We start from the raw sequence: 57,671 nt of genomic DNA on the forward strand, positions 1-57,671 counted from the left end.
TTGCAGCGACGGACCTCGGGACGCTCTTACACCACGTCTGCGCGCGCCACCCGCCAGCACGACTGTCACAAAGGCCGTGGCCAGAAAATGGCAAAAATGAGTACTGTTACTAATTTTGTAGCAGCGATTTTTGGGTTTCGCTGGGTAAATCTAGCCCTGAATCAGCGATTTGAAGCCTTTGCTAGCTGTTTTCCCATTAACATAACTGAACATGTGTGGTCTAACTAATCCTAGATAGTCGGTTTCATATGAGATTCAGCTGGTAACAGTACTCATATTTGATGTTTTTTGACCAGCAGGTCTCCCCGCCTTAGCAAATCTAAGGCAAAACGGGCTCCAGACCGCTGAATCGTGCCGCATATGGCACGTCCACAGTCCGGAACCCGGTTCAAATTGAGTTATTGCGCCGCGTTAGCCCAAGACACCCGACAGAATCTCGATCAGACTGTCCACGTCGGATTCCTCGCAGACGAGCGGCGGCAGGAAACGCAGCGTATGGGCACCCGTAGCGTTAATCACGGCACCGGCGGCCAGCGCGCGGGCAACAATATCATGCGCGTCGCCCGCGGCATCATCCAAATCACAGCCGAGCATCAAGCCGCGGCCACGCACCTCGGTCACGTTCGGCAGCTTGGCGAGCTTTGCCTCCATATAGGCGCCTACCTTGGCAGCATGGTCGGCATAATCGCCGCGCACGAGCGCGGAGAGCGTCGCGGCGCACGCCGCGACAGCCAAGCAGCTACCGCCAAAGGTCGAGCCGTGGTCGCCCGGCTTAAACACGTCGGCAATCTCCTTCTTTGCTACGACGGCACCCATGGGCACGCCATCGGCAATGCCCTTGGCAAGGCTCATGATGTCGGGTTCCACGCCATAGGTTTGGAATGCAAACGGCTTGCCGGAGCGGAAGATGCCGCACTGGACCTCGTCGGCTATAAGCACGGCGCCCACTTCGTGTGCCAGGTCGCGCGCTGCCGCCATAAACTCCTCGGTCATGGGGTGCACGCCACTCTCACCCTGGATCGGCTCGAGCATCACGGCACATATTTCGCTCCCCAGCTGCTTAAAGATCGCACGCAGTTCATCGATATCGTTGGGCGTACAGGCCACAAAGCCACCCGGCAGCGGGCGGAAACTATCCTGCAGCCAATCCTGCATGGTGGCGGCAATGGTCTCGAGCGTACGGCCGTGGAAGCCGCCGCGCATGCACACGATAGTGTTGCCGCCGTTACCGGCACGCTTGGCGTACAGGCGCGCAAGCTTCATCGAGCCCTCATTGGCCTCGGCGCCGGAGTTGGCAAAGAAGGTCTCCCAAACCTGCTCATCCGCAGCCGGGGCACCAAGAGCAGCTGCCGTGGTCTCATCGCCGGCGGCAATGGCATCGGCAAGCACGCGTGCACCATCTAAGTCGTCGTTGGCAAGCTTGGACAGCAGCGCCGCGACCTGTCCACGCTGCTCGATGTAGAAGTAATTGGAGACATGCATGAGCTTTTTGGTCTGTGCCTCGAGCGCCGAGAGCACAGCCGGGTCGCCATGACCTAGGCTGCACACGCCGATGCCGGCAAGAAAGTCGAGGTACTCACGACCATCGTCGCCGGTGAGCTTCATGCCGTGACCCTCGACAAACTCGACCGGAGAGCGGCCAAAGGTATGCATAACGTAATGGGATTCAAGCGATTGCTGAGCTGCAAGTGACATGGGATGCCTTTCGTTGAGCGCCGGACGGCGCAGGCCTATGGGTGCAGAAATGGGGCGGCTGCGGGTCAGTTAGACTGTCTGAAGCTTCTCAACCTCGTCGAGGTTCTCGGTCAGACGCGCAGCAAACGTCGAAAGCGGATGCGGATGCGTATCGAACTCGTAAGCCGTCTCGGTGGAATGGATCACGGTGCCGACGCCGGCATCGGTCAGCAGCTCCAGCAGCAGCGAATGCGGCGTGGTGCCGTTGATGATGTGAGCGCGAAATACGCCGCCGGCAAGCGCATCGACGGCCGCACGCAGCTTGGGAATCATGCCCTTATCGACCTCGCCGCCGTAGAGCATTTCGTTAACCTCGTCGAGCGTTAGGTTGGAGATGAGTGAGTCTTTATCGCTAAAGTCCTTGTACAGGCCGTCGACGTCGGTCAAAAAGATCGCCTTATGCGCATGCAGCGCCGCCGCAACGGCACCGGCGGCGGTATCGGCGTTGATGTTGAAGAAACCGCCGTCCTCCCCCGCCGCGACGGTAGCGATGACGGGGATGTACTCGCTATCGAGCAGGCGCTCGATATAGTCGGTGTTGACGTGCGTGACCTTGCCTACGCGGCCGAGTTCGGGGTCGAGCGGCTCGGCGATGAGCGTACCGGCATCGCTGCCCGAAACGCCCACGGCCAGGTTGCCGTGATGGTTGAGCGCCGCGACCAGCTCCTGGTTGACCTTGCCGCCCAGCACCTCGCGCACGATATCCATGGTCGCCGGCGTGGTCACGCGCTGGCCGTTCATAAACTCGACGGGGATGTCGTAGTGGCTAAGCGCCTCGTTGATAGCCTTGCCGCCGCCATGCACGATGACGGGGCGCATGCCGATGATCTTAAGCAGGACGATGTCGCTCATCACGTCGCGGCGCAGCTGCTCATCAACCATGGCGGCTCCGCCATATTTGATAACAACCGTCTTGCCGGTCAGGTTCTTAATCCACGGCAGCGCTTCGAACAGCAGCTGCGCGGTTGCTTCGTTGGATTCGCTCGAACGACAATCGCGTGCGAATTTCATAATCTGCCTCGTCTTTCGTATCGTTATCGCGCCGTGCTCCGCTGTCCGCAATCGCGGCAAGATACGCAGCGTGCCTGGAATCTAGGAACGGTAGTCGCCGTTAATGGAGATGTACTCGTGCGTGAGGTCGCAAGTCCACACGGTGGTCGCCGCGTCGCCCGCGCCCAGGTCTGCCGAGATCACAATCTCGGGCGCCTCAAAACGTCGCAGAGCCTCGTCCTCGTCAAAGGGAACAGTCAGACCGTCGCGACAGACAGGCATGCCCATCATGTCGATGGAAACGTCTTCCTGATTAAACTTCACGCCGCACTTGCCAAGCGCCATAGCAACGCGGCCCCAGTTGCAGTCGTGGCCGGCGATGCAGGTCTTAACGAGCGGCGAGTTGGCAACGGCACGGGCGGCGATATCGGCCTCCTCGTCGTTGGCGGCGCCGGTAACGTTGACCGTAACAAGCTTGGATGCGCCCTCACCATCGGCGGCGATATTGCGCGCCAGGCTCTCGCACACCTCGTGCACGGCAAATGCCAACTCGTCAAAGGCATCGGAGCCCTCGACGATAGGCTCGGCATCTGCGGCAGCGGCGCCGGAGGCAAGCATGATGCAGGTGTCGTTGGTCGAGGTGTCGGAATCGACCGTTACCTTGTTAAAGGTCTGCTTGACGGTCGAGAGCAGCAGGGCATGAAGTGCCGCAGGCTCGACGGGGACATCGGTGGTGATAACTGCGATCATGGTGGCCATGTTGGGCATGATCATGCCCGAGCCCTTGCACATTCCGCCTACCGTATAGACATTGCCCGCATGACCCGCAGCCTCACTGACGTAGGACACGGCGTACTCCTTGGAGTGCGTGTCGGTCGTCATGATGGCGCGAGCGGCATCGGCGCCACCGTGGGCGGAGAGCGCCTCGTAGGCAGCAGGAATGGCGGTCTCAAACGTGTCGATCGGCAGAATCTGGCCAATTACGCCCGTGGAGGCGACCAGAATCTGCTGGGGCTCGCAGCCGATGACCTGCGAGGCGATGTTGCAGGTCTCGCGCGCGCAGGCAAGGCCGGTCTCACCCGTGGCGGCGTTGGCATTGCCAGAGTTGACCGAAACGCCGGCAATGACGCCGTAGCCCTTGTCGGCGCCGCCCAAGTTGGCACGGCTCACCTGCACGGGCGCCGCACAAAAGCGGTTAGTCGTAAACACACCGGCCCCGGGGCAAGGCTTATCGGGCACGACGAGCGCGTAATCCAGGCGCTCGGGATTCTTGCGGAATCCGGCATGGATGCCCGCCGCCTTAAAGCCGGCCGCCGCCGTTACGCCGCCCTCTACGGCACGAATCTTGATATCGAACTGCTCAGCATTCATCGTCTTTACGACTCCTTATGTCAAACAAAAAATGGGCATCGGTTGGTGCGCCATGCCAGTCGTGATCATGAGACCAGCTTAAGAGTGGCGCCCCATTCGATACCCGACTACCAAATCGTTAACAATCGAATGTGCTACACCGGGCACGCCACTGTAGGCAAGCCTCGTCGCTCGTCAAAGCCAAAGACGATATTGGCGCACTGGACTGCTTGGCCCGCAGCGCCCTTGCACAGATTGTCGATGGCGCCCGTCGCCACCAGCACGCCCGCGCGCTTGTTGAGCGCGAGGCCAATCTGGGCAGCGTTGGTGCCGACGACCGAAGCCGTCTTGGGCTGCTGGCCGGCATCGAGCACGCGCACAAAGGTGCGACCGGCGTAGAACTGCTTGTAATGGTCGACGACATCCTCAAGAGCCAGCGTGTCGAGAGCCTGCGGCGCGAGCGGCAGCGTCACCGTGGAGAGCAGACCGCGCTTGAGCGGTGCCAGGTGCGGGGTAAAGACGACGCGATCGGTCAGGCCAAGGATTTGCTCAATCTCGGGCGTGTGGCGATGCTTGCCCACGCCGTAGGCCTCCAAGTTCTCGTCGGCGCTGCAAAAATGGGTGCGGGCGTTGCAGGACTTACCGGCGCCCGTCACGCCGCTAATGGCATCGACAATCACGGGACCGTTCTCGGCCACCCAGCCCGCGCGCACGGCGGGCGCGGCGGCAAGGCTCGTTGCGGTGGGATAGCAACCGGCGCAGGCGACCAGCACGGGTTTGCCGTCGGCATGGTCGGATGCGGCGGTCTCCAAGTCCTGGCAGAACAGCTCGGGCAGACCGAAGGCACGGGTCTTGAGCAGCTCGGGGCTCGTATGCTCGGCGGCATACCAAGCCTCAAAAACGGACGCGTCGTTCAGACGGTAGTCGGCCGAAAGATCAAAGCAGGAGACGCCCGATGCAAGCAGCGCGGGCACCTGTGCCATGGCAGCCGTGTGCGGCACGGCCAAAAAGACCGCGTCGCAGTTCTTGAGCTCGGGGGCATCATGCGTCGTAAAGACAAGATCGCTTACGCCGGTGAAGCTCGGGTACACCGCAGACAACGGCTGGCCGGCATCGGCGTTGGACGTAATGGCAGCAAGTTCAAACTCGGGATGACCGAGGACGAGGCGAATGAGCTCGGCTCCGGCATATCCAGCCGCGCCGACGATTCCAACCTTCAAAGACATATCAGACTCCTTGTCTGCGATTTATGCACCGATGCGCATTTCGCAGCGGTCGTTATGAAGTGGGTTGAAACTTTAGCACCAAAAGATGCATGAATACGTAAATGGCTTGCATATTCATGCATTGAAACATTCCCGACACATTCGCTTGAAGGAATTGACAAATGGAGCGGGCCCCGTATTGACCGGCGCTCCTAACGGCGCCGGGCAATACGGGGCCCGCCCATGCGAAAACCAAGTTGTTAGGATGAGCCAGCTGGCTAGAGCTCGACCGGCACCCATTCGTCGTGATTGCAGATAAAAGCCTCGGGATCCTCGACGCTAAAGAAGACGAGCGTGGGGTCGTTAGGCCCCTCATAGTGCTCGCCCAGGTGCTCTAGATGCTTCCACCCGGCTTCGCGCATTTCGCCTAAAGCCCGGTCATCCAAGCCGGCACGCCCGCGCAAGATGAGCCAGCCATGGCCCGGCCACCAACTCGTGGCCTCAAAGCGCTGGTTTTGCAGCAGCTCTTGCCACACATCTTTGGTGCGCGCTGTTACAAACCACAGCTTGCCATCCTGGATCTGAGCAAACGAAAATGGACGTACATGTGGCTGCCCGTCCACGCTCGTCGCCAAGTACCACGCCGGCACCGACGTCAGATACTCCAAAACCGTATTCAATCCGTCCATGCGTCCTCCTGCCACTAGCCAATTTGGAACGGGTAGTTAATTTGAGACGCGCTAGAGCTCCAGATGCTCTTCGCTGCCGTCGATATCGCAGAAGCGGGCGGCGATATTGCGGACCGAGAAAAACGCAAGACGACCGTCGTTGGCGCTCTCATGCTTCTCGCCAATGCCCACCATGTGCTTAAAGCCTGCTTCGCGAACGCGGTCGCTCACCACCGCATCGTCCTCGAGCGCGGCCTCGCCGGACAATACGATCCAGCACTCCCCCGGCTTCCAGCCCGAAAGCTCGAACTTGGGGTTCGCGCTGAGCTCGGCCCACACATCCTTATCGCGCGAGGTGCAAAACCACAGCTTGTCATCATCGACCATGGCAAACGAGAACGGCCTCACGCGCGGCTGATGTCCGTCCGTCACGTCGATCGTGGCGAGATACCACGCCGGAATACGCCTAAGATACGAACAGGCGCGCTCGAGCTGCGCCGTGCGGTCGTTGTCGGTCATGGGAATCCCTTTCCTGCGCTCGAATCGCGCCTAAACAAGTTGAAGATTGATGACGATGACGCAGATGAGCAGCAGCGCTGTCACCACCGCCGCCAACGCATCGCCGCGGCCAAATGCAAGCGCATGCAGACGCGTGCGGCCCTGTTCGCCGTGATAGCAGCGTGCATCCATGGCAGCAGACAACGTCTCGGCATGACGGAACACGCCCGTGAACAGTGGAATCGCCACACTGCCGAGCATACGCACGCCGCCGAGCGGGCCACCCGTTACGCGTGCACCACGGCTTGCCTGCGCATCGGCCGTCTGCTTCATCTCGGTGGCAAACTGCGGCATAAAGCGCAGCGCGATGCCCATGATCATGCCGAGCTCGTGCGCAGGGAGCCCCACACGCGCAAACGGCGCGAGCAGGCGCTCGAAGCCCGCGGTGAGGTCGAGCGTCGGTGTGGTGAGCGTGATGGCGCTCATACCGGCCATCATCAAGGTCAGGCGGCACGCCATAAAGGCGGCGGAATGCAGCGAGCCCTCGCTTATCCGCAGAAAGCCGAGCTGCCACAGGATGCGCCCACTCTGATCGGTAAACAAGTTGAGCACCGCGACCACGACGACGATTGCCAGCAGCGGCGCCATCGACGACAGAACGCGACGAGCCGGCACCCGGGACACGACATAGATCAGCACAACGAAAATTGCGACCGGGGCTAATCCGCGGAAGCCGCCGACGGTCAGCGTCGTGATCAAAAACACAAAGCCCAGGAGCAGCTTGGTGCGCGGATCCAGGCGATGGATCGCGCTATCGCTCGGATAGTAGCTGCCAAACGAAAACGCCTCCATCAGCAACCCTCCTCTCGCGCGACCGTTTCGGATTTGGCCTTGTCCGAGACGTTAGAAGAACCGCCTGAGCGACCGATCGGCAAATCTGCCAACTCGTCGGCCAACGACTCAACCGTATAGAGCCCGCCGCGACGCAGCGGCACGCCCGCTTCCGCGAGCGCCAACGCCATGCGCTGGGCAGCGGGAACACCCAAGCCGATTGATTTAAGCTCATCCGCATGCGCAAAAACCTGAGCGGGCGTGCCCTCAGCAAACACCGCGCCCTCGTTCATCACGACAATACGATCGCAGCAATTGGCAAGGTCATCCATACTGTGTGAGACCATGACGACGGTCAGGCCCCCATGGTGAAGTCGATCGATGAGCTCCAGGAAATCACTGCGCGCCGCCGGATCGAGCCCCGCCATGGGCTCATCGAGTACCAAGACCTCGGGCTCCATGGCAAGCACGCCGGCAAACGCCACGCGCCGCTGTTGGCCACCCGAAAGCTCAAAGGGACTCTTGTCGCCCACCGTGGCCAAGTCGAGGCCCACGCGCGCGAGCGATGACTCAACGCGGCGCGCGACCTCGGCCTGCGACAAGCCAAGGTTGTGCGGGCCAAACGCCACGTCCTGCGTCACGGTTTCGGCAAACAGCTGACGCTCGGGATATTGAAACACCACGCCGACCTTGGCCTTAACCGCGGCGGCATCTTTCTTGTTTGCCAGGTCGAGCCCCAACGCGTAAACGGAACCCTCCTGGGGGCGAATCAAACCGTTGAGATGCTGGACCAGCGTCGACTTACCCGAACCGGTATGACCTGCTAAGCCCAGGAACTCGCCGCGACGCACCGTCAGCGATACATCGCGCAGCGCCCACGGGCTGCTGGGGTCGTTTCCCCAGAGAGCCTGTTTGCTCGATTTGCCCGCAACGGCCGAGCGCTTATGCCAGCGGCGACGCTCGCGCGGACTGAGCGAATAACTGTACGAAACATGGGATAGCTCGATGACGGGCTCCGACGCGTTGCCCTCGTTGTCTACCGGAACAGTGCCGTCAGCGATTTCCAACTGGGACGCGGAAGGCCGCCCTGCGGTGTCTTCCCCACTCCGGTCGGCATATACCTGCGCAATCTCGGCGACCATATCCGCCTCGCGCACCTGCGCATGAACGGGCACGCCCTTCGCACGAAGCGCCGTGCCCAAGCAGCACGACGCCGGCATATCCAGGTTGAGCTCCGCGAGCTCATCTGCCCGCGTCAGAATCTCCTCGGGCGTACCGAGCATGGCAACGCGCCCCGCCCGAAATACCGCGACACGATCGGCCTCGGCGGCCTCTTCCATAAAGTGCGTAATCATCACGATGGTCATGCCGCGATCGTGCAACGCGTGGCAAGCCTTCATGAGGCCCTTGCGTCCACGCGGATCGAGCATCGAAGAAGCCTCGTCCAAGATGAGCACGCGCGGTTCCATGGCGAGCACACCGGCAAGCGCCACGCGCTGCTTTTGGCCACCCGAGAGCGCGTGGGTCTCGTGGCGCTCAAAGCCCACCAGGCCCACGCCCTTCAGCGCCTCGCGTACACGCTGTGCTATTTGTGCCGATGGCACGCCAAGGTTTTCGGGACCAAACGCAATGTCATCTTCGACAAGCGTTGCCACCAGCTGGTCGTCGGGATTCTGGAATACCATGCCCGCGGTCGAACGAATGTCGTAGACCAGCTCGGGGTCGGACGCATCCATGCCGTTGATGCGTACCGTGCCCGCATCGGGCTGCAACAGCGCATTCAGATGCTTGGCAAACGTCGACTTGCCCGACCCATTGCCACCGAGGATGCAGAAAAACTCCCCGTCCTCGATGTTCAGATCGACACCGTCGAGTGCCGACACGGCACCGTCATAGCTAAAGGAAACGCCCCGACACTCAATCATGCGCGGCCTTTGACCTGGTCCTTTTTAGGCGTGATGAGGTTGGAGACCGCCTTGTACACTGCAAGCGTCAATACCGAGTTAAGCACGGTCTTGATAAGGTTGAACGGCAGCACGGCAGGAATCATGAGCGGGGCGATCACATCGACCGAGCCATACCAGAACCAAACGCCGATGGTCAGATTCGCAACCATGGACAGCGCCGTAGCGGCAATAACGCCCAGCACCAGGCCAATCACGGCACCCTTATAGGTATGCATCTTTTGGTAGACGATAGCCGCAGGCAGAATATAGCCCAGCGTGGCAACCAGGTTCATAAGCGCGCCGACCCAGTCACCCGTAGTGAGCGCATGGATAACGATCGCCATGGCGGCAACGGCAGTACCGGCACCAGGACCGTACGCAAACCCACACACCATCGCCGGCACCAGCGACGGGTCATAGGTCAAAAACGGCGCCGAGGGAAGGATGGGCAGCTGCACATACATAAACAGGGCGCCCAAGGCACACATCAGCGCCATGGTAACGAGCTGTTTGGTGCTCCACCTATTCGTGTTCTCAAAATGGATATGCTGCGACTGTTCAGACATAAGATCACCTGCCTCTTTCATCCGGACTCTAACCGTTGGTACTGGGATCTCACCAGTTCAGCCGGCATGCGAACCAACGCACACACGGGTCGCGGACTCATCGGCTCGGCCGCAGGCACCTCGACTGCGCCACGGCACCCCTTTAGCACCGCCCGATTTACCGCCAGTGGGGAATTTCACCCCGCCCTGAAACAGCAATTGCAAGTGTAGCACCAGTAGGCTTTCGCGCAAGTATGCCAAGGGTAATTTATGGCGGGGGAAACGCTCTAGAAATGCGGCCGGGACAGAGCAGCGCGACAATAACGTACCCGCCCATCCCAAAGTGCTGCGCTTTTCGCGGCAAAGCCGCGAAACAGCAAAAGGGAAAAGCCACCGCAACAACCACGTTCCCCATCCATCCCAAAGTAGCGCGCCTTTCGCGCAAAGCGCGAAACAGCGAAGGGGACACGTATCCCTATCGACCACGTCCTTCTCCGCCCGCCGACCTCAAGGCCGTAAACGCAGGGAATCCGGGGGCGTGACGGGGGCTTCTCTCCGGAACATTCCGCAGGACGCAAAGAGGCTCCGCAGCGCGAAGCGCGATGCGGAGCCTCTTTGCATGTCCGAGGACGTTCCGGAGAGAAACCCCGTCACGCCCCCGGATTCCCGGTGGGAGTTCTAGACCTTGTCGGCCTTAGTACATACCGCCGCCCTGCTGACCAGCGGTAGCAGCAGCGATAGCGTCCTCAAGCTGAGTGTTTTTGGGCACATCGGAGACGGTAGCCTCGGTGATGAGGATCAGGCTGGCGACAGAAGCAGCGTTCTGCAGGGTGACGCGGCTGACCTTGACGGGGTCGAGGACGCCCATCTCGATCATGTCGCCCCACTCGCCGTTGGCAGAGTTGAGACCCTGGCCGGCGGGCAGCTCGGCAACCTTGTCGACCACGACAGCGCCCTCAAAACCAGCGTTCTTGGCGATGGTAGCGACCGGAGCGGTCAGAGCCTTCTTGACGATATCGACGCCAATCTTCTCCTCGGGGTCGTCGATCTCGACAGCATCGAGCGCAGGAGCAGCGTCCATGAAGGCGACGCCACCGCCGGCGACGATGCCCTCCTCGACAGCAGCGCGGGTAGCCTGCAGGGCATCCTCAACGCGGTGCTTGATCTCCTTGAGCTCGGACTCGGTAGCAGCGCCGACCTTGATGACGGCAACGCCACCGGAGAGCTTGGCCAGGCGCTCCTGGAGCTTCTCACGGTCGAAGTCAGAGGTGGTGTTCTCCATCTCGCCCTTGATCTGAGCGATGCGGGCGTCGATGGCCTCCTTGGAGCCAGCGCCGCCGACGACGACGGTGTTGTCCTTGGAGATGGTGACGGACTTAGCGGTACCGAGCATATCAGCGGTGATGTCAGCGACCTTCACGCCCAGCTCGTCCAGAGCAGCCTGGCCACCGGTGAGGACGGCGATGTCCTCCAGGATGCGCTTGCGGCGATCGCCGTAGCCCGGGGCCTTGACGGCGCAGACGTTGAGGGCGCCACGAATCTTGTTGAGGACAAGGGTCGGCAGAGCCTCGCCATCGATGTCCTCAGCGATGATGAGCAGGCCACGGCCAGCGCGCTGGACAGCCTCGAGAACAGGCATGATGTCCTGGACGCTGGAGATCTTCTGGTCGGTGATGAGGATGTACGGATCCTTCATCACGGCCTCCATGCGGTCGTTATCCGTGACGAAGTAAGCGGAGACGTAGCCCTTGTCGAACTGCATGCCCTCGACGGTGTCGATGGTGATGTCGAACGTCTGGGAATCCTCGACGGTGATGACGCCGTCCTTGCCCACGACCTCCATGGCCTCGGCGATCTTCTCGCCGACCTCGGGGTCACCGGCGGAGATGGTACCGACGGAAGCAATCTGCTCCTTGGTCTCGACCGGCTTGGCCTGCTTCTTCATCTCGGCGACGGCGGCGTTGACGGCCTTGTCGATGCCGCGACGGATGGCCAGCGGGTTGGCGCCAGCGGCGACGTTGCGCAGACCGTCGTTGACGATGGCTTGAGCGAGCAGGGTTGCGGTGGTGGTGCCGTCACCCACGGTGTCGTTGGTCTTGGTGGCGACCTCCTTCACCAGCTGGGCACCCATGTTCTCGATGTTGTCCTCGAGCTCAATCTCCTTGGCGACGGAAACGCCGTCGTTGGTGATGGTCGGGGCACCAAACGTGCGCTGCAGAGCAACGTAGCGACCCTTGGGGCCCATGGTGACGGTAACGGCGTCGGCCAGAGTGTTGACACCCTTGGCGAGCTTAGCGCGGGCATCGGTGTTGAACGTAATGTTCTTTGCCATGGTAGGTAATCCTCCAAAAGAAAAGTGACTCGCGTCGCCGCTTCCGAGTCCTATGCGGCGGGCGCGTTCAAAGACGAATCAGAGATTCTGACGAGACTAGGCCTCGACAACAGCGTAGATGTCGTCGGCGCGCATCAGCAGATACTTCTCGCCGTCGACCTTGACCTCGTTGCCACCGAACTTACCGTAGATGACAACGTCACCGACCTTGACGTCCATGGGGATGCGCTCACCCTTGTCGTTGACCTTGCCGGCACCAACGGCAACGATGGTGCCGCGCTGCGGCTTCTCCTGGGCGTTGCTGGCGATATACAGACCAGAAGCGGTCTTCTGCTCGGCCTCGTCGGGCTTGACCAGAACACGATCTGCAAGCGGCTTCAAAGACGACATGCTTGTCTCCTCCTTTTTGGGCCGCGTGGTTATGCCACGCGAATTAACCCTTTTTGTTTGCGTACGCGTTGAATGGTACCCACGAATGGCGGGTTATACAACACGGAGTCAAAAAATCTTATTTTTTGGCACTTAGATTTTCTGAATGCCGGGGGGATAACTTAGCGATGCCTCCCGTGTGGCTCCGGAGGGGCGGGGCATAAGGTTTCCTGCTCGGGCAGTCCTGCTCGCACGAAGGCCACATTAAGTGGCCTTCGGCTCGTGCGGGACTCGCGATAAACCTTATGCCCCGCCCCTCCGGAGCCACACGGGAGCCAGGTTAACTAATTCGGACCCGGCATTCAGAAAAGTCAGTGCAGCAAAATGGCGATGCGGATGGTGCGAATAAGAAAGGGACACGTTGCTGAAACGTGCCCCTTATGAGTGGGGTATGAGGTTAGCGCTCGTAGATTAAGTTACCTGCCAGGTAGGTGGCCTGAACCTTGGTGGCTTGCAGCTCTTGGGGGTCGATGGTGAGTGGGTTTTGGTCCAGGACTACCAGGTCGGCGTACTTGCTGGGCTCCAGACTGCCGAGGTTTTGCTCGTCGCCCGCTGCATAGGCGCTGCCCAGGGTGTAGTTGCGCAGGGCTGTTGCCGCGTCGATACGCTCACTCGGTAACCAGCCGCCCTCGGGCCAGTGGCTTTTGGGGTCTTGGCGCGTGATAGCCGTGTAGAGCACGTTCATGCTGGTAACGGGCGTGATAGGGCTGTCAGTACCGAAGGCTTGGCGAATGCCGCGCTGCTTATAGGTTGCAAACGGCCACATGATGCGGCTGCGCTCCATGCCCAAATCGCGCTCGGGGCCGCCCGGGTCGAGCGTAATGTGACAGGGCTGACTCGAGGCAATCACGTTGAGCTTGCGCAGGCGGTCGATGTCCTCGGGCAGGAGGTTCTCCAGATGCTCGAGTGTGTTATGGCCGTGCTGGGGCAGGCCGTACAGGTCGGCGGCCTCCTCGAAGATATCCAGCGCGGCATGAATCGCACCGTCGCCGATGACGTGGATACGCACAGTGTGGCCGCGCTCCGCAGCCGCCAGAACCAGCTTACGCATGCGCTCGGCAGGAACTGTCAGACGGCCCTGGTCGCCCGGGAAGCGCGGATTGGTATAGGGCTCGGTGAGATATGCCGTGTGTTCGCTCGACACGCCGTCGAAGAACTGCTTAAAGCCTGGCGCCGAGAGCAGCGCGTTGTTCGCGTAGCGGGTCTGCAGCTCTTCCAAGCGCAACTGGTCATCCAGCAGCGTGGGGAACAGATGGGCTCGGATGCCCAACTTGCCGGCTGCCTGCAGTTTGTCGTAGACATCGTCGCGGATAAAATCGCAGCCCGGCATGGGCATGAGCGACATGTCGCAGATCGAGGTGATGCCCTGCTCGGCCATACGCCTCATTTGATCGGCGTAAGCGCTTGCAATGCGATCCTCCCCCAGCCACTCAAGGCAGCGCGGAAGCAGCTGCATAGCGGCCGCCTCGTGAGCGATACCCGTGAGCTCGCCGTTTGCATCCTTGTCGTAGCTACCACCCGCCGGAGGCTCGCTGTCGCGTGTCACGCCGAGGGCTTCGAGTGCGCGGCTGTTGAGCCACAGCGTGTGCCCGTCGCCCGAATACATAACGCAGGGGCGATCGGGGAATGCCGCATCGAGCGACGCCTTGGTAGGATGCGCGGGCGGGTCCCAACGGTAGTCGCGCCAGCCCTGCGTCACAACCCAAGCGTCATCGGGCAGGTCCTGGGAAAACTCGAGCGCGTGCTGCACCAGCGCCGCCTCGGACGTGCCCATATCCATGAGCATGTACGGCGAGGAGCCGACCGAGGTATGGAAGAAGTGCAGATGAGCGTCATGGAAACCTGGGCAGACAAACTGCTCGCCGTAGTCGATAACCGGCGTGGCGGCAGGCGCGGCGGCAATCACGTCATCGGGCGCACCGACTGCGACGATACGGTCGCCTGCGATGGCAATCGCCAGCTCGCGGGCGGTATCGATGCCGTCTTGCGCGGTAAAGACGTTCTTGGAGCGGATAATCCGATCGATATGTTGCATGGGCATCCCCATCTCTGGCAGGAAATTCAACACCCCCGAGTGTACTCCCCCGCCCTTGTAACAAAACCCCAAGCGGCAAACGGCAACTTTACCAGCCCTAGCGGCAGGTGGCATACTGGAGAGAGCCTGTACGATTTTGCGATCAACCCAGCAAGGAGCAAATCGACCATGACGAAGACCAAGGCACAGCAGATTATGGCGGCGACCGAAGTGCGAGCGGCTGACGACGTCACCGCAGCCATCCAAGATATCGCTACCGAGTTTGAACCCTATATCATCAAGCAGCGCCGGCACTTCCATAAGCACCCGGAGCTGAGCCTTGCCGAGGAGCGCACGACTTCTGACATCGCCAACCAGCTCGACGCCATGAATATCCCCTACGAGCGTCCCCTTAAGACGGGCCTTGTGGCGACCCTTCGCGGCACCGCGCCCGACTCCTATCGCGAGGACGGCACGCCACGCCGCCGCATCCTGCTGCGCGCCGACATCGACGCCCTGCCCGTCACCGAGCAGACCGGCGAGGAGTTTGCCAGCGTCAACGAGGGCTGCATGCACGCCTGCGGCCACGACTGCCACATCGCCATGATGCTCGGCACGCTGCAAATCCTGCGCCATATGACCGACGACATCCACGGCGAAGTCCGCATCGTCTTCCAACCCAGCGAGGAAAACGGCCAGGGCGCCAAGCTCATGATCGGCACGGGCGTGCTCGACGGCGTCGATGGCGCCTACGCCGCGCACATCTGGAGTGAGGTCGACGCCGGCACCGTGAGCTGCGAGCCCGGACCGCGCATGGCCAATACCGACTGGTTCCGCATCGACGTCCGCGGCACCTCGTGCCACGGCGCCATGCCCCAGCGCGGTCACGACGCCGTTATGGTTGCCGCCGAGATCGTCAACGCTCTGCAGACCATCGTTTCGCGCGAGATCAGTCCCTACGAGCCGGCCGTCATTACCGTCGGCGAGCTGCACGGCGGCACCGCGCGCAACGTTATCGCCGGCACGGCCTACCTCGCCGGCACGGTGCGCACCTACGGAGATTCGACCCACGAGGAAATGCCGGAGCTCATGCGCCGCATCGTGGAGCATACCGCGGCCGCCTTGGGCGCCGAGGCAGAGCTCACCGACTACACCATCGCCAATTACAAGGTCGAAAACGATGCCGCCTCGAGCGAGCGCTGCCGCCAGGCAGTAATCAAATGCCTGGGCCCCACCGGCCAAGGCCATTATCGCGGCACACTCTCGGGTGAGGATTTTTCGGAGTACCTGCGCCGCGTACCGGGCGTGCTCGCCTTTGTTGGCACGCGCAACCCCCAGATTGGCGCCACGTACGCTCAGCATTCCTGCTTTTACAAGATCGACGAGACTGTGCTGGCAAAAGGCTCCATGGTGGCCGCCCAGTATGCCATCGACTTTTTGGCCGAGCCCACGCAAGAGGAGCTCGACGGACCCGCTATCGCCGCGGTCGCCGAGACCAACCCCGACCTCGCCGCCAAGTTGCGTTCTGCTAAGGCCACAGCCGCCGAAGCACGCGACGCCATGCACGACGCCCGCACGGCTCGCCACGCCGCGATCAAGGGCATCCACGATGCACGCGCCGCCGCGCGCCGCGAGGAGAAGCACGACGAGTAGCCGATTCGCGACCGTCTCGCAGTCATAGCCACATCGCGATAACAAAGCGGGGGCGGACGTTTCGACACGTCCGCCCCCGCTCATTTGTCAAGCGCTATTTCTACCGTTTCTACCCCGTCCCCAAATGGCAGGTGGCAGGGTTACTCGTCCTGCGGGTCCTCGTCGGAGCTTGGCGCAGGCTCGGGCTCAGGCACGGGCGCGGGCTCAGGCTCAGGCTCGGGCTCGGGCTCGGGCTCGGGCTCAGGTTCAGGCTCAGGCACGGGCTCGGGCTCGGGCGCGGGCTCGGGCTCGGGCTCGGGCGCAGGCGCCGCAGCGGAATCGGATACGGGCGCTGCGTCGGCGCTAAAACCAGCCGGAGCAGACTTCTTCTCAAACGGCAGCACAAAAGTCAGAACGTCGTCCTTGTCCTCGTCGGCCCACTCGCTTGCGTAGCGCGCAACCCAATAGCCAACGGCACGGTGCTTGAGCATCTTGCCAAAGACCGTGAGGAATACCGTGACAAACGCCGTCAGCACCAAGAACAATACGAGCGTGATGCCACCGCCGGTAACAAGCGCCTCAATAGCCGTAGGACGGTAGTAGTAGCTATACATACCGACAGAGGCAATGGTGCCAAAGACGAACGTCAGGATCCAGGTGACAACGTTGGCGACCAGGCCCGTCAAAAACTCGGGAAGGAACGAAGCGCAGAACAGTTTGGTCTTGTTGTGCTTAAAGGCCGCCCAGACCTTATCGAGCGAAAACGCGCTCTCGACACGACCGGTCACCGCAAAGTGCATCACGGCAATGTCGGCGAACATCTTAAAGAAGACCCCCAAGACCGCCGTGGCAATCATAGCCAGGACAAGCAGGCCAAGCGAGCCAAACAGCGCTGCCTCGAGTGCATAAGAGCCGTAATACGAATACGAGCCCGCGGCGCCAATTACCACGCTCTCCACCAGCGAAAGCACTACACCGATAACGGGAATGGCAGCGATAACCTCGAGCACGACCGAGATAACGCTCGAAAAGACTCCGAGGCCAAACGACGTGGAACGCATGAGTGGACGATCCATACCGTCATCAACCTTGAGCGACAGATCGCGACCCCACTCAATACCAAAGCCGGAACCACACACGCTCGCAATGCAAGCTGCCAAAAAGCCGATGGCAGCCGCGATACCGCCGATAACGGGAATGAACAGCACGAGCACCGACACAACACAAATCAGCGCCGGCAAAAAGGCGATCTGGCACACGCGCTGCAGCACGCCCGGCGTTTTGGTCATGTCCTCAAACGCCTGAGCCACACAGCCCTTGGACGCATTCGCCACGGGCGGTTGCGGAACAAACTGCTGGGGCTGACCCTGAGGGGCAGAGGCTGCGGCACCGGCATTGGGGGCACCACACGCACCACAGAACTTATCGTTGTCGCCCATGGGGGCACCACACTGCGAACAGAACATCGAGATCATCCCTTCGTATCTTGAGCGAATCATCTGGATCGCAAACGATGTCTTTGGCATCATTATCACCCAATGTGGGGACAAATACTCCAACATGACGCATTTGCAATGCGCAGGGCGCTATTCGATTGTTTGATAAGCTCGACCGCGCTAGTTCGTTCCGCGGAAACCCTTGCCGACGATCTCGGAGCTGTCGACGATCGTGATAAAGGCACCCGAATCGACTTCGCGCGCATAGCGGCGCAGTTGCACGGCCTCGCGACGGCTTAGCACGCTCATGATCACCGTCACGCACTTGCCCGAGAAAGCACCGTAGCCGCGGCTGATAGTCGCCGTACGGTTGAGATGCTTGACGATAAACTCCTCGACCTTAAGGGGCTCGGAACAAATGACCGTGCAGACCTTACGCAGGTGGATGCTCTCGATGGCTTTGTCGACCACGAGCGTCTTGGCAAACAGGCCGAGCACGCAGTACAGACCGACGCGCGGACCGTACAAGAAGGCCGCGATGGTCACGATGCCGATATCGACCAGCAGCAGCGCACGGCCGATCTCAAGCGTCGTGCGACGTTTGAGGATCATGGCGAGAATGTCCGTGCCGCCCGTCGAGGCACCAATATCAAAGACGATGGCGCTGCCGAGCGCCGGCAGAATCACGGCAAAGCACAGGTCGAGCCACATATCGCCCGTCATCGAGACATCGGTCGGAATAAAGAGCTCAAACAGCGAAACATAGGCGGACAGCGCAAACGAGGCAAAGACACTCCACAGGATTGCCTTGCGCTCCAAAAAGATAAAGCCCAGAACGACCAGGACCGCATTGATAATCCACATAAAGACGCCGACGGGCAGGGTCGGGAACAGCGTGGACAGAATGACCGACACGCCCGAGGTGCCGCCAAAAGCAAAGTGATTAGGGGTTTTAAACGCGACGATGGCAAAGGCCGTGAGGATCAGGCCCAAATTGAGCTCGGCAAAAAAGCGCGGAAAGCCCGGCTCCTGGCTGCGCTTGCGACCAGCGCGCTCGCCCCGCTCGATAACATCGCGATCGACCACGCGCTCCATCGGCACCACGGGAGGACGATGCACCTCCTCGGCAGCACGCGACGCCGCCTCTGCCGCAGCGGCCTCAATTGCCCATGCCTTGCTTTCTGTTTCGTGCTCGTCGGCCATTACGGCAACCCCTCGTTAACAATTTGGAAACAATGCGCCCATTAGAGTAACGCGGAACGTGGGGATTGCAACCCTTAGTTAGACGAGCGGTATGACTATATCGGGAGCGTACAAAAACGGCCGGCCACGCTTTTGCTTGCGCGGTCGGCCGTTTAATGTTTTCGCAGATAAAACCTGCCAAAACAAACCTGTCCCTTTTTGGAAGGTTATTCGTGCTGGCTGGTGCGGTGCTCGTACTCCTCGGGGGTGATGACATCCTCGATGCGCAGGTTGACGCCCGCCACCTCAAGGCCGGTCATCGCGGCAAGGCGCTCGGTGACACGTGCCTTAACATCGTCGAAGATCGCGGGCGCATAGGCGCCGTACTCGATGATGACGGAGATGTTGACGACCACGCGATTATCGTCGGTGACCTCGACCGTCACGCCCTTGGTCAGATTCTCGGCACCAAACTGCTCCTGCACAAAGTGCATGAGGTTACCCTTCATGCCCAGAACGTGCGGAACCTCGCGGGTGGCCATGGCAACGATCTTCTCGATCACGCCGTTGGAATAGGTCAGCGAGTCCTCGGACTCATCCGCTTCCTCGTCGTCCTCATCCGTATCGGACTCGGCCTCGACGAGAGCCTCATCCTCGAGCGTCACATCCTCAGCTTCGGCGACGACCGCCTCGTTCTCCTCGAGCTCGGTATCGGCTACATCGACCTTCGTATTAAAAGCCATGGTTCCTCCTTATGCCTGCCGCGGATGCGACAGTCGAATACATATTAGCGGCCGCTAAACAGACGGCCGAAGAAGTTGACGATCCCGTTCTCGCCGTCGCGAATTTGGCCGATCACAGCGCCGATCAGCACGAAGAATGCAATGACGAGCGTGTCCCACAGGCCCAACGTGAGCACCAACACGGCGAGGATAAAGCCGGCGACGGCGCCGAGCGTGGTGTTGGGATGACGCACAGCATAGCTCCAGATGGCAGCGCCCGTACCCTTGATGAGACCCATAGCCTCGTCAAAATCCGCGGCTGCCGCGTCTTGTAACTCGGTTGCCTCTGCTTTGGAATCAACAGGTTCGCTCGCCGACGTGGCGCTCTGGTCAATCGTCAGGCGCGGCGTACGAGCGGTCTTATCTTGATTGGTATCACTCACCGGAAACCTCCACGGTCTGGACGGTAGTCTTGGACGGCAAAAAACGGACGCGCGCGGTCGTACCCGGCGCGCCGAGCATGGTATCGCAGGCTTCTTCGATGCGCTGCTGCATCGCGGTAGCCAGAGATGCCACGTCCTTATCGTCAAGCGCGATAGCCTCGACCTTAAAACGGACGTGCGAATCGTCGGGGCCTTGGACGCGAGCCTCGACATGCTCGACCATCACGCGGTCGTCGCGCCCGGCAGCAACCCTGGCGCACGAAGAAAGCGCCGCAAGGGTAACCTCGATATTGCGCTCCCCCGCCGGATGCACGCAGGACGGTTCGCGACGGGCGAACATCAGGCGGAAAAAGCTCAGCAGTACGCCGATCGCCACGACGCCGGCGCACGCCGTCACGACGATGCGCGGCATGGGGTCGCGCATCAGCAGCATAAAGCGATACGTATACGGCCCCCAAAACTGGCAGACAAGCGTACCCAGTGCCACGATGGTGGCGGCAAGATACACGATCGCTAGGGCTCGTTTGAGTACGCGCACGCGGCGCTCCCTTCAAATCTCGGTTCTCGAAATGCAGAACGGTTCGCATCATTATAAAAGAGCCGGGTCCGGTGCTCTACGCACGCGGATCCGGCTCATCTATTCCACGAGACTTGCATGCTCGCTTCATTATGCCCAGATATGCACGGCTCAATCCGTGCTGGCGCTACTCCTCCTCGAGGGCAGCGATGACCTCGTCGGTCATGTCCATGGTGCTGTAGACGTCCTGGACGTCGTCGAGCTCCTCGAGACGGTCGATGAGGCGCTGAACCTTCTTGGCGTCGGTACTGGAGACCTCGGTCGGGGTGGTCGGAACCATGGTGGTCTCGGAACCCTTGACCTGGACGCCCTGCTCCTCGAGTGCCTTGGAGACAGCCATGACGTCGTTGGCAGCGGTCCAGACGATCCACTCCTCGCCGGCGTCCTCGTAGTCCTCGCCACCGGCCTCGGCGATGGCCATCATGAACTCATCCTCGTCACCGGCAGCACCGTTGGCGATCATGGTCTCCTTCTTGGCGTTCTCGTCCAGGATCTCCTTGGCGACGACGATCTGTCCCTTGCGCTCAAACTGGAAGGCGACGGAGCCGGAGGTGCCCAGGTTGCCACCAGCGTGGGAGAAGGCGGAACGGACATCGGCGGCAGTACGGTTGCGGTTGTCGGTCAGGCAGTCAACATAGACGGCGACACCGGCGGGACCATAGCCCTCGTACACGATGTTCTCGTAGACGGCGGCATCGGCACCCGAACCAAAGGCCTTGTCGATAGCGGACTTGATCTTGTCCTTAGGCATGGACTGAGCCTTGGCCTTGGCAACGGCAGCGGCGAGGCTGGCGTTGTTCTCGGGCAGCGGGTCACCGCCGAGACGGGCAGCAACGGTGATGTTGCGGCTGAGCTTGGAGAAGAGGGCGGAACGCTTGGCGTCCTGCGCGCCCTTACGATGCTTGGTTGTGGCCCACTTAGAGTGTCCGGACATACGTGTCTCCTATCGGTTTCGACCTAAAGCCCAGCGCAGATGCTCGGGCAATATAAACAAACGTCGTTATGATATACCTACTGGCCTGCGAGATAAACCCCAAAATGAAGGCGTCGTGATGATGCCACCCTTTGGTGCAAAGAGACCTGACCCCAATGCACCAAGTTAGGACCAGAGGAAGTCACTGCGGGTGACGGTGGCGCCGATGGCGAAGGGCATGCAGGCGATGACCGGATACAGGTAGCGCATGTAGGTCGAGCCGTTGCACGGACCAATCAGGCACACGGCGAGCACGCCCAACAGCGGCACCCAGATCGCCAGCGCACGCCATGAATGACGACGCAGCAGGTAGACCACCACGGCGATCATAATCCACACATAGGTGGCCGAGCTCATGGTGAGCGAAATAAACGGGATGCGCTGCACCGCCACACGGTACAGATTGATCAGGTGGTCGCACCAGCGCACCACGTTGCTGTCAACCGGATGGAAGTCGAAGTACTTGAGGTTGTCGGGACGCGCCATGATCTCGGCACTACGCGCCGTGCTGTAGACCCAGGCATCGCGCGCGCTCGGATAAAAGTAGCCGTAATAGTTATTGATGAGCGCCGAGATATAGCACTCGGGATCCTTTTTGAACATCTGCGCCCAGACCTCAAAATAGGCCTTGATGTCCTCCTGCGAGGCGTACTCGTTAAAGCAGTTCTTGACGGCATCCGACTTATCCGGGTTGTAACGGCGGCCCAGATTCTCGTACTTGAGCACCCGGTCGATCACGGCGCGCTCCTCGTCGGTCACCAAGCCGTCGCAAGGAGCCTCCACGATGGTGCCGTCCTCCTTTACCGTGGGGTTGACGCCCGAGTTGAGGCCGTCGTGCTTTTGGACGAAACGAGCCGTCTGTTGGAACGGAATCGAGAGGATTTCGCGTTTGGAGCCGGGCGTAATGTCGTGCGCCGGCATAAAGACCTTGGTGAAGTACATATTAGAGGCAAGGCAGAGTGCGAGCACCGCGAGGACGCCAACCCAGCGGAAGCGCGGCGTGGCGCATGAGACCGCGGTGCCCGTCTGCTTAGCCGCACGACGGGCGACATGTACATCCCATGCGCAAAACGCCGCCGCAATCACGCAGGCCGCCAACGGAAAGACCAGACCGCCATTGCGCAAAAACGTGGAACCCATGGCAGCCAGCGCAAGCAACAGCCAGTCGTGGCGCGCAAAGAGCACGGGCCTCTGTTCGCCCGCACGCTCGGCATTGGCATCACGACGGGGCAAGCCACATGCCACGAGCTTGACGGTCTGTACCAGCAGCACCAAAAACGCGTCGGCAAAGAGCACGTCTTTGGTGAGCAACGCCGCGTAGTTAGAGAACATCGGCATAAACGCAAAGAACAGCAGGATCGCACCGCGAACCGGCAGGCTCACGCCCAGTTTGCGCAGCGACGAAATGGAATAGGCCATGCAGGCAGCCGTGATGACAAATTGAGCGCAGGTATAGATGATGAGGCCCGCGTTAGCGCTGTTGAACAGCGAAAGCCCCAGTTGAACGCACGAGCCGATAATGGCCGTGTGCACTACGGGATGATGCCCGTTGAGCAGCACGTTGGGGTTGAGTAGGCGCAGGTAGTCGCTCGTGCCGTTGGGATAGTTGAACCACTGGCGAATCTGCGCACCCGTATCTCCCATAAAAAGGCCGGGCAGCGAAGCGATGAGCGTGGGCGCCCAGGCGATCATAAGCACCAGGAAGGGCCCGGCAAAGGGATGGACCGAGAGCACGGCGTGAGCCACACGCCATATGCGGCCAAAGTGCGCTTCGGAAAACGGAATGCGCCGAGAGCTCAGCCAATCTAGACACTCAAAAGCCAGGTAGAAGGCAACGATCGCCAAGAGCATCCAGCCCGCGCCGCCAATCCAGGCGCAGATGATGCGGGCCTTGTCGCCAAGAACAATCTCGGCCGAGTCGGCGAGGTCGTAGCTGCGGCCGAACACCATGCAGATGGCGAAAAACAGCGACGGCAGAATAATCGATGGGCGCCAGGTGTCGCCACGGCCAAAGAACACGTAGCGAAACGGCAGCGTGAGCAGGCAGGCAAGCGCAAGCAGCATGACCGCGTCGGTATGGCCGGCAAACGAGAGAAGCACCTCGTAGCACACGTACAGCATGCCCGAGGCTTTGGGGTCAATCGCCAAGACTGCGTTGCTCGAGACCGGCGCGGGATCGATGGAAAACGCCGTGGTCGCCAACAGCGCGAGCAAAAATGCGATGAGCGTCTGCTTGGCGGGGTAGCGCTTAAACCAAACGATGCGGGCAGCGTCGCGCGCAGCCGTTGTGGAGAGGTCGGAATCCTTCACAGTCCGAAAGCCTTTCTAGAAACCTGCCAAAAAGGGACAGGTTTATTTTGGCAGGTTTTATCTGGGGAAACGTTACGGTTTTGTCATCGTTGCCCAGCGAACCACCACAAAGGTATCTGTCCCCTTTATGGTGGTTAGGCGTCCAGGTAGATGCGCTGGGGGCGATTGCGGCGTCGGGCGAAGATGATGAGCGCCAGACCGGCGATCACAAGCGGTAAGCTCAGCAGCTGGCCCATGGTGATGACGCCGCCAAGCAGATAGCCCAGCTGGGCATCGGGCACGCGCACAAACTCAATCAAAAAGCGAACGATGCCGTAGCCCATCACAAAGACGCCCATAAACGTACCCTGGGGCAGCAGCGGTTTTTTGCGACTGAGCACCTGCAGGATGCAAAAGAGCACAATGCCCTCTAGAAACGCCTCGTAGAGCTGGGAGGGATGGCGCGGCATATCGCCCGCGGTGCCGCCAAAGACCACACCCCAGGGCAGATCGGTCGGCTTACCCCACAGCTCGCCGTTGACAAAGTTGGCACAGCGCCCCAGGCACAAGGCCAGTGGCGCGCCAATGACGGCAAGATCGGCCAAAGTCCACGCATCGAGCTTATACATGCGGCACACGATGATGCCGCCCAAGATGCCGCCGACTAGGCCACCGTGGAAGCTCATGCCGCCCTCGTTGGTGGCAAAGATCTCGAGCGGGTGGGTCCAATAGTAGCCATCGCCGTAAAAGACGACGTAAAACAGGCGCGCGCCGATGATGAGGCCAAAGACCGCGCCGACCACGACGCTCGTCAGGTCATCAATCGTAATGTTGAAGCCCCAACGACGCTGCGTGCGGTACATAACGACCGCCGTGAGCAGAGCACCGACCACGTAGGCCAGGCCGTACCAGTAGATGGTGATGGGGCCCGCCGAGATCGCGACGGGATCAAGCATATGGTAGAGGTCGTTGAGCATATCGATCCCCCTGCTCCCTACATACAAATGCGGCCGCGGGCCTTACGCTCGCAGCCGCATATTTGGGCGTAACGTCTATGCGAAGCGTACCGTCCGCAGCTTTCGCATCTTAGAACGGCGCGTACTCGTCGTACAGGTCGTCGGTCTCGCCGGAGGCATTAACCTGCTCGACACGGGTAACGCCGGGCACATGCTCCTTGAGGATACGCTCGATACCCATGGACAGGGTCAGCGCGCTCATAGGGCAGCCGGCGCAGGCACCCTGCAGCTCCAGTTTGACGACGCCCTCGTCGTCAACACCCACATACTCCATATCGCCGCCGTCGGCCTGCAGGTTGGGGCGAATCTCTTCAAGAACCTTCTTAAGCAGCTCTTCGTTAACAGCCACAGGGGCTCCTTTCTCACAATAACGCGGGCACGCCCGCGGACAGGGGCTATGTTACTACAGCCATGTACCCGCTCACGAGCCATCCATGCGCGCGGACACGACTTTCACGAGCAGTCAATTTGGGACGGGGATCTTTTAGCTGCCTGTTGTTACCAGCTGGCATTGTCACGCGCTACTGCTGAGCCTGCCCCTCGGTACCGATGTGAACATCGACGATAACCTGGCGGTAGCTAATACCGCAGGAGTCGAGAATGCGGCGGCTGATGCGGCCGTCGTCGGTGTCGGCGTACTTGTTGTCCAGGTAGACAACCTCGCCCACACCCACCTGCGCCAAAATCTTGGCGCAGTCGTGGCACGGGAACAGCGTGACGTAGACCGTGGAACCCTCGAGGTCCTTGAGCGAGCCACGGTAGTTGAGCACGGCGTTGGCCTCGGCATGGACCACGTAGTTGTGCTTGTCCTGCAGCGGGTCGTCGCTCGTACCCCACGGGAAAAAGTCGTCGTTGAGCGCCGAGGGCGTACCGTTGTAGCCCACCGAAAGGATACGGTGGTTGGTGCTGGCGATGCACGCACCCACCTGCGTGTTGGGGTCCTTGCTGCGGCGCTGTGCGGCGATGGCCACGCTCATAAAGAACTCGTCCCAGCTAATGACGTCCAGGCGCTTGCCTGACGAAGTTTGATGAAGATCGTCCGACATGGCAGACACCTCCGTAATCGCAATAGTTTGACCCATTGTAGCAGGTGAAAGGTGGGGGGCGTTTGTCCCACCGGCGCCCTCACTTTTACACGCGGCGGGGCTTTTGGTTGATGCGGTAGAGCTCGGCGAGTCCTCGCAACGTCAGCGCGTCGTCTACCGTCAGGCTGTGGCCGACCAGCGACGCGAGCGCCTCGGCATCGTCGCCGGTAATGACGATGGGCACGTCGCCCTCCCCCGCGGCCTTGGTCGCGCGCATCTCGGCGAGCACCATGTCGAGCATGCCGTCGATGCGGGCCACCTCGCCCAGAACCACGCCCGAACGCATGGCCTCGCGCGTGTTGCGGCCGATCACATGCGTGGGTGCCGAGGGCTCGACCTGCGGCAGACGCGCCGCAGCAGCCGAAAGCGAGCGGGCGCCAAGCGCCAGACCCGGCGCGATGACGCCGCCCACAAAGGTGCCGCGCGCGTCGATGACCTCGATATTGGTCGTGGTACCCAAGTCGATCACGATGCACGGAGAGCCGTAGACGGCACGGGCCGCCACGGCGTCGGCAATGCGGTCGGGGCCGATCTCGGCCGGGTCGTCGTAGCGGACGGGCATGCCGGTCTTGAGGCCCGGCCCCACGGTGAGCACGCGCCCCGTGCAGGTGCGAAAAAGTGCCGCCTTCCACGGACGCTCGAGCGCCGGCACCACGCAACTCAGGACTGCAGCTGCGGGAACGAGCGCGCCGGGCATGCCCGCATCGGCCGCCAGCGCGGCCATGACTTGAGCGAGACGCATACGCGCTTCGTCGGCCGTAATGCTCGACGGCGTCGTGATCTCGCACGTCGCAAGCGGGCATTCCTGTGCCGCGGCCGAATCCTCGGCAAACAGGCCAAAGCGAATGAACGTGTTGCCCACGTCGACCGTCAATATATATGCGCACCCATTAAGCATCGTCGGCACTCCTTTCGTCTGTCCAGCAGTATATCGCCTACCTAAACCAGTCATCCCAAAATGACTAGCTTGCGGCTATACTGGTGCGCGGTCGTTTGCGAGCTCACGCGGCGGCCCTTGGTAACCCGACTTCCCGCGCCGTATCCGTAACGGCGCTCCCGGGGGAAGCGGATATACGCAAAGGAGTTTTATATGAGCAATCCCTCGAACCGCGCTTCGATGCGCGGGCAACTCACGCTGCGCGGCGTCGTCATCGGCGTCCTTGGCTGCGTGATCATCACGGCAAGCTCGGCCTACACCGCCCTCAAGATGGGCGCACTCCCCTGGCCAATCGTCTTCGCTGCCGTCATCTCGCTGTTCTTCCTTAAGCTCATGGGCAACGCCAGCCTCAACGAGGCAAACGTCACCCACACCATCATGTCCGCAGGCGCCATGGTCGCCGGCGGTCTGGCGTTTACCATCCCGGGCGCCTGGATGCTGGGCTATGCCAACCAGATCAGCTGGCTCGACATGTTTATCGTGGCACTCGCCGGCACTATCCTGGGCCTGTTGGCCACGGCACTCATCCACCGCCACTTTATCGTAGACGCCGCGTTGGAGTTCCCCACCGGCAACGCCGCAGCTCAGACCCTGCGCGCCACCGAGGCCGGCGGCAAGACCGGCAAGCAGCTCTTTGGCTCTATGGCCATCGCAGGCATCTACAGCGTGCTTCGCGACGCTCTGGGCGTGGTGCCCAGCATGCTATGCACGCTCAACATCCCCGGCGTGACCTTTGGCATCTACAACTCGCCCATGCTGCTCTCCGTCGGCTTCCTCGTGGGCTTCGCCCCGGTCGCCTTCTGGTTTGCCGGCGCCCTGCTGGGCAACTTTGGCATCATCGTGGGCGGCACCGCTGCCGGTCTGTTCGATATTGTGACCGCGCAGGGCATCGTCAAGTCCCTGGGCATGGGCCTCATGATGGGCTTTGGCGTCGCCGTCGTCCTCAAGGACATCCTGCCGCAGGTCGCCGGCATCGCCCGCGGCCTCGCCGCCGACAGCTCCAGCGACACCGACGAGCAGTCGCTCATCTCGGGCTCGCTTAAGCTCGACGCCGGCATCATCGGCCTGGGTACTGCCGCCATCGCCGTGATCGTCGCCATCGCGCTCGACCTTGGCCCCGTCCCGGCCGTCATCGTCACGCTGTTCACCTTTGTCACCACCATCATGAGCGCGCAGAGCTGCGGCCAGACGGGCATCGACCCCATGGAGATCTTCGGCCTCATCGTCATGCTCATCGTGGCTGCCTTCGCACAGATCGCCCAGGTCAAGCTGTTCTTTATCGCCGGCATCGTGGCCGTGGCATGCGGCCTTGCGGGCGACGTCATGAACGACTTTAAGGCCGGCGCCGTGCTGGGCACCAACCCGCGTGCGCAGTGGATCGGCCAGGCCATCGGCGGCATCGTGGGCGCCCTGGTCGCCGCTGCCGTCATGGTCGCGCTCGTCACCGCCTATGGTCCGGATGCTTTCGGCCCCGACAAGAGCTTTGTGGCCGCGCAGGCAAGCGTCGTCGCCACCATGGTCTCGGGCATCCCGAGCGTGCCGTGGTTCGCAGGCGGCTTTATCGCCGGCATCGTCATGTACTGGCTCGGCATTCCGGCCATGATGATCGGCCTGGGCGTGTACCTGCCGTTCTACATGTCGCTCACGGCCTTCCTGGGCTCCTGCGTCAAGCTCGCCTACGACAAGTGGGCCGCTCACCGCGACGCCGCTGCCGGTCTTTCGGACGAGGAGAAGGCCTCCAAGGATGCCGCCTTCCAGGAGCAGGGCCTGGTCGTCGCCAGCGGCCTGCTCGGCGGCGAGTCCATCGTCGGCGTTATCCTGGCGTTTGTCTCTGTTGGTCTGAGCCTGCTGGGGTAGACCGAACAACAACGCACCAGCGCAGAGCGCGGGGTCGGAATCAAACCGGCCCCGCGCTTTTTTGTCTATTTGACTCTTATGATCCTCACGGCGTTTTAGCCATGTCGATTGTCCTGACTTCCAGGTCAACAAACCTTGTCTGACACCTCGCCTAACGCGGTGTAGAGTAAAGACGGCAGACGCAAGAAGCGGCTCAGAAGCTAAACGAGGTAAGCATGGAACTCGACAAACAACAGATCAAGCGGCTGCGCGAGCGTCATCATCGTCGTCACGGTATACGCCCTGCACACAGCGAGGCCATGGAGAATGCTACCCGTTTCCTTAAGCAGGCGTTCAACATTCGCGAGGGACGCGCGCCCTATCACGTGATTCGCAAGCGCTTTGTAAACGGGGCGCGCCTGACTGGCTCGCACTTATGCATCCTGATCATTGCCATGTTGATCGCGAGCATCGGCCTCGATATCGACTCGGACATTGCCATCGTGGGCGCCATGCTCATCTGTCCGCTCATGGGCTCGGTCCTTGCCATGGCATACGGCATCGCCACGCTCGACCGCGAGATTGCCGTCGAGGCAATTGCCGGCCTCGCGCTGCAGATGGTCTTTTGTCTAATCACGTCCACGCTGTACTTTAAGCTCTCGCCCCTTGGCACCACCACGGCCGCCATCATCGACAACTCGACACCGACTGTGTGGGACCTTGCCGTCGCGCTCGCGGGCGGCTTTGCGGGCGGACTGGGCAACTCGCGCGACCAGGAACCCGCCACGCTCATCGCCGGCGTGGCCGTGGCGACCGCGCTCATGCCGCCCCTGTGCGCGGCGGGCTATGGCATCGCCATCGCGAGCGGGTCGCTGTTTCTTTCAGCCCTCTACGAGTTTGGCATCAACGTGGTCTTTATCGCACTGGCTGCCGAAGCCGTGCTGCTTCTTTTGCGCGTGCCGCTCAAGCGTGACCTCAACGGCGACGGCATTGTGACCGCCGAGGAAAACGCCGAGGTCGATGAGCTGTCACACAAGGTGCGCCGCCGCATCATCGTGGGCACGGTGATCTTTGCCATCCCCTGCATCGTTATGACGGCGGGGTCTATTGGCTCGGCGCAGGCCGGCGTGCAGGACGGTTACGGCGTCACCGAAACCACGCGCGAGCTTGCCGCGGTGCTGCCGGGCTTTAAGGATTACAACGTTGCCGTCGAGACCTCGGCCACCGAAGGCGAGGAGGAGGGCCTTGTCGAGCGCGAGGTTGTCGCCCATGTGACGACAAGCGAGGCGCTTGGGGCACACGACCGCCGTGTAGCCCGCAAGCTCATCGACCTCAATGTGCCCGAGCTCGATCGCGTGGAGTTTGATGTGCAGTAATACGCGACGTGGGATGGATGCGCGCAGCCGCGAGTCACGACATGGCGCAGACGTGACGCGGGCCACGAGCAAATAGCGGGGCGCGGTCCATGGCCGCGCCCCGCTCGCTGATTTATTGCCGTGAATCAACTGTCCACATCGACATCGCCTGACTCCACCATAAACGCCGGATCGGTGCTCACCAGATAAAAACGGGTCACCTTGGTATCTCTAAATAGGTAGAGCAAGCCCTGATCGCGTCGGCGCGAAATATACGCCACGTGGACCGTACCGAATTCTTCGCCGTTTTCCTTCTTTAATATCAGGATGTTGGGGTCATCCGTACGCTTAAACTGCCCGTCTGTGCAGATTCCGTCTTGGTCGACCAGCTGCCATCGACAGTTGTCCTCCTCAAGAAAAGCCAGGGTTTCCCGACTTGTTTCGTCATCCCGATAGTAACCGTCAATGGCAAAGCCTTCGGAAGCACATTCCTGCATATAGGATGTTTCTCGACTTATAGCGAACTGCCCTATAGCGCCCAGGAGCACAGCTAGGCAAACCACTGCAAGGGTTATCGAGATAGTACGGCGGCCCATATTAACCAGCCCGATACTTGTTTAACGGAGCACGAAACATACTTGGTACCTCCGATATCATGGCGAATGTCACCTACGGCCTGTCGGCAATCATATGTTTCCAACATCAAACCATATGGCAACCACTCGCGAGAGGATTATCGGCGAACGGTGCATTTTTGCGTTCTATTGGGCAAACGTCAACGCGCGCTACAGCTCTTGCTCGACCTATTCAGATCTTGTCGCATACTACCGTAGATCCTCAACGCTTCCGCCCCCAAGAGATCATTTTTAGTACGTAAAGAAGCCCTCGCCCGAGCTTTCGCCCAGCTTACCTTCGTCGAGCATCTGCTTGAGGACGGAGGCCATGGCCTTAAAGTTGTAGGGCATCATCATCTTTTTGAGCAGCGGGCTCACCAAGCCCGGGACCTTTTGGTACTGCATGACGATGTTGTAGGCCGTCTGGATACCCACCGTGTCGAATACACGGAACGGGCCCTTGGGAGCGCCGGTGCCGCGCGTCCACGCGAGGTCGATGCTCTTGGGGTCACTCACACCCGAGACATACAGGTCAAGGCCCGAAAGCAGCCACGGCACCAACATGGAATTGAGCAGGTAGCCGTTCTTTTCCTTGTTGACGGGCAGGGCAAGCATGCGGATGTCGTTGGCAAAGTCGACGAGCTCGTCGAAGTAGCGCTTGTCGGTTTGGTCCTGTGCCATGACCTCGGTCATGTTGTTCTTCCAGATAGAGTTGGCAAAGTGCAGCGACAGGTACTTCTCGGGGCGGCCGGTGTACTTGGCAAAGGTGCTCGGCAGCAGCGTGGATGAGTTGGTCACGATGACGGTCTTTTGCGGAAGAGCCGGGGCGAGCTTCTTGTAGAAGCCGATCTTTGCCTGGGTGTCCTCGGCCATAGACTCGATGACCAGGTCGGCGTCGGCCACGGCCTTGGCAAGATCGAGCTCCAGCTTGAGTGTGGAGTAGGCACGCTCGACGGCGGCGAGCGCCGCTTCCTTGTCGAAGGGCTGGCCGCTATCGGCAATACCGGCGCACCACTCGCCCGTACCGTCCGCCATGCCCTCGATTGCCGCGATGTACTCCTTGCGCACGTGATCGATCTTGGGCTGGGTGCGGCCGATGCTGCCCTCGCTGCGCAGCCAAATCGTTACATCAAAGCCGCAGTAGGCAGCCTGAAAGGCAATCTGGCTTCCCAACACGCCGCCGCCGGCAACACAAACGGTCTTGTAGCTCATGGGACGATCCTCTCTTACGTAATTCCATAGATGTGTATTAATTCAAACGTAAGGATGACGCGCGCTGGGGGTGGGTTCTATAAACGGGCGGTATTTCGCGGCAAACGGCTACATATGTTCATTATCTCAGGGTTCCGAGGGCAGTTTTTGGTGCCACCGAGACGTCGTTTTCGGAAGTATGCGGCAAATTCCGAAACTCTTGAGCACGTCCTGATTTTTCGCCAATAAAACCGCAGGTACAGAGCTTTGACATATCCGGTGTGCTCGGCCTATTCAGATTTTGCCGCATACTTCCGAAATCTAAGTTCGCAAAGGGTGATAGTTGGGGCGTTTACGCAACATATGTCCAGCAAAAACGGGTGGTAGCCGGCACGGCTGCCACCCGTTTGTCTCATATCTAGCCCATAGCGGGCAAGCTACTTCTTAATGCCGCGTCCCAGACGCTCGGCGACCGACGCAACGGCTTCCTCGCTGGCCGGCTCGCAGCTCACGCAGCCGTCGTGGGCGCGCATCTGGCCGGTGACCTCGTCCATCGCGAGCGGCGCCACCTTCTCGAGCTTAAAGCCCTTGCCGGCGCGCATGTTTTCCTTGGCCACGCTGATCATGAGCTTAATGCGGTTGAGCTGGTTGACCTCGGACGCACCGGGGTCGTAGTCCACCGCGACAATGTTGCTCTCGGGGTGCTGGCGGCGCAGCTCCTTGATCACGGCCTTACCCACCACGTGGTTGGGCAGGCACGCAAAGGGCTGCGTGCAGATGATGTTGGGCGCGCCGTGGTCGATGAGGTCGAGCATCTCGGCCGTGAGCAGCCAGCCTTCGCCCATGTTGTTGCACACCGAAAGCACCGTGCGGGCCTTGTCGGCCATGGTGCCGATGCGCTCGGGCGCCTCAAAGCGGCGAGACTTCTCGAGCATCTCCTCCACCGGCGTGCGCATCCAGTCCACGAGCTTGATGAGCGCTTGCATGCCCGCGCGCGTAGTAGCAGAGCTTCCCAGCTCGTCTTTCTGCAGCTCGGCGTTGCTCATGGAGTAGAGGAAGAAGTCGAGCAGGCCCGGCACCACGGCCTCGCAGCCCTCGCGCTCAATGACATCGACCACGTGGTTGTTAGCCGTTGGATGGAACTTGACCAAGATCTCACCGACCACGCCCACGCGCGGCTTGGTGCCCTCGCCCACGAGCGGCATGGTGTCGAACGCGCGGATGGCCTCGCGGCACAGCTTGGTGTAGTTGTGGCGGTTGAACTTGGGCGCCAACTTGCGGGCACGCGCCATGTACTCTTCATAGAGCGTGTTGGCGGCACCAGGCGTGGCCTCGTACGGGCGGCAGCGGTAGAGCATCTGCATCATCACGTCGCCAAAGAGCACCGCGTAGACTGCCTGCTTAAGCAGCGCCGGCGTCAGTTTAAAGCCGGGGTTGTCCTCGCCCAGCGCCACGGCCGAAAGCGAGATCACGGGGATCTCGGGGTGGCCGCTCTCGCGCAGGGCCTTGCGGATGAGCGCGATGTAGTTGGTGGCACGGCAGCCGCCGCCGGTCTGGCTGATGACCACGGCGGTCTTGGACAGGTCGTACCGACCGCTCTCGATGGCCTCCATAATCTGGCCCGTCACCAGAATCGACGGGTAGCAAATGTCATTGTTCACATAGCGCAGGCCAGCCTCGACGGCATCGTGGTCGGTCGAGGGCAGCAGCTCCAAGTTGTAGCCGGCACCGCGGAACACCTCTTTGACCAGGTCAAAGTGGATCGGCGCCATCTGCGGGCACAGGATGGTATAGCCCTCGTCGCGCATCTGCTCGGTAAAGGGCACCTTGGGCCATGCGGTCGAGGCGCTCTCACGCTGTGCCTCGAACGTGTACTTGCGGCTCGCGAACGCGGGGGCATCCGTGGAGGGCGCCACCGGCGCAGCGTCGCCCTGCTCAAAGACCTTGCCCGCAGCCGTGGCCTCGGCAAAGCGCTCGGCCTCCTGGTCCTTGAGTGCCGCCATGAGCGAGCGGATGCGAATGCGCGCGGCGCCCAGGTTGGACACCTCGTCGATCTTGAGCACGGTGTAGATCTTGCCACTGGCCTCCAGGATCTCCTGCACCTGATCGGTGGTCAAGGCATCGAGGCCGCAGCCGAAGGAATTGAGCTGGATCAGGTCCAGGTCGTTGCGCATCGTCACAAAACGGGCGACGGCGTACAGGCGACTGTGGTACATCCACTGGTCGACGACGCGAATCGGACGCTCGGGCTTTACCAGATGCGCGAGCGAATCCTCGGTAAAGACCGCAAAGCCAAAGCTCGAGATAAGCTCGGGCAGGGCGTGGTTGATCTCGGGGTCGTTATGGTAGGGACGACCGGCGAGCACGATGCCGTGACCGCCGTGGTCCTCGACCCACTTAAGAGCCTCCTCGCCCATGGTCTGGATGTCCTCGTGGAAACGCGCATCGGCCTCAAAGGCGGCGTTGACAGCGGCATCGACCTCGGAGCGCGTGATCTTGGGCCCACGCACGCGACCGCGACCAGCCTCGGCATCGGCCACACGGTCGACGGCGAGCACCTGATACAGGCGGCGCTTGAGCTCGGTCTTGTCGTGATAGGGCACAAACGGGTATAGGAACTCGATGTTCTGCTCGCGGATCTCGTCAATATTGAGCGCCAACGCCGTGGGGTAGCTCATGACGATGGGGCAGTTGTAACAGTTGCCGGCGGTCGGATCCTCCTTGCGCTCCCAGCGCACGCACGGCATCCAGATAAAGTCGACATCGCGGTCGATAAGGTTCATCACATGGCCGTGGCTCATCTTGGCCGGATAGCACACGCTCTCGGACGGCATGGACTCGATGCCCGCCTGGTAGGTCTTCTTGCTCGACTGGTCGGACAGCTGCACGCTAAAGCCCAGACGCGTAAAGAACGCGTGCCAGAAGGGGTAGTTCTCGTACATGTTGAGCGCGCGCGGAATGCCGACGGTGCCGCGCGGGGCCTCGTCGGGGCTCAGCACCTCGCGGTTAAACAGCAACTCGTTTTTCTTTTTGAAGAGGTTGGGGGCCTCGGTCTTCTGCTTTTTGTGGCCGGCGCCCTTCTCGCAGCGGTTGCCGGTGATAAAGCGCCTGCCGCCGCCAAAGTCGTTGACGGTAAGCTGGCAGTTGTTAGAGCAACGGCCGCAGCGGACATGCTTTTGCGTCACGGTGAGGTGCGCGATATCCTCGGCCGAAAGGATGGTCGAGGTGCCGTCGGCGCCGGCGCGATCGCGGGCGAGCAGGGCCGCACCGTAGGCGCCCATGCAGCCGGCGATGTCGGGGCGCACGGCATGAACGCCCGTGAGCTGCTCAAACGCGCGCAGCGTGGCATCGGACATAAAGGTACCGCCCTGGACGATCACCTGGCTGCCGATCTCCTTGGGATCGCGCAGCTTAATGACCTTGAACAGGGCATTCTTGATGACGGAATAGGACAGGCCGGCCGCGATGTCGCCCACCGTGGCGCCTTCCTTTTGCGCTTGCTTGACGCGCGAGTTCATAAAGACCGTGCAGCGACTGCCCAGGTCGACCGGGGCCTTGGCATGAATGGCGGCGTCGGCGAACGCGCGCACATCCATGTTCATAGAGACGGCAAAGCTCTCGATAAAGCTGCCGCAGCCCGACGAGCAGGCCTCGTTGAGCATGATGTGCTCGATGACGCCGTCCTTGACGCGCAGGCACTTCATGTCCTGGCCGCCAATGTCCAGAATGAACTCGACGCCGGGCAGGAACGCCTTGGCGCCGCGCAGGTGCGCGACAGTCTCGATCTCGCCGGAATCGGCCTTGAGAGCCTCGATGAGCAGCGCCTCGCCGTAACCCGTGGTGGTCACGTGACCGATGGTGCAGCCGGCGGGGATGTGGTTGTAGAAATCGGCCATGATGACCTTGGCCGTGCCCAGGATGTCGCCGTTGTTGTTGCCGTACCAGGTGTGCAACAGCTGGCCGTCCTCGCCCACGAGCGCGGCCTTCATGGTGGTAGAACCGGCGTCGATGCCAATGAACACGCGGCCGGTGTAGCCGTCGAGCTTGCCCTTGGGGACGACTTCTTGGTCGTGGCGACCCTTGAACTCGGCAAAGTCCTCGTCGGTGGCAAAGAGCGGATCCAGGCGCTCGACCTCGGCACCCTGTGTGTCGCCCAGGCTGTCGATAGCCTCGATGAGCTGCGGGAACGTGCTGAGCTTGTTGGACTCGTGCGCCATGGCGGCGCCGCTCGCCACAAACAGGTGGGCGTTTTGGGGCACGATACGGTGCTCCTCGTCCAGGTTGAGCGTGAGGTAGAAGCGATGGCGCAGCTCGGAGAGGTACTGCAGCGGGCCGCCCAGGAAGGCAACGTTGCCACGGATGGGGCGACCGCACGCCAGACCCGAGATGGTCTGGGTCACAACGGCCTGGAAGATGGAGGCAGCCACGTCCTCGGGGCGGGCACCTTCGTTGAGCAGCGGCTGCACGTCGGTCTTGGCAAAAACGCCGCAGCGGCTGGCGATGGGATAGATGGTGGTGGCGTTGGCCGCGAGCTTGTTGAGGCCGCTCGCGTCGGTGTGCAGCAGGGTTGCCATCTGATCGATGAACGCGCCCGTGCCGCCGGCGCAGGTGCCGTTCATGCGCTGCTCGATGCCGTTGTCGAAGTAGATGATCTTGGCGTCCTCGCCGCCCAGCTCGATGGCGACATCGGTGGCCGGGATAAGGGTCTCGACGGCGCGTTTGCTGGCGATGACCTCCTGGACAAACTCCAGGTCGAGCCACTGGGACAGCAGCAGGCCGCCCGAGCCGGTAATGGCGCAGGTCATCTGGGCCGTCGGCAGCACGGTCGCGGCACCCTCGAACAGGTCGCGGGCGCAGGCACGGACGTCGGTGTGATGGCGCTGGTACTTGGCGTAGACGATCTGGTTGTCGTCGTTGAGCACGGCGAGCTTAACGGTAGTGGAACCCACGTCGATGCCCAGGTGCAGGTTGCCACGAGCGTTCTCGGGGTTGAAGATCGCGCCTTCGGGGGCGTGGGCGGCGGCTACGGGCTCAGCGGCGGTAGCGGGCTCGCCAGTGACGGACGCCTCCCCTGCCGCGTTCTTGGCATCGGCAACTGCCTCGGCAACTTTCTCGGCTGCCGCGGTCGCGGCCTTCTGCGCGGCGTCCACCACGGCGGGCGCGGCCTCGCGTGCGGCAGCGACCATGCGGTCCTTAATGCCCTCGACGAGTTTGCTCATTGTCTCTCCTCTTAGTTGTTGGACTCGACGGTTGCGGCGGTGTCGACCGCGTCCTCGAGCTGCAAGTTCAATAGCTTCATGCCGTATTCCGGCACGTTGATATCGATGGGTTGGCCATACAGGTCGCCGGGGCGCACAAAAGCGAGCACCGTCATAATGCGCGCCATGGCCTCGGGCGATTCGGTGAGCCCACGCTCAAACCAGCGCTGAATCATGCCGACCTCGGCGCTCACGACGTAGGTGACGTAGTAGTCAAAGAACGTGCCCAGCGCCAGGCCCAAAATGCCCGTCTGCGCACGCGGCACCACAGCCTCACGCGCGGTGTCGATAATCCTTTTAATGAAGGCCTGGTCGCCGCCCGGACCCAGCAGCGCACCGATTAAGTCGCGGTTGGCCGCAAGATAACGCAGCAGCTCAACCGAACCGGGCGCCGGCTCGAGCTCATCGATGTTGTGATAGAGATCGGGCAGCTGAGCTGCGGTGATGAGCTCAATGCGCTCACGGATCTCGGCCAGCAAGCCGTCCTCGATTTGATTGATAAAGTCGGGAATATCGCGATAGTGCGAATAGAACGTGCGGCGCGTAAGGCCAGCACGCTCGGTGAGCGACGCGACATTAATGCGCGAAAGGTCGCCGCTTTCGGCAAGCTCGCTGGCAAGTGCCTGGCGAAGGGCACGCTGCGAGCGAAGGGACCGGCGATCGCATTTCTCGAGCTGGGACAAGCGTCCTCCTTGTTACTCAGCCTGTGCGCTATTGCACAGTGCGAGTATTATTGCACACCGTGTGCATCAACACGTAAAGGCAATATTTGGGTTGTGACAAAGGGACAGTCCCTTTGTCACATTAGGTTGCGCTCAGCTTTTAGAAGCGGCATTGTCGATTGTCCAAAATGTCATTCGTGGGTAGAATAGTGTCGACGGCAGCCCAAGTTCTGGAAAGCTGGGCAGCGCCGTTGCTTGTTTTAGGGGGTCAACGTCTTAACGGCGGCGACCCCTCTTACGTTGCTTCGAACGTTGCTTGAGTGCCTCGGAAAGTCCGATAAGCGTCGTGAGGAGCGAGACCAAAGCGGTCAGGAGCTTCACGAAATCAATCAAATCGGTCATGGGCATCACCTCCCATCAGATGGAGGGCGCTGCCCGGCACATGGAACTGCCGTCAACGATACCGATTCTATCAAAGCGCAGTTAGATATGCGAATGTTTGTTCGTATTTCAGAAGATCGGAGCTCGGGTATGGCGAAGGAACAGTTCCTTTGCCATACCCGAGCTTGTCGCCGAACTGCCACCTACATTTTTCGAGTTATTCGGCCACGCTACTGGTTCTGTATAAATGCACCGCCGGGATTATCTGAGGGTTTTTGTCCTTATTTGAGCGTATACATGCCCATTTGCGCACTTACGTCACCGAATCAAACACCATTAGAGGCATGAATGTTCCCGAGAGGGCATCTTTAGCCATTTAACGTCCTCCGACAGGCCGAATAACTCGAAATTTGTTGGTGGCGAAAGCGTAATAGTCCTATACGCCAAAAGCCGGTATCTCCCATGTGACAAAGGGACAGTCCCTTTGTCACATTATTCGATGATGGTGCGGGAGTTCTGCGTGCGCATGGTGGCGAGCATGTGTTTGGGGACGGCGTGGACCATGCAGCTGCCGATAGTTGCGCTCGCGGCGACCTTGGCTGCATCGCTGCCGTTTTTGGTCGCGTAGCTGTGGCGGAAACGCTTGAGCATGGCGATGTCGTTGCCGCCGTCTCCATAGACCGCGACCTCGTCCTCGGCAATACCGTAGTAGCCCGCCAGCCAGGCCACGCTCTCGCCCTTGTTGCATGCCACGTCCGTGATCTCGAACATCACCGGATCGAACGGCGCGTTGACCACATGGTCCGAGCGCTCGGCAAGATATGCCTTAAGGTCACGCTCCAACTCGGGCGAGGTCACACGGCAGTTGATCTTGCACACATCGTGGCGCAGGATGTCACCAATCGACTGGTCGAAATACTGTTCCTCGTGATACCCGCCACGCGCACGCATGCCACGCATCACGATGCGCTTGATAGGACTGTCTTTTTTAAAGCCCGCCTGATGCATCTCGAACGAACCGCTCGAGTACATGCCATCGGGCGTGGAGCAATCAAAGCAAATGTCCGGAAACGCCTTGAGCAGTTCCTCAGTGACTTGCGGATCGATGGTCCAGGTCTTGAGCACCTCACCATGGCTGTCGCGCACGATGGACCCATTGGAGCAGCAGGCGTCAAGCGCCAGGCCCGTAAAGCCATGCTCGCCGATCGGCAACGTCGAGCGTCCAGTCGCGGGAACCACATGCAAGCCAGCCCCGGTCAGCTCGCGGATGGCACGGCGGATGGTCCCATCCGCCTCATGCAGTGCGTTCAGCAGCGTTCCGTCTAAATCACTCGCGAACATCTTGATCATGAGCGTGCCTCTCCTTCGTCTGCACGATATTGTAGACGAGAACGGGCGTGCCCCAAGAGAGGCACGCCCGTCAGGCGAAAGATTGTCCTACACCGCGGCGGGGCCGTGCTCGCCGGTGCGGATGCGGATGACTTCTTCGACCGGCTCGACCCAGATCGTGCCATCTCCAACGGTGCCGTAATCTTGGAAACGGAGCGGCAACGGACGCGAAACCAACAGGAAATACGCAAGCAAGGGAGCCGTGAGCGCGCCCGTCCCAGCTAGCGCCGGAACAGCTCGCGGGCTCGGTCGCGGAGGTCGGTAGCTCGGATGACGCCTTCGTAGCGATTGATGCGCAGACGCGGGAAGGCGTTAAAGAAGCGCAGGTCACGACGGCTGAGCGACACACTCGGCACCGGACGGCTCATGCGCTTGCCGGCAAGGCGACGACTGAGCGACGGACGCGGCATGCTCGGCGCGACATCGGCAACGCGGCGGGCAGCGAGCGCCAGGCCGCGAGCACCATCCGAGATAAACGTCGGCATCGAAGCCTTCTCGCGCAGGGCATCGAGCGCCGCGTCGCCCAGCTCGGCCAGCCAAGCGTTAACGGCGCGACCGCGGATATGCGTCTGCGCCACCGAGTCGATCGCCGAATTGGGAATACGTTCGAGCATAGAGTCGGAGGCGTCGGCAAGCGACTCATTGATGCGGTCGGCAAGGTCGGCACGCACACGCTCAAGCTGATCGGACAGGCGGCGCCAGCTGGCCAACGAGCACACCGCATCGACCATCATCGCGACCGCGACGATAAAGGCGGACAGCCGCACAATCAGCACCGGCAGATGGCCAAGCAGCCCCAGCAATGCCGGCTCCACTAAACGGCAAATACACAACGCACCCAAGCCAAACGCGCAGGCCCAGTACAGGCAGATGCGTCCGTGCAGGTTAAACGGCAGATGCGAGTAATCCCAAAACCGGGCACCCGTCGTTTTTTCCAACAGCACGCCCACACTATATTCGATCACGCTGCATACGAGCGCGGCAGCGACAAACTGGCTCGAGGCGTCTGGGATTCCACGCAGCAGCAACCAGCACGCGATGCCGCCCGCACCGTAGATGGGACAACACGGCCCTAGCAAAAAGCCGCTGTTGGCAAAGCGTCCGTGGTTGAGCATGGCGCAGACTGTCGACTCCCATACCCAGCCGCAAAAACCGTAGAAGGCAAACGAGAGTACCAGCGCCGAGAGCGGACAGGCGGCAAGCGTCGCGCCGTCAAATGCCATGTCGATCGCGGTTCCCACCGTCTACCCTCTCCTCTTTTCGTTCGATTCGCTGCTCACGTCATCGTCCGCCCTGTCTTTGCGCGGCAGACGGCCGGCAATCGTCTCGCGCAGCGCGCACCATTTATCCGCCAGGCACACAATCCATGCCTCGCGACACGTCGGCGGCACCGGTACCAGCGGAAACATATGGCGCGCGATGATATTCCGCTCGCGCGACGTCAGCTCAAAATCCTCTTCGGCACGCGCCAGGGCAAAAAACGGATGCCGAAAGCCATGCAGTCGATGGCTTGGGTCGGGATCGTGCCAGTCATAGAGAAAGTAATCGTGCAGCAGGGCCCCGCGCAGCAGCGACAAGCGGTCGACGGAGATACCGACGCGGCCCAGGCGCTCGGCAAAGGACAGACTTGCCCGCGCCACCGAGGTCACATGCGTATACACCGTCACATCGCCATGCTGGATAAACTCGCGCGTCAGGTCCAGACGGCCCGCCTGTGCCAGTTGACGGGCAGCATGGTCTACTTCGCACGCGATTTTCTCGGCACGAACGGTATCGGACATGCGGCCTCCTTCCGGCGGCGCTCGGCGGCAAGCCACAGCCTGCACGCAATGAATAAAATCATCATGGAACTTATCAGTATGGCATCGGACAAAACGTTTTGCCCCACCAGTTGGCGAATTACCGCGCCGCCGTCACATATCAAACGCCAAAATGTGCGAGACTGTCTTGTGCAATTGTGCCGGCCGAGGGAGTGCCGGCGCACGATTCGCATGGAGTAACCCACAACGATGCTGCTTACGCAAACGACAACGCCCGAGGACGTCAAGGCTCTCGATCGCGCCGAGCTTCCGCTGCTCTGCGGCGAGATCCGCCACGCCATCCTCGAAAGCTCCGCCGCCGTCGGCGGGCACGTTGCCCCCAACCTGGGCGTCGTTGAGCTTACGGTTGCGCTTCATCGCGTGTTTAACTCCCCCACCGACAAAATTGTCTTTGACGTGTCGCACCAGACCTATGCCCACAAGGCGCTGACTGGGCGCGCGTACACTTATATCGACCCGGCACGCTACGGCGAGGCCTCTGGCTTTGCCAATCCCGACGAGTCCGAACACGACCTGTTCGCCATGGGCCACACCTCCACATCGGTGAGCCTGGGCTGCGGCTTGGCGCACGCTCGTGACCTGGCGGGTGATGCGTACAACGTCATCACCATCATTGGCGACGGTTCGCTTTCGGGCGGTCTGGCGTTTGAGGGCTTTAACAATGCCGCCGAGCTCGACAGCAACCTGATCATCATCGTCAACGATAACGACCAGTCCATTGCCGAGAACCATGGCGGCCTGTATCGCAATCTGGCCGAGCTGCGCGCCAGCAACGGCACCTGTGAGCGCAACGTTTTCCGCGCGATGGGGCTCGACTACCGCTATCTGGACGCCGGTAACGATGTGTTGGCCCTAGTCGACGTGCTGCAGGAACTGCGCGATATCGATCATCCCATCGTGCTGCACGTCTCCACCGCGAAGGGCAAGGGCTTTGAGCCGGCCCAGAGCGACCCCGAGCGCTGGCATCATGTAGGCCCGTTTGACATGGCGACTGGGCGCAAGCTCTGCCCGGGCCATCCGAGCGAGCCTGCGCCGCGCACCTATGCCGACATTACGGGCGAGGCCCTGAGCGCTGCCATAGAGCGCGATCCGCAGGTCGTGGGCATCACGGCCGCAACGCCCTATATCATGGGCTTTACACCAGAGCTTCGCGCCGCAGCCGGCAAACAGTTCGTCGATGTGGGCATTGCCGAGGAGCATGCCGTGACCTTTGCCACCGCGCTTGCGCGCTCGGGCGCCAAGCCGGTCTTTGGTGTGTACGGCACGTTTTTGCAGCGTGCCTACGACGAACTGTGGCACGACCTGTGCCTCAACGACGCCCCCGCAACCATCCTGGTATTTGGCGCGTCGATCTTTGGCACCACATCCGAGACGCATCTCTCGTTCTTTGATATTTCCATGCTGGGCGGTCTTCCCAACATGCACTACTTGGCGCCGGCCTGCATGGAGGAATATCTGTCCATGCTGAGCTGGTCGCTCGACCACCGCGAGCATCCCGTAGCGATCCGTGTACCGGGCATTGGCCTGGTAAGCCGCCCCGACCTGGCGCCTGCCGAAGACACCGACTACAGCGCCGTTCGCTACAACGTGGTGCGCCAGGGCCGCGACGTGGCCGTGCTCGCGCTCGGCGATTTCTTTGAGCTGGGCGAGCGCGTGGCAAATCGCTTGGCTGCCGAGTGCGGCATCGAGGCCACGCTCGTCAACCCTCGCTTTGCAACCGAGCTTGACCGCGAGTTCCTCGACAGCCTTGCCGCCGAGCATCGCGTTGTCGTCACCCTCGAGGACGGCATCTTGGACGGCGGTTGGGGCGAACGCGTCGCGTGCTACTTGGCCTGCACGCCCGTGCGCACGCGCACCTTCGGCATCGCCAAGGGCTTCCCCGACCGCTACGACCCCAACGAGCTGCTCGCTCAGAACGGCATGACGGTCGAGAACATGGCCGCCGAGGCCGTAAGGCTACTCAACGAGTAAAAAACCTCCGCAAGGGAAGCACCCATGCGGAGGTTTTTGTTTTCACAGCTCAATTATCTCAATCTGTAACATCTATGGCCCGAATTCCCGTCTAACTGTTACAGATCTAGAAAAGACGTCTTAGTCCCTGACCTTTGTCTCAATCTGTAACAGATAGAGACCTTCTGGCCGTCCAGATGTTACAGATTGAGACATTCGAATTCCCCTAAAGAGAAAATCTCGATCTGTAACAGGTAGAACCCATTTCCTCGTCTAACTGTTACAGATTGAGACAAAGCAGCGAGACAGGCCACCACATCTGCAAGAACCACCACAAAGGTGCCTGTCCCTATTTGGTAGGTAGAATAACCCATAAGGTAAGTATGTTTCTGAGTTATTTCGTGTTGACCCATCTGAGCGGGATAGGGTATAACTCTACTCAACCGCTAGGGATTTTATTGAGAAAGGTGTTCTCCCATGAGCAAGAACCTCTCCCAGCAGGTCGTTCTCGACCGCCGCGGCTTTGTCGCCGCCACCTTCGCAACCGTCGCCGGCCTTGGTCTTGCCGGCTGCTCTGACACCAGCGCCGAGGCTGACAAGGGTTCCGCCGCCGGCTCCTCCAAGAGCTCCGAAGATACCGAGGCTTCCACCACGCTCGACGCCAAGGCATTCGACAAGCTCGTCGACAACGGCCCCAAGGCCGATGACGACGCCATCGCCGCCAGCGCCTGGGCGACGGCCGTCAAGGACGCCGGCGTCTTTAAGATCGGTGGCGTTCAGACCTCCACGCTCTTCTCCCTCCTCAACGAGAAGGATGGTCAGACCCGCGGCTTCGACGCCGGCATCGCGCAGCTTCTGTCCAACTACATTCTGGGCGAGAACAAGGTCGAGATCACCCAGGTGACCTCGGACACGCGCGAGTCCGTCCTGCAGAACGGCCAGGTCGACGCCGTCTTTGCCACCTACACCATCACTGACGAGCGCAAGAAGCTCGTCTCCTTTGCCGGTCCCTACTACTACACCCAGCAGGCTATCCTGGTGCTCGCCGATAACGACGACATCAAGAGCGTCGACGACCTGGCCGACAAGAACGTCGCCGTCCAGTCCGGCTCCAACGGCCCCGCCATCCTGGAGGAGTTCGCCCCCAAGGCCAGCCAGCAGGAGTTCAAGACCGACGAGGAGGCCCGCCAGGCACTCCAGCAAGGCCGCGTTGACGCCTACGTCATCGATAACAACATGCAGCAGAGCGCCCTGGTCCGCGAGCCCGGTAAGTACAAGATCGCCGGCAAGCCCTTCGGCAGCAAGGAGCCCTATGGTATCGGCCTGCCGCTCGATTCCGACGGCGTCGCCTTTGTCAACGACTTCCTTAAGAAGATCGAGGACGACGGCACCTGGACCGAGCTGTGGCAGATCTGCATCGGTGACCGTACGGGCGACACCAATGTTCCCGAGCTGCCCGAGATCGGCGCCTAGGCAGCGAGCCTAGTAACGGCCGCTACGAAACCATACGGAAACGCACGATGCGCTTTATTGCGCTAAACTGTTTCCTCACTGAGTTGTCGGGGCTTCCGTACACACGGGAGCCCCTTTCCTTACCGGCGGGAGGTCCGCATGAGTCTCTCCGAGCTCTGGTCGCTCTATGGCCAGAACTATATCGACGCGCTGCTAGCAACCTGGGGCATGACGCTTGAGTCGTTTGCCATCGCCATGGTGCTGGCCGTCGCCGTCACCGTGATGCGCGTGTCGCCGCTCAAGCCGCTGCGCGTCTTTGGCGACCTGTATGTCCAGGTCTTCCGTAACATCCCCGGCATCGCGCTGCTCATTATCGTCGTCTATGCGCTGCCCCCGCTCAAGGTCGTCCTGCCCTACCGCACCTGCGTCATCGTCGCCACAGTGCTCTTGGGTTCTGCCTTTGGCTCCGAGAACTTTATGAGCGGCATCAACACCGTCGGTGTCGGCCAGGTGGAAGCCGCCCGCTCGCTGGGCATGAGCTTCAGCCGTATCCTCGCCAAGATCGTGATTCCGCAGGCGCTGCGCTCGAGCGTGCTGCCCATGACCAACCTCTTTATCGCCGTCATGCTCACCACCGCGCTCGGCAGTCAGGTGCCGCTTAAACCGCAGGAGCTCACCGGCGTGGTGAGCTACATCAACACGCGCTCGCTCGGCGGCGTCGCCGCGTTCTTTATCTCGGCGCTCGGCTACCTGGGCACGGCCTTTGTGGTGAGCCACATTGGCAACTATATCGATAAGAAGGTGAGGATCCTCCGATGAGCAAGCACTCCTCTCCCGCGCTCACCATGCGCGATGCGCTCTACGAGGCTCCCGGCCCCAAGATGCGCGCCAAGATTCGCATCGGCACCGCCATCTCGCTTGTTGCCGTCGCCGCACTCGTTGCCCTCGTGTTGCAGCGCTTTTATGTGACCGGCCAGCTTTCGGTCCATTACTGGTACTTCTTTACGCACCTCACCACCTGGAAGTTCCTGCTTGCCGGTTTTGAGGGCACAGTAAAGGTCGCGCTCACCGCCGGCACCATCGCGCTGGTACTGGGCTTAGCCCTCATGCTCGGCCGTACCAGCGACATCAAGCCGCTGCAGCTGGTCTGCCGCGTGCTCACCGATTTCTTCCGTGGCGTGCCGAGCCTGCTGTTCATCTACTTCTTCTTTTTGGTGCTGCCCCAGTACAAGATCGCGCTGCCGTCGTTTTGGATGCTCACGCTTCCCGTCGCGCTCGCCGCGGCCGGCGTACTCGCCGAGATCTTCCGCGCCGGCGTCAATGCCGTGCCGCGCGGCCAGGTCGAGGCCGCCCAGGCGCTCGGTCTCTCCAAGGCTAAAATCACCTTTAAAATCGTGCTGCCGCAGGCCATTCGGTTTATCATTCCGTCGTTGATTTCGCAGCTTGTGGTCGTCGTCAAAGACACCACCGTCGCCTACGTGGTGAGCTACCCCGACCTTATGCAAAACGCCCGCGTGCTCATTACCAACTACGACGCCCTCGTGTCGGTCTACCTGGTGATCGCGATCATCTATATCCTCATCAACGTCGCAATCAACAAGGCCGCTGTCTACGTTTCGCACAAGACCGGCGCGACCATCATTCGCTAACGATTTACCATTTCGAGTCATAAGGAGCCGAGCACCATGGCACAGAGCACTTCTTCTACCGGTAATCAGCCGCTGATCGAGCTCAAGCACGTCGATAAGCACTATGGCGATCTGCACGTCCTCAACGACATCAATCTCTCGGTCGACCGCGGCGAAGTCGTCGTCGTGATCGGCCCCTCGGGCTCGGGCAAGTCGACCATGTGCCGAACCATCAACCGCCTGGAAACCATCGACTCGGGCGAGATCCTCATCGAGGGCGAGCCCCTGCCGCAAGAAGGCAAGGATCTTGCCCGCATGCGTGCCGAGCTGGGCATGGTGTTCCAACAGTTCAACCTGTTTGCACATATGACGGTACTGCAGAACGTCATGCTGGGACCGGTCGACGTGCTGGGCGTCTCCAAGGATGAGGCCCGCGAGCGTGCCATGGACCTGCTGGGCCGCGTTGGCGTTGCCGAGCAGGCCGACAAGGTGCCCGCACAGCTTTCGGGCGGTCAGCAGCAACGCGTGGCCATCGCCCGTTCGCTTGCCATGCAGCCCAAGGCCATGCTCTTCGATGAGCCCACGAGCGCCCTTGACCCCGAGATGATCAACGAGGTGCTCGAGGTCATGGTCCGTCTGGCCCAGCAGGGCATGACGATGATCGTCATTACGCACGAGATGAACTTTGCGCGCCGCGTGGCCGACCGTGTCGTGTTTATGGCCGATGGCCAGATCGTGGAAACCGGCACGCCCGACGAGTTCTTCGACCATCCCCAGACTAAACGCGCCCAGGACTTCCTCAACTCCATCAAGGGCCACTAACCCAATTGCCACGCGGGACACATTCATCTGCAGCGTTTGCCCCGCGCCACCCCTGTGCCATGTCCATCCGGATTCGAAAGCCGCACCTATGATCGGAACTCGCACTTCATCGTCATACACCCCGCACGTCGACGTCGATCCCGCCGACCGCCCGCTCATCCTCGTCGCGCCGCGCTGGGAAGAGGCGAAGCCGTTTTTAAGCGAGACGCTCTCCCCCAACGAGGAAATCGCAAGTGTCTTTGTCGATGCCATCCTTGCCGCCGGCGGCCTGCCGCTTCAGATGTCCATCACCGAGGACATTGAGGTCATCCGTCATTACGTCGATATCGCCGACGGCATCGCCATTCCCGGCGGCCCCGATGTCAATCCCAAACGTTGGGGCGATGATCGACCCTACGACCCCACCCTCTGCTGCGAGATCCGCGATAGCTTTGAGTTTAAGCTGGTCGGCGAGGTGCTCCGCGCCAAAAAGCCGCTCTTTACCACCTGCCGTGGCACGCAGTTGCTCAACGTCGCCACTGGCGGCACCCTGTGCATGAACGTACCGAGCCTGGGCGCTCGCGAGGGCCGCACGCAGTGGCGCCATACCCACGTGCTCAACGACCCCGTGCATCCCGTCGAGGTCGTGCCGGGCTCGCTGCTGGAGCGCGCGCTTGGCGGGCACAGGCTGATCCAGACCAACTCGGCACATCACTGTTGCGTCGACCGTCTGGGTAAGAGCACGCGCTTGGTCGCCAAGGCAACCGACGGCGTTCCCGAGTGCATCGAAGTCGAAGGCCAGCCATTCTGCTTGGGCGTGCAATGGCACCCTGAGTACACGTGGAAGACGCTCGAGACCGACTTTAACCTGTGGAAGTCGTTTGTCGAAGCAGCGGCCAAGGTAAAGCAGGCCCGTTAGTTCACGGACGGCACAACAGATGAGGGCGCCCCGCCGGCCACATGGTCCGACGGGGCGCCCTTTTGCCTGTACGTGGCCGGCACACACCAAGGCTCGCAAGCCCTTATTCAGCCGCCTCGCGCAGGGCCGACATTGTGGCCGCATATTGCTGCTGCAGCGCATGCATTCCCTCACGAGCGCCGTCAACAGTATCGGCACCGCGCAGCGCTTCGGTCACCACGACCGCCGGCTCGAACAGATTATCGAATCCCAAGTTCTGGCTCACGCCCTTGAGCGTGTGCGCCGCCATAAACGCTTCCTCGGCGTCTCCTGCCGCCATGGCAGCCTCCAGCTTGTCCATACTCTCGTCATCCAAAAACTTGAGGGCAAAACGGGCAAGCATCTCCTCGCCCATCAGCCGAGTGCAAGCGTCATCATAATTGGCGCCGATCTTCTCATACGCTTCACGCATGGAAATCATGGATTCAAACTCCTTTGGTCAAACTAAATCGTAGGAAGCGCAACGACCTCGGCAGGGCGCGCCAATGTTTCGGCAATACGGTCTTGCACCTCGAGCAGACAGTCGAGCAGCAGCGGGTTAAAGGTGCCGCACTTACCGTCCAGGATCATCTGGATCGCCTCCTCGTGCGGAATAGCATCCTTGTACACGCGGACGCTCGTCAGCGCATCGTACACGTCGGCCACCGACACCACCTGCGCGGCGATAGGGATATCGTCGCCCTTAAGGCCGTCGGGATAACCCTTGCCGTCCCAGCGCTCGTGGTGCCAACGCGCAATCTGGTACGCATATTCCATAAGCGCATTGCCGGCGTGATGGCGGCCCAGCTCATGCAGCATGTCGGCGCCGATCGTGGTATGCGTCTTCATAATCTCGAACTCCTCGGACGTGAGGCGCCCGGGCTTGTTGAGAATCGCATCGTCAATCGACATCTTGCCGATATCGTGCAGTGCCGAAGCCAGGGCAATCGTGGAGCGCTCCTCGTTGTCGAGGGAGATGTTGTCGCTACGGTGGACCAGGCAGCCAAGCAGCAGCTCGGTCAGCTTCTCGATGTTCGTAACATGCCTGCCGCTCTCGCCATTGCGGAGCTCCATGACGCCGGCCATGATGTCGATGAGCATGCGGCTGTTCTTGACGCGCTCGTTGTACTGCTGGGACAGCAGGCTCGTCAGGCGGCGCTGTTTGGCGTACAGGCGGATGGTGTTGCTTACACGGCGGCGCACGACACGGGAGTCAAACGGGCGGTTGACATAGTCCGAGGCACCCAGCTCATACGCGCGCAGCACCACATCGTCGGAATCTTCGCTCGAGATCATGATGACAGGCAGATTGTCAATAATCGACCGGCGCGACAGATCGGCCAGCACCTCAAAGCCGCTTATGCCCGGCATGACAATGTCCAGCAGCACGAGCGACAACTCATCGCCATAGCGGTCGACCATGTCGAGCGCCGTACGACCGTTATCGGCCTCGAGGATGCAGTACTCGTCCCTGAGCATCTCGTTGAGAATGACTCGGTTCATCTCGGAGTCATCGACAATAAGCACCAAAGGCTTTTCGCTTTGGAAGGCCTCGATGGAATCGGCATCGGTCACGACCGTACCGGCTTTTGCCTTAGCGCGGCTCAATAACTGGACAGCGCGGCCAACGCCCTCATCGACCGTCTCGCCATGAATGCGAACGCCACCAACACATGCCGTCAAGCTCATGTACTCATGGCCCGGAATAATCGTGGCACGAACGGCATCGGACACCTGATGCAGGCGACGGGCGAAGTCATCGGAGGGAATATTGGGCATGACAACCACAAACTTGTCGCAGCCATAGCGCACAAGCTCGTCAGTCGAACGAATTCCGCTGCGTATGGCTGTCGCCACAGCACCGAGCGCAAGGTCGCCGGCATGACGGCCACACGTATCGTTGAAGACCCTAAAATCATCAAGGTCGATCATCGCAACGCCGGCATTCATACGGGCGCCGCGAAGCTTTTCCTCGTAATACCGGCGATTGTGCACACTCGTCAGCACATCGGTGTAGACAAGGTCCTCTTCTGCAGCCTCTTGCTCATCGATCGGACGCACCATCAGCAGGACATGAGGCTCGCCCTCGACCTTCAGGGGGCGCAGATGGGCGCGGTACTCAACGCCATCGTTGAGCAGTTGCTCCGACACCTCATCGGAATCTGTCAAGGCCTCAAGGCTCGACTGACGCAGACAAGGGCACCGATCGCCGGCGAGTAGGCAGTTAGGCTCGCTCTTAATCTGATCGGCCGACAGCAAACGTACCACGGGGTAGGTCTTCGCGACACGGGCGACCTCGGCGGCAGCCTCCTCGTCGGTTAGATTGGCCTCGTGATTATTGAGCATATGGGGCCCTTTCGATAGTTTCGCATGGTAGCGGTGGGTTCCAAATGTTACAAGAGTAACACCTTGCCGATGCAGGTGGGCACGTGAATGCTGTTACATTTTTATGAGTTGGCAGACGGCGCGATTGAAGCCGCAGACGTGAGGTTTTGAGCACATTTGTTAACACGGCCGAAACGTTTGCGGATGGAGCCTGCTTTGACTATTGCGGGTGCTAGAACCCCAGGATGCCACGGACAGCCCGGGCAGCCGCTGCCGGACGATCGCGCAGGCCGTTGTGCGCCCCGGGAATCGTTACGAGCGGACAGTCCAAAAGCTCAGCCGCCATCCTCGTGCCCGCCTCGCGGGGCGTGCCAATCGAGAGCTCGCCCAGGAGCACAGCGGCCACCGTTTTTGACGCGCGAACGCTATTCCAATCGGGAACGCAGGTCATAGTAATCCCGTATTCGTTCGCCATGAAACTGCGGCCGTTGCGCAGGGCATGCTTGGCTTCCGCCTCGGTTAACTTGGGGGCCTCAGGATCCGAATCGCCGATGGCGCCCAGGAAGGCCCGTAATGCCCTGGAGACCTTTCCCGCGGCGATCATCTCGAGCAAAACCGGGGCCGCGCCCAGGCCGGCACCCTCATCCGTCACGGCGGGTTCATGCAGAATCGCACGCGAGATTATGGCGGGGTTTGCACGGAGAAGCTCCAGGGTCACCAGCGTACCGGCACTGTGCGCGAGCACGTTTGCCGGAGCGCCAATATGCTCGATAACGGCCTGCAGGTCGGCGGCCTGGGCGACGAGGTCGTAGCGTCCGTCTGCAGCGTCGCCGCTCTCGCCGCAACCGCGGCGGTCGTAGGCAATAACGCGGTAGTCACAGGCGAGCTCGCGGGCGATGGCGTCAAAAAAGACGCCGTCGACGCAGGCGCCGTGCACGCACACCAAGGCAGGAGCATCAGGCGACACATCCGGGCCGGCATATTCGCGACAGGCGATCGTGATGCCCGCATTCTCGACCGTAAAATCCATACTGTGTTCCCATCGTCTTGTGCCTTGTTAACACATGAACTGTACCCGACCCGGAACCTTTCATATCGTGGGCATCGAGGGCAGAATGAAAAAACGAAACCTAAGAGCACAAGCCCAAACCAGACTTTGGCGCCGATGCTATGCTTAGGCACAACTGTCCCAAGGAGCATATGCCTATGTCTACGTTTTTAAATGCCAGCCCCATCTTTGGACCGGTGCGCAGCCGTCGCCTTGGTCTCTCGCTCGGCGTCAACATGATGCCGGCCAGCGGCAAAATCTGCACGTTCGACTGCATTTACTGCGAAAACGGCCTCAATGCCGAGCGCCCCTGCCACGAGCCGTATAACACGGCTGCCGTGGTGCTCGACGCGCTCGAGGCAAAGCTGCGCGAGATGGCAGCCGAGGGCGAGCTCCCCGATGTGATCACCTTCGCAGGCAACGGCGAGCCCACCGCCGCGCCGGAGTTTCCGCAGGCCATCGCCGGCGCCGTCGCGCTGCGCGACGAGCTTGCCCCAAACTCCAAGATCGCCGTGCTCTCCAACGGCACACGCGCCGACCGTCCCCAGGTACACGATGCGCTCATGATGGTCGACGACAACATTCTTAAGCTCGATACCGTCGACCCGGCGTTTATCCAGCTGCTCGACCAGCCTGTTGGCCCCTACGACGTCGAGCACCAGATTGAGACGTTCGAAAGCTTTGACGGTCACGTTATTATCCAGACGATCTTTTTGACCGGTGAGTATCAGGGCAAGCCCATCGACAACACCGGCGAGGAGTACGTTGCCCCCTGGCTCGTGGCGCTTGAGCGCATTCGCCCGCAAGAAGCGACCATCTACACGGTGGCGCGCGAGACACCGGTCGCCGGCCTTGCTAAAGCGGCGCCCGAGGTGCTCGACGCCATTGCCGCGCGCGTCCAAGCCCTCGGCATTCCCTGCCAGGTGAGCTACTAGCAAAACCACGCAGCAGCTAGTGCCCGCCATCCCGCCCCATCAGTTGCGGTGATATAGTTCCTATTTGTGCTGTTAAACCGCTTAAATCGGAACTATATCACCGCAACTTTTATGGACGCGTGGGTGGGCTATACTAGCTGCGAATGAAAGGAAGTTAGCCATGTTTGACAATGGACCCGTGCCCGGCCGCAACGACGCTTGCTGGTGCGGCAGCGGCAAAAAATATAAGAAATGCCACAGCGCCTTCGACGAGCGCCTCGAGCGCCTGTGGGAAGAGGGCTGGGAGGTTCTGCCCCGCACACTCTACAAAACGCCCGCCGATATCGAAGGCATTAAGCGTTCGGCCGCCATCAACGTGGGCGTGCTCGACTACGTGGGCGAGCACATCGCCGCGGGCATGACCACCAACCAGATCGACCAGATGATCTACGACTACACCGTCGAGCATGGCGGCACGCCGGCCGACCTCAACTACGAAGGCTATCCCAAGAGCGTGTGCACCTCGATCAACGATGTGGTCTGTCACGGCATCCCCTGCGATACGGACGTGCTGCACGAGGGCGATATCATCAACGTGGACTGCTCCACGATTCTGGACGGCTACTTTAGCGATTCGAGCCGCATGTTCTGCATCGGCGAGGTCTCGGCCGAGCGCCAGCGTCTGGTCGACGTCACTCGCGCCAGCGTGGAGGCGGGTCTGGCGGCCGTCAAGCCATGGCTACCGTTGTCCGTTATGGCCGAGGCAGTGCAAAAGACCGTCGAGGACGCCGGCTTTAGCGTGGTGCGCGAGTACGGCGGGCACGGCATCGGTAAGGAGTTCCACGAGGACCCGTTTGTGGGCTTTACCACCGAGGCGCCCGATGTGGACACCATCATGGTCCCGGGCATGGTCTTTACCATCGAGCCCATGGTCAATGCCGGAGCGCCCGACATCAAGATCAGCAAGGGCGACGGCTGGTGCGTGCGCACCAAGGACGGCAGCGATTCGGCCCAGTGCGAGGTACAGCTCGTAGTGACCGAGGACGGCTACGAGCTGCTCAGCTGGTAGCCGCACGGACGTCGGGCGCTCATGGACTTATAACCGTCCATGAGCGCCCGGCGCTTTATTTAAGCGTTTTGCCTGATAAAGCCTGCCAAAATAAACCTGTCCCTTTTTGGCAGGTCAAGCGGAGAGGACTGCTTGTGAACATCCTGGTTTTGTTGCCCGTCAACGACCGCCATCGCGCAATTCTTGAGTCGAGCGCTCCGGGCGAGAATTTTATCTACACGAGCGCCGACGCCGCCACACGCGAGCAGGTCGCCGATGCCGACGTGATCCTGGGCAACATCGACCCTGACATGCTCACGGCATGCGAGCACCTCCAGCTACTGCAGCTGCAGACCGCGGGCTATGACGACTACCTTGCTGCCGGCACCGTGCCGGCTGACGCCAAGCTGTCTTGCTCGATCGGCGCCTACGGTCAGGCCGTGAGCGAGCACATGTTTGCCATGGTCCTTTCCATGATGAAGCGCCTGCCCGGCTACCAGGACCTGCAGCGCGAGCATCGCTGGGAGGACTTGGGGCCGGTCACCTCGCTCAAAAATGCCAACGTGCTGGTGCTGGGCGCGGGCGATATCGGCGGCCACTTTGCCACGCTCTGCCGCAGCATGGGCGCACACGTCCGCGGCATCAAGCGCCATCCACTCGTCTACCCCATTGTGTTTGAGGACATGGACGGCATGGATGCCCTGCCCGAGCGCCTGGCCGAGGCTGACATCGTCGCATCCTTTATGCCCAGCACACCCGAGACCCGCGGCCTGGCGAACGCCGAGTTCTTCGCCGCGATGAAGCCGGGCGCCTTCTTTGCCAACGGCGGCCGCGGCGACCTTGTGGTCGCCGACGACTTGGTTGCCGCCCTGGAGTCGGGCCATCTCGCCGGCGCCGCGGTCGACGTCACCGACCCCGAGCCGCTGTCTGAGACAAGCCCACTGTGGGATGCACCCAACATGCTCATCACGCCGCACGTCTCAGGTTGGTTCCACCTGGCAGCCACGCTCAACAATGTGGTCGACATTGCCGCGGAGAACCTGCGTCACCTGCAAGCCGGCGAGACCCTGCGTTGCTGGATCGAACATTAGGGTTCCGTCGTTTGGCCAATCTGCCGCTCAATTTCAAAGGCGCGACCAGAAGGTCAGCGCCTTTTCATTTCACGGCACCTTGGCTCAAACGGCGGGCTCTCGCTGGCGTGCGCTCTACCTGCGGCGTTTCGCTGGCGTCGGCTTCATCTGCAAGCCTTAGCAGTTCCGTCTTGTCGTTGGCGTTGTGGCATTTGCCCAGATAAAACCTGCCAAAATAAACCTGTCCCTTTTTGGTAGGTTTGGTGCAATGGGGTCAGGTTGGCTTGCGCCATACCGGTAGTTCTGTCTGCGACACTCTCGCCAAAGTGATATCAAACATACATCTAGCGTTTTCGACACTTCGCTTATTAGAGCCAGTCCGTCTCCTCGTCATAGCGGTCCGAATAGGCGTTACGCTTGAGTTCTTCAGCACTCGTTGGTCGCGCCTTGGACACGTCGACCCCTGACTCATGGCAAGCGGCGACGAACAGCTGTAAACCCCGATCAATAAGCTGAGCCCCACGCTCGGCCTTCATTTCTTCGGCTCGCATTTAGAGCTCCACGCTTTCGGCGCCGTTGATATGGAGGTCGCGCTCGTAGAAGGCAGTGAGGGCGCGGATGGCGTACATCACGTCGCGCACGCCGCCGGTCTCGTAGCTCGAGTGCATGGCAAGCTGCGGCAGACCCACGTCCACGGCATGCATGCTCGCCTGCATATTGGACAGATTGCCGAGCGTAGAGCCGCCGGCCATATCGCTCTTGTTGGCAAAGGCCTGCGTGGGTACGTAAGCGTCATCGCAGATGGCCTGGAACACCGCGCGACTAAAGGCATCGGTGCAGTAGTGCTGGTTGGCGGCCTCCTTGATGACGATGCCGCCGTTGAGCACAACCTGGTTGCGGGCGTCGCACTTCTCGGCGTGGTTGGGGTGCACGGCATGCGCGTTGTCGCAGCTCACGAGCATCGAGGCGGCAAGGGCGCGATGATACGACTCGTCGTCAAAGCCCAGCGATCCGTTAATGCGGAGCAGCGCATCGGCCAAGAACGTCGACATGGCTCCCTGCTTGGTCTCGGAGCCAACTTCCTCGTTATCAAAGCAGCAGAAGACCGAAACGTCGTGCGCGTTCTCGGCACCCAAAAATGCCTGCAGCGAGGTGTAGACGCAGGCCAGGTCGTCGAGCTTGGGCGTCGAGATAAACTCGTCGGCCCAGCCCCAAATGCGCGCATCTTGGCGGTTGACCAGGAACAGGTCGCGACCCAGAATCTGCTCGGGCTCAACATCCAGCTCGTCGGCGATCAGGGCGTCAAAGTCGCCCTGCTTAAGGTCACCAGCGCTGATGAGAGGACACAGGTCAACGGCTCGGTTGGGCGCAAAGCCCTCGTTAACGCCGCGGTTCATATGGATAGCAAGGCTCGGAATGATAGCGACCTCGCGCTCGGTGGCGAGCAGGCGGCTCTCAATACGGTCGCCTTCGCGCACCAACACGCGGCCCGCAAGCGCCAACGGGCGGTCGAACCAGGTGTAGTCGATCATGCCGCCGTAGGCCTCGGTGTTCAGGCGCAGCGTCTCGCCCGCGCCGTCGAGCTCGGGCACGGCCTTGACCTTAAACGTCGGAGAATCGCTGTGCGACGCCGTGAGTTGAAAATGATAGTCACCGGCAACGCCGTCCTCGCCCCACGTCGCGGCCAGGTCCTCGCCCACCTTAAAGGCAACGACGCTCGAGGTGTTGCGCTGCGTGTAATAACGCCCGCCCGGTTCGATGTCCCACGCCGCATTCTCGGGCAGGTAGGTAAAGCCCGCCTCGTCGAGCTCGGCCATAATGGTCGCCGCCGTATGGAACATGCTGGGGCATGCCTCGATAAAGTCGATAAGGTCGTTGGCGGCCTCGATATCATCGGCCGTCACATGCGCGCGCTCGGGCGTTTCCTGATCCGTCATGCTCTCCCCTTTCGCTGGGTTGATGGTCCCTTCCAGCATACCCCGCCGCGCCAGCGCCGCACTCTTCATTCCGTGTTTAATCCCGCGCCGCTCGCCAAGTTGAGCCATCATGCCCGTGCACCTTTTGCGACAATTACGCTAACAGGACGAGAGGAGCCGTCATGAAGCCACGTAACATTGCCATCGTCTGCGGTGTCGCGGGAGTCGCCGTTGGCCTTGCCGCTGCCACCGGTATCGTTTATCACAAGCAAATCAAGTCCGCCGCGTCGCTCAAACGCTTGACCGGCTACGAGGATGGCTATGACCTGTACGCAATCGACATCGCCTACGACTACGATCTTGATCGCATCATCGCCGCTGGCGTGCGCGACGACCAGGCCTACATCGATGCCGTGGTGGCGCAGGTGCTGCCCGGTGTGCCGGTACATGTCCAGGCGCCCCAGTTTGCCTGCAGCGCTTTTGTCGCCGTAGATGCCGAAGGCCGCGTGCGCACCGGTCGCAATTACGACTTTAAGGACGACACCTCGGCGCTGCTGGTGCGCAATCACCCACGCGGCGGTTATGCCTCCATCGGGTTTGCCGCCCTTAACAACCTGGGCGATAACACTCCGCTCGACTCCGTCGCCGGACGCGCCGCCGCACTCATGGGCCCGTTTGCCCAGCTCGACGGTGTTAACGAGTGCGGCGTGTCCATTGCCGTACTCACCCTGGATTCCAAGCCCTGTGACCAGGACACGCAACGCCCCGTCATCAATACCTCGCTCGCCATCCGTCTGGTGCTCGACCGTGCCACCACCACGCAAGAAGCTGTCGACCTGCTTTCCGCCTACGACATGCACGCCATGGCAGGACGCGATTACCACTTCTTTATCAACGACGCCGCCGGTGACGCGCGCGTAGTAGAGTGGGATCCGCGCGATCCGGACCGCGCTTTCAAAGCGACTCCTGTACGCCAGGTTACAAACTTCTACGCTTGCTATGGCGACGAAGTGCTGCCCAACCAAAAGAATGGCGAGCTGGGCCATGGTAAAGAGCGCGCCGTCGCAATCGCCGATGTCCTCGACGCCCATGCCGGCGCCCAAGACGAGACAGTCGCTTGGAAGGCCCTTCGCGCTGCGGCGCAAGAGCCCAATCCGGAAGACATCACCAGCAACACGCAATGGTCGGTCGTCTTTGACAATACCGAACCCGCCGCCGCTATTACGCTGCGCCGCCACTGGG

51 protein-coding genes and 1 riboswitch (1 of these 52 running past the window's edge) are annotated in these 57,671 nt (G+C 61.0%); of the genes, 14 read left to right on the top strand and 37 right to left on the bottom strand.

Going from position 1 to position 57,671, the window contains the following annotated elements; all coding sequences use genetic code 11:
• Positions 1-228: hypothetical protein (locus tag DW796_RS10660; RefSeq protein ID WP_222847477.1), on the top strand; the 228-nt coding region annotated here is incomplete at its 5' end.
• Positions 229-411: 183 nt separating this feature from the next.
• On the opposite strand, the gene DW796_RS07215 is transcribed toward DW796_RS10660, so the two are convergent.
• From DW796_RS07215 to DW796_RS07270, 12 genes are all read right to left on the bottom strand, one after another.
• Complete coding sequence (locus DW796_RS07215; RefSeq protein WP_118094706.1) at positions 412-1,695, bottom strand: aminotransferase class III-fold pyridoxal phosphate-dependent enzyme; 1,284 nt, start codon at positions 1,693-1,695, stop codon at positions 412-414.
• Between the two features lie 69 nt (positions 1,696-1,764).
• Positions 1,765-2,745, bottom strand: coding sequence for an acetylglutamate kinase (gene argB, locus DW796_RS07220; RefSeq protein WP_089572540.1), 981 nt, complete (start codon positions 2,743-2,745; stop codon positions 1,765-1,767).
• Positions 2,746-2,826: 81 nt separating this feature from the next.
• On the bottom strand, positions 2,827-4,095 hold the full coding sequence (argJ, locus tag DW796_RS07225) for a bifunctional glutamate N-acetyltransferase/amino-acid acetyltransferase ArgJ (protein WP_089572541.1): 1,269 nt from the start codon (positions 4,093-4,095) through the stop codon (positions 2,827-2,829).
• Positions 4,096-4,229: 134 nt separating this feature from the next.
• Entirely contained in the window at positions 4,230-5,300 is a 1,071-nt protein-coding gene (gene argC, locus DW796_RS07230; protein WP_055252304.1) for an N-acetyl-gamma-glutamyl-phosphate reductase, read from the bottom strand.
• A gap of 257 nt (positions 5,301-5,557) precedes the next feature.
• A complete protein-coding gene (locus tag DW796_RS07235; protein ID WP_055252303.1) occupies positions 5,558-5,968 on the bottom strand; it encodes a pyridoxamine 5'-phosphate oxidase family protein in 411 nt (136 codons plus the stop codon).
• Positions 5,969-6,019: 51 nt separating this feature from the next.
• Positions 6,020-6,466, bottom strand: a complete 447-nt coding sequence (locus tag DW796_RS07240) for a pyridoxamine 5'-phosphate oxidase family protein (RefSeq protein ID WP_118094707.1) — start codon at positions 6,464-6,466, stop codon at positions 6,020-6,022.
• 30 nt (positions 6,467-6,496) lie between these two features.
• Positions 6,497-7,297, bottom strand: coding sequence for an energy-coupling factor transporter transmembrane protein EcfT (locus DW796_RS07245; protein WP_118094708.1), 801 nt, complete (start codon positions 7,295-7,297; stop codon positions 6,497-6,499).
• The gene (locus DW796_RS07250) at positions 7,297-9,201 is read right to left on the bottom strand and encodes an energy-coupling factor transporter ATPase (RefSeq protein ID WP_118094709.1); all 1,905 of its coding nucleotides are present in this window, start codon (positions 9,199-9,201) and stop codon (positions 7,297-7,299) included. Before DW796_RS07250 ends, DW796_RS07245 begins: the two co-directional genes overlap by 1 nt.
• Positions 9,198-9,788 carry an ECF transporter S component gene (locus DW796_RS07255; RefSeq protein WP_055252299.1) on the bottom strand — a complete coding sequence of 197 codons (591 nt, stop codon included), beginning with the start codon at positions 9,786-9,788 and terminating at the stop codon, positions 9,198-9,200. Before DW796_RS07255 ends, DW796_RS07250 begins: the two co-directional genes overlap by 4 nt.
• Before the next feature lie 5 nt (positions 9,789-9,793).
• Positions 9,794-9,986, bottom strand: a riboswitch (FMN riboswitch).
• A 475-nt stretch (positions 9,987-10,461) separates the two neighbouring features.
• The gene (gene groL, locus DW796_RS07260) at positions 10,462-12,099 is read right to left on the bottom strand and encodes a chaperonin GroEL (protein WP_006234938.1); all 1,638 of its coding nucleotides are present in this window, start codon (positions 12,097-12,099) and stop codon (positions 10,462-10,464) included.
• Positions 12,100-12,195: 96 nt separating this feature from the next.
• Entirely contained in the window at positions 12,196-12,489 is a 294-nt protein-coding gene (gene groES, locus DW796_RS07265; protein WP_022094351.1) for a co-chaperone GroES, read from the bottom strand.
• Between the two features lie 436 nt (positions 12,490-12,925).
• Entirely contained in the window at positions 12,926-14,563 is a 1,638-nt protein-coding gene (locus DW796_RS07270; RefSeq protein WP_233539700.1) for an amidohydrolase, read from the bottom strand.
• A gap of 168 nt (positions 14,564-14,731) precedes the next feature.
• Between DW796_RS07270 and DW796_RS07275 the strand changes: the two genes are divergently transcribed.
• Positions 14,732-16,195, top strand: coding sequence for a M20 family metallopeptidase (locus DW796_RS07275; protein ID WP_118094710.1), 1,464 nt, complete (start codon positions 14,732-14,734; stop codon positions 16,193-16,195).
• A 140-nt stretch (positions 16,196-16,335) separates the two neighbouring features.
• Here the strand turns inward: DW796_RS07275 and DW796_RS07280 are convergent, their stop codons facing one another.
• The 11 genes from DW796_RS07280 to DW796_RS07330 all read right to left on the bottom strand — a co-directional run bounded on the left by DW796_RS07280 (position 16,336) and on the right by DW796_RS07330 (position 26,795).
• Positions 16,336-17,640 (bottom strand): zinc-ribbon domain-containing protein, encoded by a 1,305-nt coding sequence (locus DW796_RS07280; protein WP_158567710.1) that lies wholly within the window; start codon positions 17,638-17,640, stop codon positions 16,336-16,338.
• A gap of 150 nt (positions 17,641-17,790) precedes the next feature.
• Positions 17,791-18,813: a YitT family protein gene (locus DW796_RS07285; protein WP_118094712.1), complete on the bottom strand. Its 1,023-nt coding sequence runs from the start codon at positions 18,811-18,813 to the stop codon at positions 17,791-17,793.
• A 206-nt stretch (positions 18,814-19,019) separates the two neighbouring features.
• On the bottom strand, positions 19,020-19,535 hold the full coding sequence (locus DW796_RS07290) for an Asp23/Gls24 family envelope stress response protein (protein WP_055251999.1): 516 nt from the start codon (positions 19,533-19,535) through the stop codon (positions 19,020-19,022).
• A 44-nt stretch (positions 19,536-19,579) separates the two neighbouring features.
• Positions 19,580-19,957 (bottom strand): DUF2273 domain-containing protein, encoded by a 378-nt coding sequence (locus tag DW796_RS10665; RefSeq protein ID WP_231500738.1) that lies wholly within the window; start codon positions 19,955-19,957, stop codon positions 19,580-19,582.
• Positions 19,950-20,495, bottom strand: coding sequence for a hypothetical protein (locus DW796_RS07300; protein WP_118094713.1), 546 nt, complete (start codon positions 20,493-20,495; stop codon positions 19,950-19,952). The genes DW796_RS10665 and DW796_RS07300 overlap by 8 nt, the downstream gene beginning before the upstream one ends.
• 166 nt (positions 20,496-20,661) lie before the next feature.
• Complete coding sequence (locus tag DW796_RS07305; protein ID WP_118094714.1) at positions 20,662-21,468, bottom strand: YebC/PmpR family DNA-binding transcriptional regulator; 807 nt, start codon at positions 21,466-21,468, stop codon at positions 20,662-20,664.
• A gap of 165 nt (positions 21,469-21,633) precedes the next feature.
• The gene (locus tag DW796_RS07310) at positions 21,634-23,817 is read right to left on the bottom strand and encodes a DUF6020 family protein (protein WP_233539701.1); all 2,184 of its coding nucleotides are present in this window, start codon (positions 23,815-23,817) and stop codon (positions 21,634-21,636) included.
• Between the two features lie 134 nt (positions 23,818-23,951).
• Complete coding sequence (gene lgt, locus DW796_RS07315; RefSeq protein ID WP_118094715.1) at positions 23,952-24,773, bottom strand: prolipoprotein diacylglyceryl transferase; 822 nt, start codon at positions 24,771-24,773, stop codon at positions 23,952-23,954.
• A gap of 109 nt (positions 24,774-24,882) precedes the next feature.
• On the bottom strand, positions 24,883-25,161 hold the full coding sequence (locus DW796_RS07320) for a NifU family protein (RefSeq protein WP_117637654.1): 279 nt from the start codon (positions 25,159-25,161) through the stop codon (positions 24,883-24,885).
• 172 nt (positions 25,162-25,333) lie between these two features.
• A complete protein-coding gene (locus DW796_RS07325; protein ID WP_099432128.1) occupies positions 25,334-25,858 on the bottom strand; it encodes a dCMP deaminase family protein in 525 nt (174 codons plus the stop codon).
• An 85-nt stretch (positions 25,859-25,943) separates the two neighbouring features.
• Positions 25,944-26,795 carry a type III pantothenate kinase gene (locus DW796_RS07330; protein WP_117637653.1) on the bottom strand — a complete coding sequence of 284 codons (852 nt, stop codon included), beginning with the start codon at positions 26,793-26,795 and terminating at the stop codon, positions 25,944-25,946.
• 192 nt (positions 26,796-26,987) lie between these two features.
• On the opposite strand from DW796_RS07330, the gene DW796_RS07335 reads away from it, so the two are divergent.
• Both DW796_RS07335 and DW796_RS07340 read left to right on the top strand, forming a co-directional pair.
• Complete coding sequence (locus tag DW796_RS07335) at positions 26,988-28,691, top strand: OPT/YSL family transporter (RefSeq protein WP_118094716.1); 1,704 nt, start codon at positions 26,988-26,990, stop codon at positions 28,689-28,691.
• Between the two features lie 215 nt (positions 28,692-28,906).
• Positions 28,907-30,046, top strand: coding sequence for a DUF389 domain-containing protein (locus tag DW796_RS07340; protein ID WP_118094717.1), 1,140 nt, complete (start codon positions 28,907-28,909; stop codon positions 30,044-30,046).
• Positions 30,047-30,171: 125 nt separating this feature from the next.
• On the opposite strand, the gene DW796_RS07345 is transcribed toward DW796_RS07340, so the two are convergent.
• From DW796_RS07345 to DW796_RS07380, 9 genes are all read right to left on the bottom strand, one after another.
• Complete coding sequence (locus DW796_RS07345) at positions 30,172-30,522, bottom strand: hypothetical protein (RefSeq protein WP_118094718.1); 351 nt, start codon at positions 30,520-30,522, stop codon at positions 30,172-30,174.
• Positions 30,523-30,891: 369 nt separating this feature from the next.
• Positions 30,892-31,851 carry a 3-hydroxyacyl-CoA dehydrogenase gene (locus DW796_RS07350; RefSeq protein WP_118094719.1) on the bottom strand — a complete coding sequence of 320 codons (960 nt, stop codon included), beginning with the start codon at positions 31,849-31,851 and terminating at the stop codon, positions 30,892-30,894.
• 416 nt (positions 31,852-32,267) lie between these two features.
• Complete coding sequence (locus tag DW796_RS07355; protein WP_118094720.1) at positions 32,268-37,049, bottom strand: 2-hydroxyacyl-CoA dehydratase; 4,782 nt, start codon at positions 37,047-37,049, stop codon at positions 32,268-32,270.
• 11 nt (positions 37,050-37,060) lie between these two features.
• Positions 37,061-37,771: a TetR/AcrR family transcriptional regulator gene (locus DW796_RS07360; protein WP_117584131.1), complete on the bottom strand. Its 711-nt coding sequence runs from the start codon at positions 37,769-37,771 to the stop codon at positions 37,061-37,063.
• 255 nt (positions 37,772-38,026) lie between these two features.
• Positions 38,027-38,152 carry a hypothetical protein gene (locus DW796_RS10745; RefSeq protein ID WP_255413239.1) on the bottom strand — a complete coding sequence of 42 codons (126 nt, stop codon included), beginning with the start codon at positions 38,150-38,152 and terminating at the stop codon, positions 38,027-38,029.
• A gap of 471 nt (positions 38,153-38,623) precedes the next feature.
• Entirely contained in the window at positions 38,624-39,481 is an 858-nt protein-coding gene (locus DW796_RS07365; RefSeq protein WP_118094721.1) for an HAD-IIB family hydrolase, read from the bottom strand.
• Positions 39,482-39,568: 87 nt separating this feature from the next.
• Positions 39,569-39,682, bottom strand: a complete 114-nt coding sequence (locus tag DW796_RS07370; protein ID WP_233539702.1) for a P-II family nitrogen regulator — start codon at positions 39,680-39,682, stop codon at positions 39,569-39,571.
• Between the two features lie 59 nt (positions 39,683-39,741).
• On the bottom strand, positions 39,742-40,761 hold the full coding sequence (locus tag DW796_RS07375; RefSeq protein ID WP_233539703.1) for a putative ABC transporter permease: 1,020 nt from the start codon (positions 40,759-40,761) through the stop codon (positions 39,742-39,744).
• Between the two features lie 3 nt (positions 40,762-40,764).
• A complete protein-coding gene (locus DW796_RS07380) occupies positions 40,765-41,301 on the bottom strand; it encodes an HD domain-containing protein (RefSeq protein WP_118094722.1) in 537 nt (178 codons plus the stop codon).
• Positions 41,302-41,529: 228 nt separating this feature from the next.
• On the opposite strand from DW796_RS07380, the gene DW796_RS07385 reads away from it, so the two are divergent.
• From DW796_RS07385 to DW796_RS07410, 6 genes are all read left to right on the top strand, one after another.
• Positions 41,530-43,311: a 1-deoxy-D-xylulose-5-phosphate synthase gene (locus DW796_RS07385; protein ID WP_118094723.1), complete on the top strand. Its 1,782-nt coding sequence runs from the start codon at positions 41,530-41,532 to the stop codon at positions 43,309-43,311.
• 456 nt (positions 43,312-43,767) lie between these two features.
• Positions 43,768-44,763, top strand: a complete 996-nt coding sequence (locus DW796_RS07390; protein ID WP_118094724.1) for a glutamate ABC transporter substrate-binding protein — start codon at positions 43,768-43,770, stop codon at positions 44,761-44,763.
• A 138-nt stretch (positions 44,764-44,901) separates the two neighbouring features.
• Positions 44,902-45,561 carry an amino acid ABC transporter permease gene (locus DW796_RS07395; protein ID WP_022094657.1) on the top strand — a complete coding sequence of 220 codons (660 nt, stop codon included), beginning with the start codon at positions 44,902-44,904 and terminating at the stop codon, positions 45,559-45,561.
• On the top strand, positions 45,558-46,391 hold the full coding sequence (locus DW796_RS07400) for an amino acid ABC transporter permease (protein ID WP_118094725.1): 834 nt from the start codon (positions 45,558-45,560) through the stop codon (positions 46,389-46,391). Before DW796_RS07395 ends, DW796_RS07400 begins: the two co-directional genes overlap by 4 nt.
• A gap of 36 nt (positions 46,392-46,427) precedes the next feature.
• The gene (locus DW796_RS07405; RefSeq protein WP_117840240.1) at positions 46,428-47,192 is read left to right on the top strand and encodes an amino acid ABC transporter ATP-binding protein; all 765 of its coding nucleotides are present in this window, start codon (positions 46,428-46,430) and stop codon (positions 47,190-47,192) included.
• 88 nt (positions 47,193-47,280) lie between these two features.
• Positions 47,281-48,090: a gamma-glutamyl-gamma-aminobutyrate hydrolase family protein gene (locus DW796_RS07410; RefSeq protein ID WP_118094726.1), complete on the top strand. Its 810-nt coding sequence runs from the start codon at positions 47,281-47,283 to the stop codon at positions 48,088-48,090.
• Between the two features lie 103 nt (positions 48,091-48,193).
• Here the strand turns inward: DW796_RS07410 and DW796_RS07415 are convergent, their stop codons facing one another.
• From DW796_RS07415 to DW796_RS07425, 3 genes are all read right to left on the bottom strand, one after another.
• Positions 48,194-48,550 carry an Hpt domain-containing protein gene (locus DW796_RS07415; RefSeq protein ID WP_199579837.1) on the bottom strand — a complete coding sequence of 119 codons (357 nt, stop codon included), beginning with the start codon at positions 48,548-48,550 and terminating at the stop codon, positions 48,194-48,196.
• A gap of 23 nt (positions 48,551-48,573) precedes the next feature.
• The gene (locus tag DW796_RS07420; protein ID WP_118094727.1) at positions 48,574-50,454 is read right to left on the bottom strand and encodes a diguanylate cyclase; all 1,881 of its coding nucleotides are present in this window, start codon (positions 50,452-50,454) and stop codon (positions 48,574-48,576) included.
• Positions 50,455-50,665: 211 nt separating this feature from the next.
• The gene (locus DW796_RS07425; protein WP_118094728.1) at positions 50,666-51,463 is read right to left on the bottom strand and encodes an alpha/beta fold hydrolase; all 798 of its coding nucleotides are present in this window, start codon (positions 51,461-51,463) and stop codon (positions 50,666-50,668) included.
• Positions 51,464-51,639: 176 nt separating this feature from the next.
• Here DW796_RS07425 and DW796_RS07430 point away from each other — a divergent pair, with 176 nt between their 5' ends.
• The 3 genes from DW796_RS07430 to DW796_RS07440 all read left to right on the top strand — a co-directional run bounded on the left by DW796_RS07430 (position 51,640) and on the right by DW796_RS07440 (position 54,534).
• Complete coding sequence (locus tag DW796_RS07430; RefSeq protein ID WP_118094729.1) at positions 51,640-52,416, top strand: radical SAM protein; 777 nt, start codon at positions 51,640-51,642, stop codon at positions 52,414-52,416.
• 160 nt (positions 52,417-52,576) lie between these two features.
• On the top strand, positions 52,577-53,464 hold the full coding sequence (gene map, locus DW796_RS07435) for a type I methionyl aminopeptidase (RefSeq protein ID WP_118094730.1): 888 nt from the start codon (positions 52,577-52,579) through the stop codon (positions 53,462-53,464).
• A 134-nt stretch (positions 53,465-53,598) separates the two neighbouring features.
• A complete protein-coding gene (locus DW796_RS07440; RefSeq protein ID WP_118094731.1) occupies positions 53,599-54,534 on the top strand; it encodes a D-2-hydroxyacid dehydrogenase in 936 nt (311 codons plus the stop codon).
• Positions 54,535-54,881: 347 nt separating this feature from the next.
• Here the strand turns inward: DW796_RS07440 and DW796_RS10435 are convergent, their stop codons facing one another.
• The gene (locus tag DW796_RS10435; RefSeq protein ID WP_117640212.1) at positions 54,882-55,064 is read right to left on the bottom strand and encodes a hypothetical protein; all 183 of its coding nucleotides are present in this window, start codon (positions 55,062-55,064) and stop codon (positions 54,882-54,884) included.
• On the bottom strand, positions 55,065-56,450 hold the full coding sequence (locus DW796_RS07450) for a M18 family aminopeptidase (protein ID WP_187362389.1): 1,386 nt from the start codon (positions 56,448-56,450) through the stop codon (positions 55,065-55,067). It abuts the gene before it with no gap.
• 161 nt (positions 56,451-56,611) lie between these two features.
• Between DW796_RS07450 and DW796_RS07455 the strand changes: the two genes are divergently transcribed.
• Positions 56,612-57,671 carry the 5' portion of a carcinine hydrolase/isopenicillin-N N-acyltransferase family protein gene (locus DW796_RS07455; RefSeq protein WP_118094732.1) on the top strand. 26 nt of this gene lie beyond the right edge of the window, so the window shows 1,060 of its 1,086 coding nt (coding positions 1-1,060); its start codon is at positions 56,612-56,614; its stop codon lies beyond the right edge, outside the window.

Origin of the sequence: Collinsella sp. AM31-2AC (assembly GCF_003469285.1) — a bacterium.
Taxonomy (GTDB): domain Bacteria; phylum Actinomycetota; class Coriobacteriia; order Coriobacteriales; family Coriobacteriaceae; genus Collinsella; species Collinsella aerofaciens_AT.

Coding starts and splice junctions, on each gene's coding strand:
- DW796_RS07215 (WP_118094706.1), bottom strand. CDS start 1,695: ATGTCACTTGCAGCTCAGCAATCGCTTGAATCCCATTACGTTATGCAT.
- argB (WP_089572540.1), bottom strand. CDS start 2,745: ATGAAATTCGCACGCGATTGTCGTTCGAGCGAATCCAACGAAGCAACC.
- argJ (WP_089572541.1), bottom strand. CDS start 4,095: ATGAATGCTGAGCAGTTCGATATCAAGATTCGTGCCGTAGAGGGCGGC.
- argC (WP_055252304.1), bottom strand. CDS start 5,300: ATGTCTTTGAAGGTTGGAATCGTCGGCGCGGCTGGATATGCCGGAGCC.
- DW796_RS07235 (WP_055252303.1), bottom strand. CDS start 5,968: ATGGACGGATTGAATACGGTTTTGGAGTATCTGACGTCGGTGCCGGCG.
- DW796_RS07240 (WP_118094707.1), bottom strand. CDS start 6,466: ATGACCGACAACGACCGCACGGCGCAGCTCGAGCGCGCCTGTTCGTAT.
- DW796_RS07245 (WP_118094708.1), bottom strand. CDS start 7,297: ATGGAGGCGTTTTCGTTTGGCAGCTACTATCCGAGCGATAGCGCGATC.
- DW796_RS07250 (WP_118094709.1), bottom strand. CDS start 9,201: ATGATTGAGTGTCGGGGCGTTTCCTTTAGCTATGACGGTGCCGTGTCG.
- DW796_RS07255 (WP_055252299.1), bottom strand. CDS start 9,788: ATGTCTGAACAGTCGCAGCATATCCATTTTGAGAACACGAATAGGTGG.
- groL (WP_006234938.1), bottom strand. CDS start 12,099: ATGGCAAAGAACATTACGTTCAACACCGATGCCCGCGCTAAGCTCGCC.
- groES (WP_022094351.1), bottom strand. CDS start 12,489: ATGTCGTCTTTGAAGCCGCTTGCAGATCGTGTTCTGGTCAAGCCCGAC.
- DW796_RS07270 (WP_233539700.1), bottom strand. CDS start 14,563: ATGCAACATATCGATCGGATTATCCGCTCCAAGAACGTCTTTACCGCG.
- DW796_RS07275 (WP_118094710.1), top strand. CDS start 14,732: ATGACGAAGACCAAGGCACAGCAGATTATGGCGGCGACCGAAGTGCGA.
- DW796_RS07280 (WP_158567710.1), bottom strand. CDS start 17,640: ATGTTCTGTTCGCAGTGTGGTGCCCCCATGGGCGACAACGATAAGTTC.
- DW796_RS07285 (WP_118094712.1), bottom strand. CDS start 18,813: ATGGCCGACGAGCACGAAACAGAAAGCAAGGCATGGGCAATTGAGGCC.
- DW796_RS07290 (WP_055251999.1), bottom strand. CDS start 19,535: ATGGCTTTTAATACGAAGGTCGATGTAGCCGATACCGAGCTCGAGGAG.
- DW796_RS07305 (WP_118094714.1), bottom strand. CDS start 21,468: ATGTCCGGACACTCTAAGTGGGCCACAACCAAGCATCGTAAGGGCGCG.
- lgt (WP_118094715.1), bottom strand. CDS start 24,773: ATGCTCAACGACCTCTACCATATGCTTGATCCCGTCGCGATCTCGGCG.
- DW796_RS07325 (WP_099432128.1), bottom strand. CDS start 25,858: ATGTCGGACGATCTTCATCAAACTTCGTCAGGCAAGCGCCTGGACGTC.
- DW796_RS07330 (WP_117637653.1), bottom strand. CDS start 26,795: ATGCTTAATGGGTGCGCATATATATTGACGGTCGACGTGGGCAACACG.
- DW796_RS07335 (WP_118094716.1), top strand. CDS start 26,988: ATGAGCAATCCCTCGAACCGCGCTTCGATGCGCGGGCAACTCACGCTG.
- DW796_RS07340 (WP_118094717.1), top strand. CDS start 28,907: ATGGAACTCGACAAACAACAGATCAAGCGGCTGCGCGAGCGTCATCAT.
- DW796_RS07345 (WP_118094718.1), bottom strand. CDS start 30,522: ATGCAGGAATGTGCTTCCGAAGGCTTTGCCATTGACGGTTACTATCGG.
- DW796_RS07350 (WP_118094719.1), bottom strand. CDS start 31,851: ATGAGCTACAAGACCGTTTGTGTTGCCGGCGGCGGCGTGTTGGGAAGC.
- DW796_RS07355 (WP_118094720.1), bottom strand. CDS start 37,049: ATGAGCAAACTCGTCGAGGGCATTAAGGACCGCATGGTCGCTGCCGCA.
- DW796_RS10745 (WP_255413239.1), bottom strand. CDS start 38,152: ATGACCGATTTGATTGATTTCGTGAAGCTCCTGACCGCTTTGGTCTCG.
- DW796_RS07365 (WP_118094721.1), bottom strand. CDS start 39,481: ATGATCAAGATGTTCGCGAGTGATTTAGACGGAACGCTGCTGAACGCA.
- DW796_RS07380 (WP_118094722.1), bottom strand. CDS start 41,301: ATGTCCGATACCGTTCGTGCCGAGAAAATCGCGTGCGAAGTAGACCAT.
- DW796_RS07385 (WP_118094723.1), top strand. CDS start 41,530: ATGCTGCTTACGCAAACGACAACGCCCGAGGACGTCAAGGCTCTCGAT.
- DW796_RS07390 (WP_118094724.1), top strand. CDS start 43,768: ATGAGCAAGAACCTCTCCCAGCAGGTCGTTCTCGACCGCCGCGGCTTT.
- DW796_RS07395 (WP_022094657.1), top strand. CDS start 44,902: ATGAGTCTCTCCGAGCTCTGGTCGCTCTATGGCCAGAACTATATCGAC.
- DW796_RS07400 (WP_118094725.1), top strand. CDS start 45,558: ATGAGCAAGCACTCCTCTCCCGCGCTCACCATGCGCGATGCGCTCTAC.
- DW796_RS07405 (WP_117840240.1), top strand. CDS start 46,428: ATGGCACAGAGCACTTCTTCTACCGGTAATCAGCCGCTGATCGAGCTC.
- DW796_RS07410 (WP_118094726.1), top strand. CDS start 47,281: ATGATCGGAACTCGCACTTCATCGTCATACACCCCGCACGTCGACGTC.
- DW796_RS07415 (WP_199579837.1), bottom strand. CDS start 48,550: ATGATTTCCATGCGTGAAGCGTATGAGAAGATCGGCGCCAATTATGAT.
- DW796_RS07420 (WP_118094727.1), bottom strand. CDS start 50,454: ATGCTCAATAATCACGAGGCCAATCTAACCGACGAGGAGGCTGCCGCC.
- DW796_RS07425 (WP_118094728.1), bottom strand. CDS start 51,463: ATGGATTTTACGGTCGAGAATGCGGGCATCACGATCGCCTGTCGCGAA.
- DW796_RS07430 (WP_118094729.1), top strand. CDS start 51,640: ATGTCTACGTTTTTAAATGCCAGCCCCATCTTTGGACCGGTGCGCAGC.
- map (WP_118094730.1), top strand. CDS start 52,577: ATGTTTGACAATGGACCCGTGCCCGGCCGCAACGACGCTTGCTGGTGC.
- DW796_RS10435 (WP_117640212.1), bottom strand. CDS start 55,064: ATGCGAGCCGAAGAAATGAAGGCCGAGCGTGGGGCTCAGCTTATTGAT.
- DW796_RS07450 (WP_187362389.1), bottom strand. CDS start 56,450: ATGACGGATCAGGAAACGCCCGAGCGCGCGCATGTGACGGCCGATGAT.